The organism is Archangium violaceum, assembly GCF_016859125.1.
Lineage (GTDB): Bacteria > Myxococcota > Myxococcia > Myxococcales > Myxococcaceae > Archangium > Archangium violaceum_A.
In genome coordinates this window covers 4,709,427-4,767,097 of sequence record NZ_CP069338.1, presented here as the reverse complement: position 1 = coordinate 4,767,097, position 57,671 = coordinate 4,709,427, and the positions used below count along the sequence as shown (strand labels likewise).

Sequence of the window (57,671 nt, the reverse complement as noted above, 5' to 3'; positions counted from 1 at the left end):
CGGACGAAGGATACGGTGTCGCCCGCCACCTGCTCTTCGAGCTGCACGCCATGTTGGAGCTCGGTTGGCCGCAGGGGCTGGCGAGCGTGGCGCCCAAGGCGATGGAGGACCCGGGCACGGAGGCTTCGCCAGTGCCCACGGCCCTCGCCGCGTACGCGGACGAGGCGCTATTCGAGGCGGAGCAGGACGAGGAGCACCCCCTGACACCCGAGGAGCTGGCGAAGGTCCGCCCCCTGGTGAAGCGCGGCATGACGGCGCTGTGGAGTGCTCGGAAGGGAAAATGACGAATGGCACGTGACAAGGACGACGATCGGGGCGGTGGGGGCTTCTCCGGAAAGCGGACGAAGAGCTGGCGGGAGATCGACGCATCACGCGGCAAGGGACGCGGCCACACCTCCCGGCAGGACGACCCGGCGCAGCAGCGCATCGAGCGCAGCGCGTCCTATCAGAAGTACAAGGCGGCCGCGGACGCGCTCTTCACGGGCGGCGAGCTGCCCGAGGGTCTGGCGAAGACCTTCGACCCCGAGGGCAAGCGCAAGGCCCAGAAGCAGGCGATGCAGAAGCTGATGGAGTCCGCCGAGGACCCGCGCGCCTGGGCCACGGGGGTGGTGGAGTACCTGGAGAAGTACCCCGAGCTGCCCGAGGACCCGTACTTCCTGGACAGCCTGCTGGGCCATCCGCGCGAGCGCATCGTCGACAAGGCACTCGGCAAGCTGGAGGGGCTGGAGGCCGAGGGCAAGTTGGTGAAGACGAAGGTGCCCAAGAGCCTGGACCAGCGGCTCAAGGGCATCGAGCTCACGAGCCTGGACCCGGACATGCAGGGCCGGGCGAAGGCGCTGCGCGAGAAGCTGCGAGTCTGAGCAACCAACCACCCCTCTCCCCCTGGGAGAGGGACGGGGTGAGGGTATCGAGGGCCCCAGGTTGAACCCGTGGCCCCCGCCCTGGACTCAGCGGTTGATGACGAAGCCGCAGGCCGAGTCGAGCACCACCTTCGCGCCCGACAGCGCCTTCAGCAGCCGATCGTAATGCAGCTGCTCGGCGGCGAGCTGCGACTCCACCGCCTTCTCCTCCAACCCCTGGTGCGTCAGCGACAGCTTCATCCGCTCCAGCGCCGCGTCACGCTCGGCTTCAATCGCCTTGCGTGCCCGCGCCTGCAGCTTCGCCATCTCCGCCTCGGCGGCCTTCTGGGCCACCGGCACGCCCTGCTCCACGAACGCACCGAAGCCCGGGAAGACGCGCAGCAGCTCGTCGCCCTTGAGCGGCTTGCCCTCGGCCTCCAGCGCGGACAGCACCGCCGGGTCCGCCTTCGGCCCCGTGGGGCCCTCCACCACCGCCACGTGCACCAGCGTGCGCTCCAGGAAGCGGGCGAGCTGACGGCTCGGCACGCGCGCGCCCGGCGAGGTGTCCTCCGGCTCCGGCAGCTGCACGTGGTAGAGCAGCTCCAGGCCCTTGGCCTTCATCGGCCCGCGCTTCTCGATGAAGCGCGCCCCGCTGCGCCCGTACGGGCCGTCCCGCAGGAAGCCGAACAGCGCCTCGACGATGGGGTGGCCCGTCGCGAAGTACTCCAGCTCCTCGGCCTCCACCGCCGTGTCGCGCCAGAAGGTGCCCAGCACCGTCCGGTCCTCGTTGATGTCGATGCCCGGCAGGCCCTCCACCTTCAGCGCGTGGCCGAACTGGAAGGCGCACTGGAACGCATCCACCTGCTCGTCCGTGTCCACGCCGATGCCCACCCGGCGCGCCAGCTCCGTCACCGTCTCCTCGAGCCGCTCATCCAGGTCGCGCGCCACGCTCCACAGGCCCTCCTCGAGGCTCGACTCCTCGTCCTCGTCGGCCTCCACGCCCATCCGCTCCTGGGCCCGCGTCACCAGCCGCGCCACCGCCTCGCGGTCGAACGAGCGGATGTCCAGCAGCGGATCATACGCGCGCTTCACCTGCGCCCGCGCCGCCTCCACCCGCTCCTTCAGCTCCGCGGCGTACGCCACGCGCGACTCGCGCGGCAGCAGCGCCAGCTCCGTGAGCCGGTCCTCCACCTCCTCCAGCACCGCGTCCAGGCCGCCCACCGTCTCGCCGAACACGCCCACCGCGTCCGCCAGCAGCATCAGCACGTCCGACGCCAGCGTGCCCGCGGGGTCGAACACGTGGATCTCCACCGGGTGGTTCTGGCCGATACGGTCCAGGCGGCCGATGCGCTGCTCCACCGTGGACGGGCTCCACGGCAGGTCGTAGTGCACCAGGTGGTGCGCGAACTGGAAGTTGCGGCCCTCGCCGCCCACCTCCGTGCACAGCAGCACCTTCGGGCCCTCGGGGTCGCGGAAGCGCGCCACCTGGCGATCCCTCTCCACCATGGGCAGATCTCCATGGTAGGCGAGCGCCTCGACGCCCTCGCGTCCCAGCTCCGCGCGCAGGGCCTCCAGGGTGTCCCGGCTCTCCGTGAAGACGAGCACCTTGGCGTTGGGCTCCGAGCCCCAGATACCGCGCAGCACCTCCTGGAAGGCGCCGAACTTCGCGTCGCGCGAGGGCAGCTTGAGGCTCCCCGCCACGCCGGCCAGCGCCTTGTTGGTGCGCAGGGCCTCGCCGAAGGCCGCGGGGCTCGACTCCAGCCGGCGCAGCAGGTTGGCCAGGGGCGCGCCGCGCAGGTTCGAGGACGCGAGCGCGGCCAGGGCGGCATCCCGCGTCTCGAGCTCCTGCGCGGACAGCTTCACCGGGTGCCGGTGCAGCCGGCGCGTGGAGAAGCCACCCACCACCGCGCGCCGGTTGCGCACCAGCCGGTCGGACAGGCTGTACGTCTCCGACAGGTGCTGCATCAACGCGTCGCGCTCCTTCAACGACTTCAGCTTCGGATCATCCGGGAAGCGCGCGGCCAGGGCCTTCACCGCGCCCGCCGCGTCCTTGCCCTCGAGCAGCCCGCGCACCGCCGCGCTCAGCTCCTCCTGGCGCGCCAGCCGCTGCTCGAAGCCCTTCACCGTGGGCGCCGTGGCCGCGTCGATGAGCGTGAGCAGCCCGTGGTACTCGGCGGGGTCCAACTGCATGGGCGTGGCCGTGAGCAGCAGCAGGCCCCAGCTGTTGGCGGCCAGGCCCTGGGCGGCCTCGAAGGCCTTCTCGCCCTTGAGGTGGTGCGCCTCGTCGATGATGACCAGGTCCCAGAAGGCGCCCTCGTCGGCCACGGCCTCGCGGTGCTCCCCGGTGCGCGCGAGCATCTCCAGGCTCGTCACCACCAGCGGGAAGCGCGCCCACGGGGACACCGCTGGCATCTCCTTGAGCGACTGCGCGTAGCGCTCCGAGTCCATCAACGTGAAGAGCTGGTTGAACTTGTGGAAGAGCTCCACCAGCCACTGCACGGTGAGGTGGCTGGGCGCCACCACCAGCACGCGCCGCGCCAGGCCCGACAGCCGCAGGGCGCTGAACACCATGCCCGCTTCGATCGTCTTGCCCAGGCCCACCTCGTCGGCGAGCACGAAGCGCGGCCGGCGCGCGCTCAGCACCCGCTGCACCACGCCCACCTGGTGCGGCTTCACCATCACCCGGCTGGCCAGCAGCGCGCCCAGCGCGTCACAGCGCCGCTCGTCGTCCAGCACCAGCGCCTGCTTGCGCAGCGTGAAGGCGCGCGCCTCCCCCACCCGGCCCTCGCGCAGCGTGGAGAGCAGATCCGAGCGCGGGGCGAGCGCGTGCACCTCGGACTCGGGCATCTCGTCCTCCTCGCCCGTGTCCGCGTAGCGGATGACGTAGCGGCGCAGGCCCCGGCCGCCCTCCTCCTCGCCCACCACCGTGGCGCGCCGGCCCTTGGCCGTCTGCACCGGCTCGCCCTTCGTCAGCACGTACGGCACCAGGGCCCCGCCCTTGGTCGACACCAGCACCGGCTCCCCTTCCCGGGCCGGGAAGAGGACGAGCGCCTTGGCGCCCGCGTCCTGCAGCGCCATGAGATGACCCACGCCCCACTCGGGCTGGGGGAGATAGCGGACCTTGTTGCCAGGAACGAAGGACATGGTCGAAAACGAACCCTCGACAAAGAGAAAAGGGGGTTCGCTCATAACCCCGCGCCACCCCCGCAGCCATCCCGCGAACCCCTTGGAATTCCGGCCCGGCCTCGTACTCCGGTGCGGTGCCGCTGTCATCCTCTCAACACGCGCCTGCCCACCAGGGCGATTTCTCCACAGGGTCTCTACAGGCAAGGTGGAACACGCCTGCGACCCTGAACTTCTGGGCCGCTGGGGGGGGAGAGCCACATGTTGCTGCCGCGTCACCCGACGACCGCGCGTAGCGCAGGCGTGAGCCTGCTCGCGATGACCCTGTTCCTGGCGACCGTGCTGGGCGTGCTGCTCCTCGCACCGGGGGCGCTGCCCGTGCGGAGCGATGAGGAGCGGGAGCTGCGACTGTTGGTGTTGATGACGGGATTCATCGGGTTGGCCATGGGCTGCGCGATGGGCTGGACGCTGCGCCAGACGCTCCCCCCCGAGCAACCGGACAACTCGGCCCTGGTCCAGGAGAATGCCCGGCTGCGCGCGCAGGTGCAGGGCGCCTTCGAGCTGGTGGGCGTGGCCGCGCACGACCTGGGCAATCCCCTGCTCGCGCTCCAGCTGCGCCTGTACCGGCTGCGCGCCCATTTCCGCCATGAGCCCCACGCCCAGGAGGGGCTCGCCAGCGCCGAGCGCGAGGCCCGCCGCATGGGCCTGCTCGTGCAGGACCTGTTGGACCTCTCGCGCCTGTCCGCCGGCCAGCTCACCCTGGAGCTGGAGGAGCTGGACCTGACCGAGCTCACGCGCGAGGTGGCCGAGCGCTTCGCGGACCAGGCCGCCGCCGTCGGCAGCTCCGTCGTGGTCCACGCACGCGGCCCCGTGCGCGGCCGATGGGATCGCCAACGCCTGGACCGCGTCACCACCAACCTGCTCAGCAACGCGCTCAAGTTCGGCCAGGGCCAGCCCATCGAGGTGCACGTCCTCGCCGACGGCGGCCAGGCCCGCCTCGCCGTGTGCGATCACGGCATGGGCATCCCCCCCGACGCCCAGGGCCGCATCTTCAACCGCTTCGAGCGCCTGGGTCAGACCGGACGGCCCGGCTCCGGGCTCGGCCTCTACATCGTCCACCAGCTGGTGCAGGCCCACGGCGGCACCATCCACGTCTCCAGCCACCCCGGCCACGGCGCCACCTTCACCGTCGAGCTGCCCCACTCCCACTCCTGGTGCTGACGGGGAAAGTGATGAGTCCCCTCACCCAACCGTACACGTCACGTACAGAACCCCACACGTTGCCCACAGGGCCGTACAAGTGCGTATCCATGAAATGCTCAAGAGTGGACTACACGGTTTAGTGAAGAATTCTTCTAGATATTGAATTCCAGGTGCAGTCCCTCTATTCTGTCGTTGCTCGAATCAACCAGCAGCCCTGGTGATGGGGAAACGGTTGACGAACCAGCGGCTCCAACCTGGCAGGTAGGGCTGGAGAACACTGGCGAGAACCAGCGGGGCCGGGTGAAACACCGCCCACCGCCCAACCACAGAAGGAGGGGCCGCCATGAGCGGGAAGGAAGCACTCTGCGTGCCGTCGCACTCGTCTGTCCGCACCCCGGGCCGTCTGACCCGCGTGTGGCTCGCGACGCTGGCCCTGCTGGGAGCGGGTTGCTCGGAGCAGCTCGAGGCGGTGGAGAGCCAGGCGCCCACCTCGCTCGCGCAGAGCCTGTCGGACGCCGCGGCCTCGCGCCCCTGCCCCCAGCCCGAGCCGGTGGGACTGGCGCTCGAGGTGGAGGATGGTGCGGGCGTTCCCCTCAAGGTGCGCGCCGGGCAGACCTTCTTCATCAACCAGTTGGATCTGCGCGCCACGGTGACGGCGACCCGGGACGAGGGCGTGGACGGCCTGCGCAAGGCGGGTGACTTCAAGCACCTGCCCTGGCAGGGCGTGACGCTGGCGGACGAGGAGCCCGTGCTCCTGGCCAACGGCAACGGCACCTACACCCGCCGCCGCTTCTACCGCGACGCGAAGTGGATGGAGCAGCCCAGCGTCTTCACCGTGCAGCCGGTGGACGCCCGCGGCCGCGCCACCGGCCGGACCATCTCCCTGCACATCGGCAAGGACGACAAGCGCAGGTCCAACGACGACTTCTTCATCCGCCGGCTGCGCGCCATCCAGTGGACCCGCGACTGCCGCTCCGTCACGGACTGCAAGAGCGCGAGGAACTACGAGGAGGAGGCGCTCGTCGAGGTGCGCAACGCCCGCGCCGGCGCCACCCGGTTCACCCTGTCGCCCAACACCCGCGCCCTGCGCCTGCGCTGGTCGCTGCGCCCCCACGCCGACTACACCATCCCCGTGGAGCAGGTGGAGGAGACCTCCTACGACTACGGCTTCTCCATCGACGTCCAGGCGCTCACCCCGCCGCGCGCCGACGGCACCTACGCGCCCGGCACGGCCATCACCTTCCAGCTCTCGCTGCGCGACGGAGCAGGCAAGCGCCTCCATCCCCGGGGGAGCCTGCCCTCGTACAACGAGGTCGTTTTCGGGCAGAATGAGCCGGGCATCCAGTACTACAACGCCTTCTTCGACCCGACCACCACGTACTACCGCCGCAAGCACCGTGAGCGCATGCTGATGACGCAGATCATCGGGCCCGCCCAGCGCATCCAGCCCATCCGCAGCATCGTGGACATGGACGCGTTCCTGGGCCCCGATGACGTGCAGACCATCGGCACGCTCGAGCGCGACGGTGTCTTCGCCCAGTTCCAGACCTTCCCGCCCGCCAACAAGCTCTTCGGCGGCGCCTTCTTCCCGGAGGAGGGGCGCTGGGACGCGCCGGTGAGCGACACGTGGACGTACACGCTGCCGGAGAACGCCGAGCCCGGCACCTACCTGGTGACGGTGAAGGGCCGCCGCGTCTTCCTGGGCGAGGACGTGCCCGCCAGCCGCACCGTGGAAATCCAGGTGGGCACCCCCGAGCACACCGAGGCGCGGCTCACCACCGGCAAGTGCAGCACCTGCCACAACGAGGGCGGCGAGCTGTCCACCGTGCTGCACGCCAATGACAACCGCGCCGCGTGCGCCGGCTGCCACGCCCCGCTCGGCTTCGAGCTGGAAGGCCCCATCGTCGTGCGCGCCCACTTCATCCACGCGCGCTCGGACCGCTTCGACGCGCCCAAGGCGAAGTGCTCCAGCTGCCACCTGACGCCGGAGAGCGTGCAGCGCACCAGCAAGGCCGCCTGCCTCTCGTGCCACACGAGCTACCCCAAGTCCCACGTGGAGAAGTTCGGCCCCATCGAGAGCATGTACGTGGGCGGTGGGCGCGAGTCCTTCCAGCAGTGCACCGGCGCCTGCCACAAAACCCACCCGGGCAGCGGCCTCTAGCGCCGCTTCCCGCTACCCCGGAGGTCCTCCTTGGCTCGAGTGAAGATGCAGACGGTCCGTACCACCAGGGCGGACCCCATCGCGGCCGCGGAGGAGCTCGTCGGACAGCTGGAGGGAGCGGCCCCCCGGCTCGTCACCCTCTTCGCCTCGCGCGAGAGGGATCAGCTCGCGCTCAACCGCGCCGTGCGCGAGCGGCTGCCCCCGGGCACGCGCCTGGTGGGCGCCACCACCGCCGGCGAGCTGGACAACCAGGGCATCCACTCCGGCAGCGTGGTGCTCGGCGCGCTCTCCGGTGACTTCGAGGTGGGCCTGGGCCTGGGCACCGGCCTGTCCCTGGACGCCGTGGGCGCCGGCGCCTCCGCCATCAAGCGCGCCGCGCAGGACCTGGGCGTGCGCCAGTCGGACATCGAGCCGCGCCAGTTCGTGGGCCTCGTGATCGACGACGGCTTCCGCTACAAGAAGGAGGAGCTGCTGCTCGGCATCCTCGAGAAGAACCAGACGCTGGTGCTGGTGGGCGGTGGCGCCGCCGACCACGAGCAGGATCCGGCGAAGCAGTCCGCCCTCATCCACGTGGACGGCGAGGTGACCACCGACGCGGTGGTGGTGGCCCTCTTCAAGACGAGCGCCCCCTGGGGTGCCCTCCGCTCGCACTGGTACCAGGCCACCGGCGAGCGCCTCACCATCACCCGCGTCGACGAGAGCGCCACCCGCGCCCTGGAAATCGATGGCAAGCCGGCCGCCGCGCGCTACGCGGAGATGCTGGGCGTGTCGGAGGAAGACCTCGAGTTCGGCAAGCCCCGCGGCTTCGCCGTCCACCCCACCGCCCTCAAGGTGGGCCGCGAGTACTTCATCCGCGCCCCGTGGAAGCCCCTGCCCGATGGCTCCATCCTCTTCGCCAACCTCCTGGAGGAGGGCACCGAGCTGGAGCTCATGAAGATGGGCGACATGGCCGGCATGACGCGCCACTTCTTCCAGGAGGAGCTGCCCCGCCGCGTCCCCAACCCCCAGGCCGCCCTGCTTTTCCATTGCAGTGGGCGCATGTGGTACGCCGGCTCCACGGGAACCGTCGCTCAGCTGGCGGACACCTTGCGCCACGCCCCCACGGCGGCTGGAATGAACGTGCACTTCGAGATCTACTCGGGGTTCCACATCAATACGACGCTGACGGTCCTGGCGTTCGGGGGAAACTGACGGATGGGTACTCCGGCTCCTGCGGTGTCGGGTAACGAAACGCCCCGGCTGCTCCTGGTGGCGGGCGAGGCGGAGAGCACGCACGTGCTGGAGGTGTTGCGGCGCGCGGACCTGCGGGTGTCCGCCGAGCGCGTGTCCACCCCGGACGAGCTGCGGGCGGCGCTGGAGAAGCCGTGGGACCTGGCCCTGTGTGGCTCGGAGCTGCCGGAGCTGGGCTTCCGCGAGGTGGCCGCCCGGCTGCGCGAGCGCGCGAGCCCCCTGCCCTTCGTCGTGCTCACGGCGAAGTGGGACGAGGCGGAGATGCTCGCGGCCATGGAGGAGGCCGGCGCCAGCAGCTACCTGGACCAGGAGCGGCTGACCACGCTCGTGCCCGTCGTGCGCCGCGAGCTCAAGCGCATCATCGAGCGCCGCCAGCACCAGGAGGCCGAGAAGCAGCAGGAGCGCTCGCGCTGGCTGCTCGAGCGCATCGTCGACAGCCTGCCCTTCGTCCTCTTCGCCAAGGACGCCGAGGAGCGCCGGCTGCGCGTGGTCAACAAGACGTTCGCCGACGCGTTCGGGGTCACCAAGGAGTGGCTGCTCGGCAAGCTGGACCACGACTACTTCCCCGCGGAGCAGGCCGACTCCTTCGTGGCCATCGACACGGAGATCCTCGAGACGAAGAAGCTCAAGCGCTTCGAGGAGGTGGCGCGCACGGGCGGGGTGGACCGCATCTACGCCACGCGCAAGCTGCCGCTGCTGGATGACGCCGGCGAGGCCCGCTACGTGCTGGGCATCACCGAGGACATCACCGAGCGCAAGGCGGCCGAGGAGGCCCTGCGCAAGTCCAAGGCCGAGCTGGAGGAGGCCAACAAGCGCCTGGCGGAGAACCTGGAGGAGCTCAAGAAGAGCCGCGCCGTGTCCGCGCGCACGCTGGCCAGCTACCAGCAGCGCGCGCTGCAGATGGAGATCATCCGCCAGCAGAACGAGGACCTGGACCGGCTGGCCACGGAGCTGGCCATGGCCAAGCGCAACGAGGAGGACCGCGCGCGCGAGGCGGAGGCCGCCGCCCGGCTCAAGAGCGAGTTCCTGGCCAACTTCAGCCATGAAATCCGCACCCCGCTCAACGGCATCATCGGCTACTGCGATCTGCTGATGCGCGAGGAGGGCAGCCGGCTCACCGCCCACGGCCGGCGCGACCTCAACGTGGTGAAGAAGAACGCGCAGACGCTGCTCGCGCTCATCAACGACATCCTCGACCTGTCGAAAATCGAAGCGGGCCGGATGGAAATCGTGGTGGAGCGGGTGGACATGCAGGAGCTGGCCGAGGAGTGCACGGCCACGGTGAAGGAGTACCTCAAGGGCAAGGACGTCGAGCTGCGCACGGACATCCACGAGCGCACGGCGTACGTGCGCACGGACGCGCTGAAGCTGCGGCAGATTCTCCTCAACCTGCTGTCCAACGCGGTCAAGTTCACCGAGTCCGGCGAGGTGTCGCTCACCGTGCGCCCGGAGGGCAACGAGGCCGTCTTCATCATCGAGGACACGGGCATCGGCATCCCGCCCGAGCAGCTCAGCGTCATCTTCGAGAAGTTCCGCCAGGTGGATGGCTCCTCCACGCGCAAGGTGGGCGGCACCGGGCTGGGGCTCGCCATCGTCAAGGAGCTGAGCAAGGTGCTGGGCGGCGGGGTGGAGGTGCAGAGCACCCTGGGCCGCGGCACCACCTTCACGGTGCGGCTGGCCGGCGTCCTCGAGGGCGACGCGCTGGGCGGCTCGCGCGAGCTGGACAGGCCGGTGTCCCCGCGGGACGTGGGCGCGGCGCTCGCCCCCATCGTGCAGGGCGGCACCGTGCTGGTGGTGGATGATGATCCGCTCGTGCAGCACCTGGTGGCCGGGCAGCTGGGGCCCGCGGGCTTCATCGTGGTGACGGCCACGGATGGGCTGGACGCGCTCAGGAAGGCGCGGGAGCTGCGCCCGCACGCCATCGTGCTGGACATCCACCTGCCGCGCCTGGACGGCTGGAGCGTGCTGTCCACCCTCAAGAGCGAGCCGGACCTGGCGCGCATCCCCGTCATCATCATCTCCGTGGAGGAGCAGCGGGCGCGTGGCTTCTCGCTGGGCGCGTGTGAGTACCTCGTCAAGCCCATCGAGCCCGAGCACCTGGTGGACGTGGTGCGCCGCAGCATCGGCACCGCCACCGGCGCGGGCGAGGTGCTGGTGGTGGATGACGACGCCTCCACGCGCGAGCTCGTCAGCCGCTCGCTGCGCCGCGCGGGCTTCTCCACCAGCGAGGCCCACAGCGGCGAGGACGCCCTCCTCAAGGCACGCGTCTCCCCGCCCACGCTCGTGGTGCTGGACCTGATGATGCCCAACCTGGACGGCTTCGAGGTGCTGCGCCGCCTGCGCGCCGAGAAGCTCAACGTCCCGGTGGTGGTGCTCACGGGCAAGACGCTCACCGCCGAGGATCAAGCCCTGCTCCGCGACGGCTTCGCCGGCTTCGTCCAGAAGGGCGGCCACGCGCTGGAGGACGTCATCGGCCAGGCCAAGGGCCTGCTGCTCAAGCAGAGCGCCCAGCGCGCCGGCCGCCTGCCACGCATCCTCTACATCGAGGACAACCCCCAGAACCGAGACATCGTCCGCCGCTACCTCGGCGGCCTCTTCGAGGTGCTGGAGGCCGAGGACGGAGAGCACGGGGTGGAGCGCGCCTCGCGCGAGGTGCCGGACCTCATCCTGATGGACCTGTCCCTGCCCCGCCTGGACGGATGGGAGGCCACCCGGCGCCTGCGCCAGCTCCCCGCCGCGGCCAACATCCCGGTCATCGCCGTCACCGCCCACGCCGGACGCGAGTACCAGGAGAAGGCCACGGCCGCCGGCTGCGACGCCTACCTCACCAAGCCGTTGGATCGCGAGACGTTGCTCGAGACCATCCGCAAGCACCTGGGGCGTGGCAATGGATGACACCGCGCCCCCCGAGGGACCGGCCCCCAGGGCCCTCGTCCTCGTGGTGGACGATGATCCGGCTCAACTGGAGCTCGTCCGCCGCACCCTCGCGCCGCACTTCGAGGTGCAGACGCACCGCTCCGCCCTGGGTGTCTCCAACCTGGTGCGCAACGTGGAGCCGGACCTGGTGCTGCTGGACGTGAACTTCCCCGCGCTCAAGGGGGACCAGGTCGTGAGCCTCGCCCGCCGCTACGCCCCCCAGCGCACGAAGTTCATCCTCTACTCGGCCTCGGACGAGGCGCGGCTGCGCTCGCTGGCGCGGGCCTCCGGCGCGGACGGCTACCTCTCCAAGAGCGTCCAGGGCGCCGAGCTCATCCAGAAGCTCACGGCCTTCCGTGAGCGGAGCCGCGGCACTCCCTAGGGCTGTGGGTGTGCGTCCGGGGTGCTGGAGAGCCCGGACTGGAATCCCAGCATCGCCATCTCCACGCGGTTCTGCACCCCCAGCTTGCGATAGAGATTGGAGACGTGCGCCTTCACCGTGCGCTCGGTGATGCCGAGCCGGGCGGAGATCTGCAGGTTGTCCGCGCCGATCGCCACCAGGCTCAGCACCTCGCGCTCACGCAGGGTGAGCCGATCCAACGGCGAGGCGCGCTCGCTCGCCTCCTGGGCGACCTGCATCGGACTCACGAACTCCGACGGAACGACCCACTCGCCCCGGGCCACCTGCTCCACGGCGGCCACCAATTCGGCGCAGCTCACGTTGAGCTTGCTGACGAAGCCAGCGACTCCCGCCTGGAAGCAGCGCTCCATCTGCGCGGGCTCCCGCTGACCCGAGAGGATGAGCACGCGGGTTCGCGGAGACCGCTCCCTCAGCAGCGCCACCAGGCGCAGGCCGTCGTCCACTTCCGCGCTGCCCATGCGCTCGAGCCGTAGATCCACCACGGCCACATCCAGAGCCGACTCCTGGAGCTGCGCCAGGAAGCCCTCCACATCGGGGCTCTGGACGGCCACCTCATGACCCGCGCTCGCGAAGAGAGCAGCCAGGCTCTCACGGAAGAGCTGTTGGTCGTCCAGGATGCCAATCCGGATTCGCGGTCCCGTCTGCATGTGGCTCTCCGTACCCTTCCCAGGTCCCTATCCTGCCCGGCGGAGCCCACCCCATGGGGGCGGAGCCCACTCCGTCTGGGCGAACTATATCCATCCGGGGTGCAATGGCAGGGAGACTCATCCGGTCAGGTGTCAACCAGCAGGCATTCGGCGCGTTCTGGCTGGACACTTGCCTCACTGGCTCAGGGACAGGGAAGCAGGCAGGCGTATTCGCACACGGCCGATCTGCGCCACGAACACCCGGCGGTTTTCGGGCTGCAGGTGAAAGCGGACGCAGCAGCCCGCGACATACATCCGCAGGCCATCCCCGTCCGGCTGGGCCACTTCGCGCCAGAGGGGATCCTGCGGCGGCAGGTACTCGGCGGCCTCCGCGATGGTCTGGAGCTGCTCCTGCAGGGAGGACCGCACGTGGACGGGCAACTCCTCCAACAGGGGATTCAAGGGCGCATCGATATGTATGGAGAATGACATCGTGCATCCACGATTCGCAGCGCACCCCGATGTGAAAACTGTACTCGCGGCCGACATGGCCCTGGCCGCCTGGAGTGTTCGCACAACCTGACGGACGAGCATCCACACCGTGGACGGTTGAAGCGACGAACAGTGGACCCGACTGCATCAGTGGGTCATGTTACCCTGCCTCACCTCGGAGGTTGAGCACATGAACGGGGTCGAGGCCGAGCGGTCCACGAGGACATGGCTGAAGGTACAACGGCGCATGCTGTGGAGGCGGGCCGTCACGGAGCCCCTGGAGCCACAATTGCCCCTGCCCGGGACGCGAGTGGGCGGGCTGCACCTGGAGGCGAGGCTGGGCGGTGGCAGTCAGGGCACGGTGTACCGGGCCAGGAGTCCGAGCGGGAAGGCGTACGCGGTGAAGTTCATCCACCTGCCTCGCGCGGCGGCCTGGGCGTGGCGGGAGTTGGAGGTGCTGCTGCGGTTGCGGCGCATCGGCTGGGTGGCGATGCGGGGACATGGCGAGTGGCCGGAGAAGGCGCCGCGCTTCGTGTACCTCGTCATGGAGTACGTCCAGGGGCGGGCGCTGCACGCGTGGGCGAAGCGGCACAACCCGTCGGCCCGGCGGGTGGCGGAGCTGGTGCGGGCACTGGCGCGGCAACTCGCGGCCGTGCACCGGGCGCGCGTGGTGCACCGCGACGTGAAGTGCGCCAACGTGGTGGTGCGCGAGGCGGACGGGCAGCCGGTGCTGGTGGACTTCGGCGTGGGCACCTTCCCCGGAGCGCACCAGGTGACGGGCCCCCTGCTGCCGGGCACCGCGCCCTACCGCAGCCCCGAGGCGGAGGGCTTCAAGCGAAGGCGCCGCGAGGGCGAGCGTTACGAGGCGAGCGCCCGGGACGATCTGTGGGCACTCGGGGTGCTGCTCTACTGGCTGCTGACGGGCACCTTCCCCTTCCAGGTGGAGGAGACGGGCGACGCGCACGCGGACGCCTGGGCGCTGGGAGAGGCCATCCTGCACCAGCGGCCCGAATCACCCCGGGTGCGCAACCCGCGCGTGCCCCAGGCGCTCGCGGCCGTGTGCCTGCGCATGCTGGAGAAGGCACCCGAGGCGCGCTACCCGGACGCCCGGGCGGTGGACGCCGCGTTGGAGGAGGCCCTGGCGCGAGCGGACGCGACGTGGGACGTGCCACTGTGTGAGGCGTGGGGCCCGGACACCGCCACCACGGCGGCCGAGGGGGAGTTGGAGGACGAGGACGAAGAAGCACGGTGGCGGCGACTGGAGGCGTACGAGCGGCGCCACCCACGTCGCGGCGAGCCCACCTCGCACGCCGAGGAGCCCGCCACGCCGGCACCGCCCACGGTGGCCGCGCCAGCAAGCGAAGCAGAGGCCCCGGCCGTCTCCGCGCCCCCACGCGCTCGAGGCACCTCCCGGTGGTGGGTGGGCGCGGGCGTCGCGTTGGTTCTGGTCCTCGGGCTGGCGATGCTCGGGCTCGCCCCTCATCGCTCGACCTCTCCGGTGACCTCCGCCCGTCCCATGCCCGAGGTGGGACCCGCCCCCAGCCAGGAAGTGGCGCCCGGGAGGAAGCGGCCGGAAGGTGACGGAGGCGCAGCGCCTCGAGAGGCGGCAACCCCTGCGCCCGTCGCCCGTGCGACGCCCCCCAAGGACACGCACGTGAAGACCTCACGGAAGACGTCCCAGAAGGAATCGAGCACCCCGGCCGGCAAGGCGGGAGCGCTCCTGACCTGCACCGCCCTCGCCGCCGGATGCGCCGGTCCCACCACCGCACAGGTGCGGCCCACGCCCGCCCCCGCCGAGTGCCCGCCCGACGCGGCGCGGACCATGAAGGAGTTGGAGCTCGAGGCGCCGGGCCATGACTGGTCCGGGATCGTTTCGATTCCCGGGAGCGAGCCGATCACCACCGTGCGCCCGGGCCCGGCCACGCTGGTTCTGGACGAGAACTGGGGAAAGCTGCCGATCGGCACGTTCTTCTCCGGGGAGATCCTCTTCGGGGAGAAGGAGGTGTTCGGCCGCTTCACCCGGGCCCACACGCCCGACGGTCACACGTACTCCGTCTGCACGGTGGTGACGCGGGGAGGGTCAACCACGAGTTGGGGGATGATGCGGCCCGGGAGCGAGCCGGACACCGCCATCGTCAGAGGCAGCGCGTTCCTCTACCCGGTGAAGCGCTTCGAGTAGGACACGAGCGGCGAACGGGCCGGACAGCGGATACCGAGGGAGGAAGCCGGGGACCTACGTCGGAGGTCCTTGCTACTCTGGGTCACTCCGGAGGTTATCCCCCCCCATGACCGCCCCGCTCGTCACGCCCCTGCTGCTCGCGTTTCTCACCGCAACGCCCATCACCGGCCAACCCGCGACTGAAGAGCGGGACGGGGTGGGCGTACGCCACCTGGAGCTGACAGCCGAGGGCACGGGGCAGAACCACGCGGTGCGCATCAGCCCCCACCGCACCACCACCTTCGTGCTCCATACGCCCCTGCAACGCGACGGGGTGTCGGTGGAGGAGCGCGAGCACTTCCTCTCTGTGACAGTGGACGAGGCCGTCGGAGTGGTAACGCTCCTCCCCTCGAGTTCGCTGCCACCGGGCAGGGAGCTGTTGCTGACGATGCGCTTCGCGGACGGCGCGGCGCCCGAAGGGGCCACCGTCCGGCTGGTGGTGCACCCCCTCCAGGCCGAGCAGCAGGTGGACGTGTCCCGTCGGCCCCGCTCCGGCGAAGCGTGCGAGCAGGCGGTCCAGCGGGAACGCGAGCGGGCCGAACGGTGCGAGGTGGAACTGGCGCGCACCCAGGCGGAGGGGAGGCCTCCCGAGGGCCTCGTGGACCTGTTCGCCGCCGGGCTGGTGGGTAGAGGCCATGGGCTCGCGGTGCGGGACATCACGGAGGACCTCACCCAACACCCCAGCGAAGTCCTCGCGGTGCGGCAGGCCTGGAGCTACCGCGCCCACCGGGGAAAGCGGGTGGTGGTGGAGTTGTATGTGAACAACACGGGCACCCAGGCCTGGACGGCGGAGGGAGCGCGGCTGGTGGGCCCGGAGGGCGTCCGGCCGCGGGTGCTCCGCGTGTGGCAGCCCGGGCCGCTTTCCCCCCAGGCACAGGACCGCGTGGTCGTGGAGGCGGAGGCCACCTCCGAGCAGGCGCGGGGCCCCTTCCTGCTCGAAGTGAGTGCGGCGGACGGCACGGGAATCCTCACCGTGCGCGGAGTGAACTTCCCGTAAACACAGCCGTTTCCCCGGTGATGCCTGTTGTGCTGGGACAGGTAACCCCTGGTCAACCTCCCAGGTCATTCACATCGGGTTTATCTCTGCGGTAAGGTCCCCATCAACATCGCGTCATTCCGGATGTCTTCACCCGACGCATTTTCACCTGTGCGCGTTCGCCGCCAGGGGAGGAGTCTGTTCAATGTCTATCTACGACAGGTATTACTCCCGGTTCCGCAAGCCTTCCATCCTGTTCTCCCACGGGAATACCGACTACGTGGTGCTCCAGAGGCTGGTCCTGGGCCCTGGCGAGCGGACGGTGTACCTGTGCCTGCCTCGCACCGGGTTCAAGGAGGCCCCGTTGGTGGAGATCGCGACGTTGGAGCCCGATGCCTCGCTGTCGAGCCACAGGCGCATGAAGGAGGAGGCGGAGCTGTACATGCGGATGTCCCATCCGGGCATTCCCCGCTTCCATGGCATGTTCAAGCGGAACGGCTACAGGTATCTCGTCACGGATTACGTGTCCGGCTTCAGCCTGAACATGGCCGGTCACTACGGCTGCATGCGCCAGCAGCTGATGTCCGAGTCCTTCATCGTCTACGTGGCCCTGGGGCTGGCCGACATCCTGTCCCACGTGCATACCCTCACGGACGCGGAGGGCAGGCCCCTGGGCGTCATCCACCGCAGCATCGATCCCTATAGCGTCCTCCTGAGACATGACGGTCAGGTGATGCTGACGAAGTTCGTGTCGGCGTACTCACGGCTGATCGGCCGCGAGTCGACCAACCCGTACATCCTCCGGGGAGAGGTCGACTTCGCCGCTCCGGAGTACCTGTATCCTCCCAACGTGTATGTGGTGGTGGATGCCCGCGCCGATCTCTTCTCGTTGGGCCTCGTGCTCGTGGAGATGGCCACCGGCCTGCAGCTCTATGCCACGGACGAGCTGGAGCAGGCCGCCGCGCTGCTGCCCCCGGGCTTCCCCATGAACGAGCTCAGCGAGGAGTGGTTGGCGGAGGTGGAGTGCTGGACGTCGGTGGAGGATCTGTCCCGCCGTGCCGCGGTCGTTCGTCCCGAGTACGTCGAGCAGATGACGCAAAACGTGTCCGAGCCCCTGCGGTCCATCTTCCGCAAGCTGCTGCGTCGCGATCCCTCGGAGCGCTACGCCACCGCCGCCGAGCTGAAGGCCGACCTGGAAGAGTGTGTCAGGCAGTGGGGCAAGCCCTACGGCCCGAAGGAGGCCATGGCGGAGCTGCTGGAGGCCAGGGACGGCGCGGAGCGGTACGGCCCGCCCGAGTTCCGCGCCTCCGACGATGACGAGCGCACGGCGGGTGAGCTGTACTGCGAGGTGAAGCAATAGTCCATTGTCGGGAAAACGCGCGCCGTGCTGGCACGAAGGCGTGCGCCGTGGCTAGCTGCCGCCCCATGGGTGCACTGGCCGACCTCCTCGCCCTGCGACGCGATGACATCCTGGAGCGGTTCGAGCGCACGGTGCGAACCCACTTCCCCATGGAAGGGAGGACGCGCTCCGTTGTCATCGACACGTTCCCGGTGCTGCTCGATGAGCTGCTGGAGCTGCTTCACGGCCACCCTCGAGAGCAGGTGCGCGACAGCGCGGCGGAGCACCGCGCCCAGCGACGGGGCCTCGGCTACGACGTCACGCAGATCGTCCGCGAGTACGGCCTCCTGAGGGACTGCATCCTCGAGCTGTTGCAGGAGGCGGGCGGTACGCTCGACCTCGCGGAGAACAGGCGTTTCCACCAGGGCATCGACCTCGCCATGGCGGACGCCGTCGCCGAGTCCGAGCGCGGGCGGGAAGAGGCGCTCCGAAAGGCGGAGGTGGAACGGTCCGCGCTGTTGGAGCGCGAGCGCTCGGCCCGAGCCGAGGCCGAGGAGCAACGGACCCTCCTCCGGAACATCATCGCCCAGAGCGGCGACGGCATCATCATGGCGGATGCCCAGGGCGTGCTGCGCCTCTTCAACCCCGAGGCCGAGCGCCAACATGGGCGGTCCCTGAAGGAGGTGTCCGCGCTGGAGTGGGTGGAGACCTACGGGCTGTCCGACGAGGAGGGCCGTCCGCTGCGCCTGGAGCAGGCGCCGCTCTACCGCGCGCTCCAGGGCGAGTTCGTGCGGGACGAGGTGTTCTGGATCCACCGTCCGGATGGCACGCGGCTGCCCATCTCCGCCGCGGCCCGGCCCCTGCGCTGGCCCGACGGCTCCCTGCGCGGCGCGGTGCTGTCCACGCGGGACGTGGCCATGCGGCGCGCCCTGGCCAAGGAGCGCGAGGAGGCCCTGGCGCTGTTGGACACGCTGCTGGCCACCGCGCCCGTGGGCCTGTCCTTCCTCGACAGGGATTTGCGCTACGTGCGCATCAACCGTGCGCTCGCCGCCATCAACGGCGTCCCCGTGGAGCAGACGCTCGGGCGCACCGTGTGGGAGGTCGTCCCGCGCATCGCCCCCTCCAACGCGCCCAACTATCAGCGTGTCTTCGAGACCGGCGAGCCGGTGACCAACGTGGAGCTCCAGGTTCCCACGGCCGGCCGTGGAGGAGAGCTCGGCCACTACCTGGTGAGCTACAACCCGGTGAAGGACCGCGAGGGCCGCACCCTCATGATCGCCACGGCGGTGGTGGACATCACCGAGCGCAAGCGCTTCGAGGAGCGGCTGCGCCAGACGGCCGAGTTCCGTGAGCGCTTCCTCGGCATCGTCAGCCATGATCTGCGCAATCCCCTGAGCATCATCAACCTGTCGGCGGACCTGCTCCTGCGCCAGGAGACGCTGCCGGAGCGCGCCCTGCGGCTCGCCCAGCGCATCGCGCTCAACGCGGAGTCGATGACGCGGATGATTGAAGACCTGCTCGATCTCACGCGCGGGCGGCTGGGCGGCGGCATCCCCATCACGCCCACCGCGACCGACCTGGAGCAACTGGGCCGCCGCGTGGTGGGCGAGGTGGAGGTGGCCCACCCGGCGCGCGAGCTCCGGCTGAAGGTCCGGGGCGATCTGCATGGCGAGTGGGATCCGGATCGGCTGGCCCAGCTGCTCGGCAACCTCCTCAAGAACGCCCTCGACTACAGCCCCCAGGAGACACCCGTGACGCTGTCCCTCCACGACGAGGGGGAGCACGTCCGCCTGGAGGTGCACAACGCGGGTGAGCCCATCCCCGCCGAGCTGCTGCCCGATCTCTTCGAGCCCTTCCGCCGGGGCATGGCGCGCGGCCGCTCGCCCTCCGGGCTGGGGCTCGGGCTCTTCATCGTCCAGCAGATCACCGCCGCGCACGAAGGCACCGTCGACGTGCGCTCGACGCGCGAGGAGGGCACGACGTTCACCGTCCGGCTGCCCCGCGCCGCTCCTCCTCGCGGATGACGTCACGAATGCGTGGCATCTTCCTGGCTTTGCCCATCTCGCCGGGCTTGTCCACGAAGGTTCTTACCGGCTTTGCACATCTCCCGGGGAGCTGACGTCGGATTTATGGCCTCACGGCCTTCATCCACGATGGGTGGGCCTCCCAGCGCGGGTATGAGGATGTATCCTGGAACTCCGCAAACCACCTTTGCCACTTCATCCAAGGGGAGCTCATGTCCGAGAGCGAGAACAAGATTCGTGTCCTCGTCGTGGACGACGACGTCGATCAGTTGATGCTTCTGGAGCGGACGCTGCACGCCTACGGCTTCGAGGTGCGCACACACCGTTCGTCGCTGGGCGTCTCCAACCTGGTGCGCAATGCGGAACCGGATCTGGTCCTGTTGGACGTGAACATTCCGGCGCTCAGTGGTGACAAGGTGCTGTCGCTGGCACGCAACCAGGCGCCGGCCACCACGCGCTTCATCCTGTATTCGGCGTCGGACGAGTCCAAGCTGCGCTCGCTCGCGCTGGCCTCGGGAGCGGACGGCTACATCTCCAAGAGCGTCCAGGGCGAGTCGTTGGCCCGCAAGCTGATCAGCATCTACAAGAAGAGCCGGCTGCCGCCCGCGGCGAGCGCCCGCTGATCCCCTACACCCTCTCCCCTCGGGAGAGGGTGCCGCTCACAGGAGCGCGGCGACTTCCTGGTACACGCGGCGGAAGTCCCCCTGCGCCCCGATGAGCCGCAGGTTCTGCGCCAGTCCTCCGGTGGAGCGGAAGAACATCACCGCCTCGGCGGGTGGGCGGATCTTCAGGAAGCGGGCGGCGTTGCGCGCGAAGTGCAGCTTCATGTCGCGCGTGATGGAGCACGCCGCGTAGTCGTAGGGCGCCGAGCGCATGGGCCGTCCGGCGATGTGCAGAATCTCCTGGATGAGCTCCGTGGCCTCCGCGTCCGGCAGCTCCGTGGTGAAGCCCACCTCGCGGCTCAGGCCGAGCACGTCCATGGGCTCCAGCCGCATGGCGTGCACGAACATGCGCCGGTTGGCGTCCACGAAGCGAGGGGAGAAGCGCTTGATGGAGCCGAAGTCGAGCAGCCCCAGCCGTCCATCCTCGAGCACCATGAAGTTGCCCGGGTGTGGATCCGCGTGCATCTCCCCGGCGGTGAAGAAGGGCCCGTAGATGGCGAGGATGAGCTGGCGCGCCACGCGGTAGCGCTCCTCGGCGGAGGGAGTGGAGACGACCCAGTCCTTGAGGGTGCGGCCCTGGAGCAGCTCCAGCGTGAGCACGCGCCCGGTGGTCCGCTCGGTGATGACCTCGGGCACCTTCAGGTCCGGCAGGCGCGTCACGCCGCGGGCGAAGGCGGTGCACAGCGCGGCCTCGCGCAGATAGTCCGTTTCCAGGAGCAGCTCGTCGCGCAGCTCGCGGAAGTAGGCGGTGCCGTCGGCGAGGCGCGAGGCCTTGGAGACGGTCTTCACCACCAGGCCCAGGTTGTCCATGTCACCGGTGAGCGTCTGGGCGATGCCGGGGTATTGCACCTTCACGGCCACGGGGCGGCCGTCGTGCAGCACGGCGCGGTGCACCTGGCCCAGTGAGGCGGAGGCGAGCGGCGCCGTGTCGAGCTCGCGGAAGAGGGCCTCCGGGGCGTCCCCCAGCTCCTCGCGGATGACACGCGCCACCACCTCGTAGGGCATGGGCGGAGCCTCGTTCTGCAGGCGGGCGATGACCTGACGCACCTCGGGGGAGAGCAGCTCCGTGTCCATGGACACGGCCTGGCCGAGCTTCATGGCGGCGCCCTTGAGCTCCCCCAGGGTGGAGACGAGCTTCTCGGCGGCGGCCTTGCTGAGCAGCTCCGGCTCCTGGCCGACGAGCCGCTTCGCCCCGCTCTTCAGGACGTCCGCGCTGAGTTGGGCGGAGAGGCCGGCGAGTTTGCGGAAGCGGTTGAAGCGGCCCTGGGTGGGAAGCTTGTCATCGAGGTCGGAAGGATCGGAGGCCATGCGCGGGGACCCATCCTAACGGTGGGTCGCGGGCGACGCATTGCTCCGGAGCCTGACTCGAAGGGCATGCCAGCGCCTGAGCGCCTCGAGGTGGAGCGGATCCACGCGGAGGGCGGCCTCGTAGGAGGACAGGGCCTCGGGCAGGCGGTTGGCGGCTCGGAAGGCATCCCCGGAGGCGAGGTGCAGCGCCGAGTGGCCGCCGATCTCCGGGTGGCGCGCGAGGAAGCGCTGGCGGCACGCCTCCAGGGTGGTGACGGTGAGGCCGGCGGCGAGGCAGCGCATCACCCCTTCCAGGTTGCGCAGCTCCGCGTCGTACTCCACGCGCCGCTCCAGGTGGCCGAGCACGAGCAGCGCCTGGGCCACCCGGGAGAGGGCGCGCTGCACGAGGGCGCGCTGGCCGGGAGACAGGGGGAGCGCGAGCAGCGGCTCGAGCCGGTTGCGGCACTCGCGCGCGTGGGCGCGCACCCTGTCGGCGTCCGCGTCCCGGGGGATGCCCAGCACGGCGTAGTGGTCCCCGGAGAGGCGCTGGCGGAACTCGCGCAGCAGGGGCTCGGCGCGGGCATCATCCTGGGGCGCGGGAGGAGGCGTGGGCACCGGGGTCGGCTCCCCCGCGAGCAGCCGGGCGAACGTCTGCTGGAAGGAGGCCGTGGTGTCGCGCAGCTCCACGCCGAAGCCCGGGGCCATGTTCCACGCCCGGGCCTGCTCGGCCGTCACGTGACGCACCACCTGGCCGGTGCACTGCAGCTCGCCCCCGGGCAGCCGCAGCAGCAACGACACGTCGGAGCGCAGGGGGGGCGGCTCCTCGCCGGTGCGCAGGAAGAGACCGGTACGGCCCACGCGCTCGCAGGGGTACTCGCGAACGCCCAGCGAGCCATGCACCGGGACGCGCGCGGTGAAGCCCACGGTGGGCGGCAGCGGCGCGGGCGTGCGCGCCCGGGAGATGCTGGCCTCCAGCGCGGCGCGCAGCTCGGCGGCGGTGGCGTAGCGCGCATCGGGATGCTTGGCGAGCGCGCGCATCAGCACCGCGGAGAGCGCGGGTGGAATCCCCGGGCGCACCTCGTGGAGCGGGCGCGGGGCCCGCTGCAGGTGGGCCACGAGGATTTCGGCCGCGTTGCTGCCGCTGAAGGGCGCGGCGCCGGTGAGCAGCAGATAGCCGAGCACCCCCACCGCGTAGAGGTCCGTGCGCGCGTCCACGTCCTTGCCGCCGCACTGCTCGGGCGCCATGAACTCGGGAGTGCCCATGAGCACGCCGGTGCGGGTGGGCGTCTCCCCGTCGAGCCGGACGAGCCGCTTGGCGATGCCGAAGTCGAGCAGCTTCACCCGGTGGCGCCCGTGGGGGCCCGGCGTGAGGAAGACATTGGCGGGCTTGAGGTCGCGGTGGATGATGCCGTGCGCGTGCGCCGCGCCGAGCGCATCACACACCTGGGCGAGCAGCTCCACCACCAGCGCCGGCTCGAGCGGCCCGCGCGCGAAGGCGGCCAGGCTCTGCCCCTCCAGGTACTCCATGACGAAGTAGGGGCGGCCCTCGCGGGTGTCGAGGTCGTAGACGGTGACGACGTTCTCGTGCTGCACGAGGCTCATGGCGCGCGCCTCGGCGAGGAAGCGCGCGACGAGCTCCGGCTCCTCGGCCAGGTGGCGGTGCAGCACCTTCACCGCCACGCGCTTGGGGATGAGGACGTGCTCGGCGAGCAGCACCGTGCCCATGCCCCCGCGCCCCAACTCGCGCCGGGACACGAAGCTGCCGAAGCGCTGGCCCACGAGCTTCTCCCCCCGCTCACGAGAGGGGGGCAGCGTGGGTGCCAGGGGTGGACGGACCTCGGAGGTTCCCCGCAAGACGGTGGGGCACTCCGCGATCTCCGGGTGCGGAGTCAGGCAGGCGCAACTCGGATGGAAGGTGGGTTCCACGGCACTCACTTCCCATGCCATGTTCATGCCGACACGTTGGAAAGCGATTCGCGGACTTACCGCGTCGAGAAGTGGCTGAAAGCCCCTCCCTGTAGGGCACTATCGGCGCATATCCCCTCATTCCCTGGTGCGGGGGGCCGCGAGGGGGGACTGTAAAAAGCACCAGAGCCGGGCTGAAACTTCTACCGTTCCGCCGCCCATTTCCGCCCCCGCGCGGGGCGCCTGGAGAACACACGGGCGCGCGACCCGGTGCGCGGGGCGTGAGGATGGACACGGCCTGGGAGGGATGCGAGGTGGGACAGACCTGGGGGCGGAGCGTGCTCCTCCTGCTCACCCGGGGTGAGGAGACCTTCTCGACGAGCCGGTGTGGCTCAGTGACGACCGTTGGCGGCGATCAACCCGGAGGCCAGCACGGGCGCGTCACCCTCCTCCTGCTCCACGTCGAGCACGGAGACGGTGCGGCAGGACTCGTCGACCTCGTAGAGCAGGGCGTAGCCATCCACCATGCAGCGCAGCAGGGGCCGATCCGTGGCACCGAGCTTCAACCAGAGCGGGTTGAGGGGAGGAGCAACTTCCGCGAGCTGGGCGATGTCATCAATACGCTGGTGAAGCCGATCGATGAACGCGGGTGGAAGCGCTTTCAAAGTGCTCCACAGCTCCACTGGGATATGGATGCGGTAGGCCATTGGTGCGGGTATGGCCATTGTCCGTGGGACGGACAAGTGGGGGGCTGCGCATTCCCTGACAGGCCAGGACATCCGACGCACCCCTTCCGACGAAATCCAGACACACGGGCGGCGTGAAGTGTGTGCTGGCTGTCAGGAGAGGGACCGCGGACCCGGAAGGGGCGTGCACCGGTTTTCTCGGAAGGCGTGCTGCTCCGTGTTCAGATGGGCCCGGGGTGTACGACACCCGCCCCCTCTCTCGGAGTCAGACGTCCCGTGGAAACACTCGTACGCATCGCGGAATCCCTCGGCCGATTCTCCGCGCGCTTCGTCCCCAGCTCGTTCGCCATCGCGGTGCTGCTCTCGCTGCTCACCATGGGGCTGGCCCTGGGTTGGGCGGGGGCGCCCGCGCCGCGTGTATTGGAGTCCTGGGGCGGTGGCTTCTGGGAGCTGCTCACCTTCTCCATGCAGATGGCGCTGGTGATGTTCACCGGCTACCTGTTGGCCCTCACCCGCCCGGTGCGCGCGCTGCTGGAGCGCCTGGCGGGGCTGGCACGGGGCCCCCGGAGCGCGGTGGTGCTCATGGCGGCCGTGTCCATGGGGCTGGCCTACATCAACTGGGGCCTGTCGCTGGTGGCCAGCGCCATGCTGGTGCGCTTCGTGGTGCGGCGGCAGCCGGAGGTGGACTACCGCCTGCTGGTGGCCTGTGCCTACTTCGGCCTGGGCGCCACGTGGCACGCGGGCCTGTCCGCCTCCGCGCCGCTGCTGGTGGCCACTCCGGGCCACTTCCTGGAGAAGCAGCTGGGCGTCATCCCCATCGACCGCACGCTCTTCTCGCCCTTCAACCTCGGGCTCACCGTGGCGGTGGTGGGAGGCCTCACCCTGCTGGCATGGGCGCTCCATCCGCGCCCCGGACAGGCGGTGCGGGTGGACCCCACCATCCTCGAGCAACTGAAGGACTTCGAGCCGCCCGTGCGCCCGCGCGAGAGGAGCCCCGCAGTGTGGCTGGATTTCTCTCCGCTGCTCAACGTGCTCTTCGGCGTGCTGGGGCTGCTCTGGTTCGCGCGCCACCTGGGGCTCAACGGCGGCTGGAGGGCCCTCAACCTCAACGTGGTGAACTTCCTCTTCCTCACGCTGGCGGTGCTGCTGCATGGCACGCCCGCGCGCCTGCTCAAGGCCAGCGAGGAGGCCGCGAGCGTGCTGCACGGCATCGTCCTGCAGTTCCCGCTCTACGCGGGCATCTACGGCATCTTCAAGGCCACCGGCCTCACCGAGCGCATCGGCCAGCTCTTCGTGTCGCTGTCCACGCCGGGCACCTTCCCCGCCATCGTCTATCTCTACAGCGGCGTGGTGAACTACTTCGTGCCCTCGGGCGGCTCCAAGTGGGCCATCGAAGCGCCCTACCTGCTGGAGGCGGCGAGGACGCTCGGCGTGGTGCCGGAGAAGGTGGTGCTCGCGTATGCGTGGGGGGACATGGCCACGGATCTCATCCAGCCCTTCTGGGCCCTGCCTCTGCTCGCGGTGGCGCGGCTGGACTTCAAGGACATCCTCGGCTTCCTGCTGGTGGCCTTCTTCGTCTACCTGCCGCTCGTCACCCTCGCCTTCTTCCTCTGGGGTTGAGGCCCCCGTGGCCAACCGGGGCCCGTCCTGTGCTAGACACTGGGGCGCAAACCCGATTGAGGGGGAAACGCAATGGCAGGCAATCTGAAGAAGCTGGCGATGTGCGCGATGGTGGCGTTTGGCGGCGTGGCGATGGCTCAGGACGCGGCGGCTCAGGACGCGGCGGCTCCGGCGCAGGAGCCGGTGAAGACGCCGTCCGCCGAGGCGGTGAAGAGCACCTGGGACTACTTCTACAAGGCGCAGGGCCAGGGCCCCGTGCTGGTGGACGCCAAGCTGTGCACCGAGGTGGCCAAGAACGGCCCCAACAAGTTCGAGTGCATCGCCGAGGCCAACCCCGACGCCGTCAAGGCCAACACCAGCATGATGCTGTGGCAGTCCTACCTGGTCCCGCAGGGCGACACCATCGATGACCTGATGGTCCAGGTGAAGCAGGGCAATGTCGTGCGCGAGACCAAGGACGTGAGGATCAAGGGCGAGGGCTGGCGCGCCCGTCAGTGGACCGGCGTGCGCATGAACAAGGCCGGCGACTGGACCGTCAGCATCCTCCGCGGCGATCAGGTCCTCAAGACAATCAACGTGAAGGTGCAGTAGTCGTTACATACGCGGAAACCCTCACACGCCCGTCTGGCGGCCTCCGGGCCCCGGACGGGCGTTTTGTTTTGTGAAGCCGAGACGGCCCACCCGACAAGGTGGGTGTCTGACAAAACAGCCAGTAATCAACAAAATCCCGGGAATTCGACTTTCCTCCCCCTGTGGTGGTACATGTGAGCAGCCTTCAGGCGTGCTCTCTGACCCTGAAGGGCGAGGCTGTGCTGAAGCGTCGGCGAGCGGCTCTCCGCCCGCAGGCGGCCAACCCCTCGACTCGCATCCCTGGTGTACCCGGCGCGCGGGGGAGGAGAGCGCCGCGCGTCACAACACATTGATGAGCTTCTGAGGAGTTGCACACCATGAAATGCATTTCACGGCATGGCGCTCTCTCGAGCGTCATGAGCAGGATCGCGGGGGTCCTCGGGCTCCTGACACTGATGGCCAGCAGCACCGCGCGCGCGAGCGAGGCGGATCTCGTCCTCCCGGACTTCCGCGCGGTGACGTTCGTGGGCGGACTCAACGGGCACTCGTTGCTGATGGCTGGCATCGCGGTGGCCTTCTTCGGCCTCATCTTCGGCTTCCTGCAATACACGGCGTTGCGCAAGCTGCCGGTGCACAAGTCGATGCTCGAGATCTCCGAGCTCATCTATGAGACGTGCAAGACGTACCTCATCACCCAGGGCAAGTTCATCCTCGTCCTCGAGGTGCTGATTGGCGCCGTGATGGTGGTGTACTTCTACTTCCTGCGGCACATGGCGCCCATCAAGGTCATCACCATCCTGGCGTTCAGCCTCATTGGCATCGCCGGCAGCTACGGCGTGGCCTGGTTCGGCATCCGGGTGAACACCTTCGCCAACAGCCGCACGGCGTTCGCCAGCTTGCGTGGCAAGCCCTACCCCACGTACGCCATTCCCCTGCAGGCCGGTATGTCCATTGGCATGGTGCTCATCTCCACCGAGCTCCTGCTGATGCTCATCATCCTGCTCTTCGTGCCGGCGGACTTCGCGGGCCCGTGCTTCATCGGCTTCGCCATCGGTGAGTCGCTGGGCGCATCGGTGCTGCGCATCGCGGGCGGTATCTTCACGAAGATCGCCGACATCGGGTCGGACCTGATGAAGATCGTCTTCCGCATCAAGGAGGACGACGCGCGCAACCCGGGCGTCATCGCCGACTGCACGGGTGACAACGCGGGTGACTCGGTGGGCCCCTCGGCGGATGGCTTCGAGACGTACGGCGTGACGGGCGTGGCGCTCATCACCTTCATCCTCCTGGCGGTGCCAGGGGCCGAGTTCCAGGTCCAGCTGCTCGTCTGGATCTTCATGATGCGCATCGTGATGGTGCTGGCGAGCCTGGGCTCCTACGGCATCAACGGCATCCTCCAGGGCGGCAAGTACAAGAACGTGGACCACATGAACTTCGAGGCCCCGCTCACCTTCCTGGTGTGGCTGACCTCCATCGTGTCCGTGGCGTTGACGTTCCTGGTCTCCTACCTGCTCATCCCGAACCTGGCGGGAGATCCCACGCTGTGGTGGAAGCTCTCCGCCATCATCACCTGCGGCACGCTGGCGGGCGCCATCATCCCCGAGGCCATCAAGGTCTTCACCTCCACGGAGAGCCGTCACGTGCGCGAGGTCGTCACGGCCTCCCGCGAGGGCGGTGCGTCGCTCAACGTCATCTCGGGCCTGGTGGCCGGCAACTTCTCCGCCTACTGGATGGGCATCATCATCGCGGCGCTGATGGGCGGGGCCTACTTCTTCAGCGTGGACATCCCCAACACGCTGATGATCGCCCCGGCGGTGTTCGCCTTCGGTCTGGTGGCCTTCGGCTTCCTGGGCATGGGCCCGGTCACCATCGCGGTGGACTCGTACGGCCCGGTGACGGACAACGCGCAGAGCGTGTACGAGCTGTCGCTCATCGAGAACATCCCCAACGTGAAGGGGGAGATCCAGCAGGACTTCGGCTTCTCGCCCGACTTCGAGAAGGGCAAGTTGTACCTGGAGGAGAACGATGGCGCGGGCAACACCTTCAAGGCCACGGCCAAGCCGGTGCTCATCGGCACCGCCGTGGTGGGCGCCACGACGATGATCTTCTCCATCATCGTCATCCTGGTGGGCATCACCGTGGCCGGCGACGGCTTCCGCTCGCTCAACGCGGCCAACGCGTCCAACCTGTCGCTGCTGCACGCCCCGTTCCTGCTGGGACTCATCACGGGAGGCGCCATCATCTACTGGTTCTCCGGCGCCTCCATGCAGGCGGTGTCCACGGGCGCCTACCGCGCGGTGGAGTTCATCAAGGCCAACATCAAGCTGGAGGGCGTGGAGAAGGCGAGCGTGAGCGACTCCAAGCGCGTGGTGGAGATCTGCACCCAGTACGCGCAGAAGGGGATGCTCAACATCTTCCTGGGCGTGTTCTTCAGCACCCTGGCCTTCGCGTTCCTCGAGCCGTACTTCTTCGTGGGCTACCTCATCTCCATCGCGGTGTTCGGTCTGTACCAGGCCGTCTTCATGGCCAACGCCGGTGGCGCGTGGGACAACGCGAAGAAGCTGGTGGAGGTGGAGCTCAAGGCCAAGGGCACGGACCTGCACGCCGCCACGGTCGTGGGCGACACGGTGGGAGACCCGTTCAAGGACACCTCGTCCGTGGCGCTCAACCCCGTCATCAAGTTCACCACGCTCTTCGGCCTGCTGGCGGTGGAGCTGGCGGTGGAGCTGAGCGCGGCCGGCCAGGCCACCATCACCCGGGTGTTCGCGGGCCTCTTCTTCATCGCGTCGATGGTGTTCGTCTACCGCTCCTTCTACGGCATGCGCATCGAGACCCCGATGTCCGCCATCGCCGGTGAGGGCAAGCCGACCATCAAGCCGGCCTAGTCCGCGGCCACTTCCCCTCTCCCTTCGGGAGAGGGACGGGGTGAGGGTATCGGACGAACCCGGGTTGAACCCCTGTCCCCACCGTGGGCCACGGGTTGGAGAACGGGCCCGGGTACCCTCCCCCCCTCTCCCGAGGGGAGAGGGAGCATTCATTCTTGGACTCTCAGCGGATGCGGAACGCGGGCGGGTCGATGCGGGTGGAGCGGCACTCGGGGCAGGAGCCGGGCCGGCTCAGGCGCTTGCGGTCACGGAAGACGTAGCCACACGCCAGGCACTCGGCGGGAATCACCTCCAGCGCGGCGCCTCCGGCCCGGAGCGACTTCTCCAGGTGCTCCAGGTGCCCGGCCACGTCCTTCTCGGAGATGCCCACCAGCCCGGAGAGCTCCTTCGTGGTGAGACCCGTCTGCGGCGCAGAGGCCAACTCCGCCTCCAGCGCGCCGCGCACGGTGGCGCCCCGGGCGGGGGGAACAGGGCTGCGATCCATGGCTCATGACCTCCCAGGACAAGAGTAGGCACGTGTCCCGGCTTTCGCCGACCGGTGAACTCGCCTGCTCGACTCCAGCGAAAGAGTATTAGGGACCCCTGGGGGGGTTGGATGTAGCCTCCGGCGCCATGAGCCTCCGCTACGCAGCCGACTATCGAACTCTTCTCTGGTGCCTCTTCATGCCCGTGGTGGCGATGGCGCAGTACGTCAACCCCGCGCTCATCCCCTACCTCAGTCCGATCAGCTGCTATCTGGCCCTGTCCGCGGGCGTCATCGCGCACAACCACAACCACTGCCCGACCTTCAAGAGCCGCAAGCTCAACTTCTGGATGAGCCTGTGGCTGGCGCACTTCTACGGCTACCCCACGTTCGCCTGGGTGCCCACGCACAATCTCAACCACCACAAGTACGTCAACAAGCCGGGCGACGCGACCATCACCTGGCGCTACACCAACAAGCACAACTGGTGGGTCGCCTTCACGTACTTCTTCGTCTCGTCGTATTGGCAGAGCGATCCCATCAAGCAGTACATCCGCAAGGCGCGTCAGTCCAACCCCGTGCTCTACCGGCAGATCATCACCCAGTACTGCACGTGGGCCGGCCTGCACCTGGCGCTGCTCGGGGTGGCCATCGCGTGGCACGGGCTGGGGCGCGGCATCATGGTGTGGAGCTTCGCCTTCCTCATCCCGGCGCTCTTCGCGCTGTGGACCATCATGTTCTTCAACTACATCCAGCACGTCCACGCGGACCCCTGGAGCGAGCACGACCACTCGCGCAGCTTCGATGGCAAGCTCATCAACTTCCTGCTCTTCAACAACGGTCTGCACTCGGCCCACCACGAGGTGGCCGGCGCCCACTGGAGCACCCTCCCCGAGATTCACGCGAAGCTCGCCCCCCGCATCAACCCGGAGCTCAACCAGCGCAGCTTCTTCGGGTGGTGTTTCCGGAATTATGTGCTGGCCCCCTTCTTCCCCCAGTACGGGACGAAGCAGATCGGCCGCGCCGGCTTCGAGCCGCCCACGGGAGAAACGGCGCAGCTGGAATCCGCGGATGTGGATGCATTGGAGTCGGGCATCAACGCTGCACGAACGTGAACAGTCGGCGGGGCCGTCCTCTCGACTTTTGTGAGCGGACGGACTACGCCTGAACCCCCGGCTCAAGTTCGGGTTGGGAACGGCGGTTCGTGTGCCGCCGCTGTGACGAAAGAAGAACGATTCATGGCAACCGGTACGGTCAAGTGGTTCAACGACGCTAAGGGCTTCGGGTTCATCACGCAGGACGGAGGTGGCGAGGACGTGTTCTGCCACCACACCGCCATCAACATGGATGGCTTCCGCACCCTGGCCGAGGGACAGCGCGTGGAGTTCGAGATCACGCGTGGCCCCAAGGGCCTGCAGGCGCAGAACGTTCGCGCCGCCGGATAGTCCGCACCACGGATGATTCCTGGAGCCCGACCTCGGCTGGGGTCGGGCTCTTTCTTTTTCATGCGCATGCGTCTGCCTCCCCTGCCCCGAGTCGCCGGTTTCGATGATGCCCCCTTCGCCAGACGTCCAGGCGCGAGGGTGCCGCTGGTGGGCGTGGTGTGCGCCGGCACGCGCTTCGAGGGACTCGTCTGGGGACGGGTGCGCAAGGACGGGTGGACGGCGACGGACGAGGTGTGCCGGCTGCTGGTGGGCGGCAAGTTCCTGCCGCAGCTGCACCTGGTGTTGTTGGATGGCATCGCCTTCGGCGGCTTCAACGTGGTGGACCTGCCGCGGCTGGCGCATACGCTGGGCAAGCCCTGTGTGTCGGTGATGCGGCGGTTGCCGGACCTGGACGCGATGGAGCGCGCGCTGCGCCACCTGCCCCGCGCGGAGCGGAGGCTGGAGTTGCTGAGGCGGGCGGGCCCCATCCACCAGCTCGGAGGCTTCACGTTCCAGGTGCAGGGCGCGGAGCCCGAGTGGGTGGCGGAGGCCTTGAAGCGCCTCACGGACCGGGGGCATGTGCCGGAGGCGTTGCGGCTGGCGCACCTCATTGGATCCGCGGTGGTGACGGGAGAAAGCTCGAAGCGCGCGTGATGCTCCCTCTCCCTCTGGGAGAGGGTTGGGGTGAGGGTATTCCTCGCACGGTGACACGCTGGGTGACGACCCTCACCCCCCGCCCTCTCCCAGAGGGAGAGGGCGCTAGCGGCGTACCTCGGGCGGCACCTGTGCCAACCACCCCACCTCGAGCACCGCCCACAAGCCCAACAACACCGCCTCCGCCGCGTCATGCCGCAGCGACGTGGGCCTCGGCGCTCCAGACCATTCGATCACCCGGCGCGCGAGCCCATCCGCGGCGTCCTTCGCGAGGCCCCCGCTGCGCTGCTCACGGGCGTACAGGAGCCGGGCGCGCCAGTCCTGGGCGGATACGCGCAACACGGGGAGGGCCCGCCGCGCGGCCTCGCGCTCCCAGACCTCGGCGATGGGCCCTCCGCCCTCCAATACCAGCCACGCGAGCGGCCCGGCCGAGTGCAGCACCGCCGGCACCGCGCGCTTGAGCCGTGACTGGGAGCCGAAGTTCTGCGAGCGGTACCAGCGCAGCCGCCCGTCGTCCCCATAGAAGGCGAGCCCCGAGCGCAGCCCGAGGTCCACCGCGAGCAACCCCGGAGTCGAGGGCGCGTCCGGGCTCACTCCGCCTCCCGCCTACTGCTGTGGCTGCTGCTGCTCGATGGAGGCGGCGATGCGGCCTCCGGCGGCGGCGAGCTCCGCGCGGCGGATTTCCAGCGTGGCCCGGGCCTGCGCCGCGGCACTGGCGGCGAGGAAGCGCCGCGTGTCCGCGTCTGACATCTCCAAGCTGGTGGACATCCCGGCCTTGAAGGCGGCCGCCACCTGCTGCTGCACCCGGGCGGCGAGCTGCGCCTGGGCCTCGGCCTGGGTCAGCGCGGCCTGCGCGGCCTCCAGGTTGGCCTTCGCGGCCACCCAGTTCGCATGGGCCTTGGCGCGAGACGACTCGTACTGCGCCTTCGCCTGCTCCAGCCGGGCCCTGTCCTCGTGCAGCGCCGCGTAGCGCTGCCCGCGGTCATACAGCGGCATCGAGGCCGCGACGGACAGCTCGTAGGTGGTGTTCGTCCCGGTGAAGCCGGAGTTGGAGTTGTAGATGCCGCGGGCCTGGGCCACCAGGCTCGGCAGCCACGAGAAACGGTCGTACGTCACCTTGCCCTCGTTGGCCTGCACCACCTTGGCGGCCGAGCGCACCGCGTAGGTGTTCTCCCAGGGGCTGGTGTCCTCGGAGGGGATGTCCCAGCGGGGGCCCGGGGCGTCGAGCGGAGCGGGCTGCACGGGCTCGCCCACCAGCGCGCCCAGCATCGCCAGCAGCTGCGCGTACTGGCCGGAGAGCTGCGCGAGCTGCACGCGCGCCTGGGCCGTCTCCGTCTGCGCGCGCAGCAGCGCCGCCTCCACCGTCATGCCCACGTCGAGCTGCGCCCTGGCCTCGCCCTCGCGCTGGAGCGCCACCGACTCCGCCTCACGCGCCGCGTCCATCATCTGGGTGATGCCCTGCAACCCCAGGTAGGTGCGCGCCACCGCCAGCAGCACCTGCTCGCGCGCCTCCAGGGCGCCCAGCTCCGCCGCCTCCGCGCCCGCCTTCGCCGGGCCGATGAGGAAGACGCCGGCCGGGGTGAAGAGGGGCTGGGAGATTTGAGCCGTCGCGTAGCGCGAGTCCTTCGCCGTGATGACGACGGGCTCCGGGATGAGCTGCGGATTCTGGGGCAGGAGGTTGAACACGCCGCCCACCAGTCCGACGAACTGCCCCAGGTCCAGCTGGGCCTCGGCGCTGGAGCGGACATACTGGGCACTGACCGTCAGCTCGGGCTGCCACGCCGTCCAGGCGCGGCGGACCCCCGCGGCGGCCACCGCGGCCTGGGCGCGAGCGGAGGCCACGTCCGGGCTCTGCTTCGCGGCGAGGGAGAGCGCCTCCTGCAGCGTCACGGTGCGCAGCGTGCCGGGAGCCGGAGCCGCCGCCAGACCGGGCTGCGTGGAGGGTGCCGGCTGGGGCGTGGCCGCGGGCGCCTGGGCGAGCGCGCCGAGCGGAGAGAGGGCGGCGAGGAGGACGAGCGAGAGGGGGCGCCGGGCGGACCCGGCGGCGGCGATTCGGATGAACATAGGCGATGGCAACGCGAAGAAGAGGGGGGCACCCGGCCGCGCTCAGGCGGCGCGACCGGAGTGCTGCGCCTGGGGCTCCTGAACAGGCGCGGAGGGGAGTTCTTCCTGTGTCTTCGGAACGCGCTTGGAGAAGCCCAGGCGCTCCATGGCGGCGAACACCACCGGCACCACCAGCAGCGTGAGGAAGGTGGAGGTGATGACACCACCGATGACGGCGATGGCCATGGGGGCGCGGAACTCGGAGCCCACGCCCTTGCCGATGGCGGTGGGCACCATGCCGATGGCCATGGCGGCGCTCGTCATGAGGATGGGGCGCAGGCGGCGCGGGCCGGCCTTCATCAGCGCCTGGTCCACCGTGTCACCCTCGCGCAGGTACTGCAGCGCGCCGTCCACCAGGAGGATGGCGTTCTTCGTCACCAGGCCCATCAGCAGGATGATGCCGATCATCGCGCCCATGGACACGTGGAAGCCGCCGAAGAACAGACCCAGCAGCGCACCCACGAGCGCCAGAGGCAGCGACACCATGATGGTGAAGGGGTGCTTGAGGGACTCGAACTGGCTGGCGAGCACCATGTAGATGAAGACGAAGGCCAGCAGACCCGCGGTGATGAAGGCGTCGTTCTGCTCGTTCATCAGCTTCATCTGTCCGTCGTAGACGAGCGAGTAGCCCGGGGGCAACGGCTTCTCGTCCACGCGCTGCTGGAGCTGGCTGGCCACTTCGCCCAGGGCCGCGCCATTGAGCTGGGCGTAGACGGCGAGCTGCCGCTGACGGTTCTCGTGCTCGATGACGCTGGGGCCATCGCGCAGCTCCACCTTCGCCACGTCCGTCACCGGGACCATCCCGCGGGGGGTGGCCAGCTCGATCTGCCGCACGCGCTCGGGCGTTTCACGGTCGCGCTGGGTCAGGCGCACGCGGATGTCCGTCTCGTCCACGCCCTCGCGCAGCTTGGCGGCCACGTCACCGCCGATCGCCATGCGCATCTGCATGGCCAGCGCCGCGGCGCTCAGGCCCAGGTCCTTGGCGCGGGCCCGGTCGATCTCAATGGCCAGCTCCGGCTTGGGCGGGTTGAAGTCCACGCGCACGTCCGCGGTGCCCGGGATCTCACGCAGAATCTGGGCGATGCGCTCGGACTCCTCCTGGAGCTTGCCCAGGTCCGGCCCGATGACGCGCACCATGATGGGGAAGAAGTCGCCGCCCAGACCGTCGACGATGGGCAGGTCCTGCATGATGACGCGGGTGGCGGGCAGCGCGGGCGCGAGCAGCTCGCGCGCCGATTCCTTGATGGCCTGGATGCCCCGCTCGCGCTCGTGCTTCTCCTTGGTGAGCACGCGGATGCGCGCCTTGTTCACATCGCCGTTGTCACCGACGATGGAGTAGACATCCGTCACCTCGGGGATGTCCTTGAGGATCTTCTCGGCCTCCGCCACGCGCACGCCCGTCTGCTCCAGGCTGGAGGCGTCGGGGAGGATGAGCTGCACGATGAACTGCGAGCGGTCCTCGGGCGAGAGGAACTCCACACCCAGGCGGCTGGCGGCGCCGAAGGACACCACCATCACCAGCACGGTGATGCCCGTGGTGAGCCACTTGTGGTCGAGCACCCAGCGCAGGATGTTCGAGTAGACGCGCTCGCTGTCATCCAGGAAGCCGCGGATGGCCTTGGCCAGCGCGTTCTCCTGGTGGTGCTCGCCGGGCTTGCGCTGCTTCGCCATGCGCGCGGACAGCATCGGGTCCAGCGTGAAGGAGATGAAGAGCGAGATGAGCACCGCCACCGAGATGGTGATGCCGAACTGCTGGAGGAACTGACCCACCATGCCCGGCATGAAGGCCACCGGGACGAACACCGCCACCAGGGCGAGCGTGGTGGCGAGCACCGCCAGACCGACGTCGCTGGTGCCCTTGGAGGCCGCGCTCACCGGATCCTCGCCCTGCTCCAGGCGGTGGGTGATGGCCTCGCGCACCACCACCGCGTCGTCGATGAGCAGACCGATGGCCAGCGACAGCGCCAGCAGCGTCATCTGGTTGAGCGTGTAGCCCAGCATGTACATCACGAAGAACGTACCGATGACGGAGGTGGGCAGCGCCAGCGAGGAGATGAAGGTGCCTCGCGGATCCAACAGGAACACCAGGATGATGAGCACCGCCATCGCGCCACCGAAGATGAGGGCGATCCACACCTCGTGGGCGTTCTCGTTGATGATGACCGACTGGTCGATGAGCAGCGTGGTCTGGAAGCCATGGCCCAGCGAGGGCACCAGGGTCTCCATCTGCTTCTTCACGGCGTCGCTCAGGGCCACGGTGTTGGAGCCGGGCTGCTTGATGACCTCCAGGATGACGGCGTCCTGGCCATTGAGGCGCGCCGTGGTGCGGCGCTCGGCCACGCCGTCGGTGATGGTGGCGACCTCCTCCAGCCGCACCTGGGCGCCCGTGCGGCTCTGCGCCACCGGGAGCTGCCGCAGCTCGTCCACGCTCTTGAACTGTCCCAGCGAACGCACCGTCAGCTCGGTGGGCCCCAGCTGCAGCCGGCCCGCCGGCAGGTCCAGGTTCTCCGAACCGATGCGCTGGGCGATGTCCATCGGGGTCACTCCCACCGCGCGCGCCTTGTCCAGGTCGACGTCCACCTGGATTTCACGCACGTCACCACCGTTGATGCGCACGTCGGCCACGCCCTCGAGCTGCGCCAGGGCGGGCTTGAGCTTGTCCTCGATGAGCTTGCGCACCGTGCGCGAGTCCGCCTGCGCGCTCGCCGCGTAGGTGAGGACGGGCACCGCGGAGATGTCCACGCGGCCCACCACCGGCGCATCCGCGTCCTGCGGCAGCTTGTTGACGATGCCCGACACCTTGTCGCGCACCTCCTGCACCGCCTGGTCCAGGCTGGCCGACAGCTTGAACTGCACGATCACCGTGCCGACGTTCTCGCGGCTGAAGGAGTGGATCTTGTCCACACCGCTGATGCCGGCGACGGCATCCTCGATGGGCTTGATGACCTGGGTCTCGATTTCACCCGGGCCGGCGCCCTTGTAGATGGTGTTGACCACCACCACCGGGATGGACACGTCCGGGTAGAGGTCGGTCCCGAGCCGGGTGTAGCCCATCACCCCGAGGACGATGAGGCAGAGGGAGAGCATGGCCGTGAAGACCGGCCTGCGGATGGAGACGTCGCTGAGGAGCATGGGGACGCTCTGGAATTCCTGGGGAGGAGGGCTACTTCACGGAGACGCGCGTCCCCTCGGTGAGGGACGGCGTGGGGTATTCGATGACCTTGTCCAGCGGAGCGGCGGCCTTCACCACCACCTCGCGCACACCGCGCTCGAGCACCTGGACGTCCACGCGGCGCACCTCGCCGGAGGGGGCCACCACGTAGACGTGGTCACCGCCCGAGGAGGACAGCGCGGTGGCGGGCAGGGACTGGGCGTCCTGCGCGTCGCCCAGCGGGAGGATGACGCGCGCCAGGGTGTTGGCCACGAAGCGGCCGTCCTTGTTGGGCACCAGGATGTCCACCGGGATGCGGCGCGTGGCCTGGTCCGCGGAGGGGATGATGGTGCGGATGACGGCCTCGTCCGTGGAGGCGCCGCCACCGATGACCTCCACGCGCACCTTCGTGCCCGGCTTGAGCTGTGCGCGCAGGGACTCGGCCACCGTCGTCTTCAGCAGCAGGGTGCCCAGGTTCTCCACGGAGAACTGGGGCGCGCCCGGGCCCACGATGGCGCCCACCTGCTCGGGCGCGTCGGTGACGGTGCCGGCGAAGGGCGCCCTCAGGTCGTGCTTGCGGCGGCCGGCCTGCGCCTGGGCCAGCTGCGCCTTGGCGGCCATGAGCTGCGCCTCGGCCTGCTTCGCCTGGGTGGTGGAGGTGAGGTTCTGCACGTCGCTCACGTTGCCCTGCTGCTGCAGCTTCGCGTTGCGCCCGGCCACGTCCGCGGCCATGGCGGCGGCCACCTCGGCGGCTGCCACCGAGGCCTGCGCCTGGGCCAGCTGCGCGTCGGCGATCTCCGCGTTGAGCTGCGCGAGCACCTGGCCCTCCTGCACCGTCTGGCCCTTCTTCACGCGCACCCGCTCCAGCCGGCCTCCCACCTCGAAACCCACCTGAAGGGCCTGGGAAGGAAAGAGCGTGCCCGTCACCTCCTCGCGACGCGAGGCCTGCACGGCGCGCGGCGTGGCCAGCGTCACCGTGGGGAGCTCCTGCGCGGCGGCGGCCTTGGCGGCGGTGGCCGGCGCGGCTGCGTCCGCCTTGCAACCAGAGAGGGGAAGCGCGGTGGAGGCCAGGCCCACGGCGGCGAGCCCGGCGACGAGCGGAGTCCTGGAGAGTTTCACGGTCATGACCTCGGAGTGCTGCGGGTGCGGGAGAGCGCGCGGGCCTGGGTGGACCGGCGCGGGGAAGTCGAAGCCTTCTTCGGAACCTTCTTCGGAACCGTCAACGTCGAGGGACCCGAGGCCGTGAAGGCCGGGGGCAGGCTGCCCTCGCGGATGAGGCGGTGGATGGAGTTGGCCCAGGCGGCCAGGTCCGGCTTCTGCTCCATCTGGCTCATCTGCTGCGCCAGCAGCAGGTAGGTGCCAACGACGAGCGAGCCGATGACCTCGGGAGGCACGTCCGAGCGGCACGCGTGGGCGGCCTGCAACCGCTGGAACTCCTGGGACACCCGCGCCGTCTCGCGGCCCACCATGCCCCACACCAGAGACTCGAAGTCGGTGCCCTGGCTGCCGCGAATGAGCACGTTCATCACATCGCGGTAGGCCCATATCAGCTCGAGCAGCTTCAGGTCCGACTCGGCGTTCAGCGTCACCAGGAGCTCGTACCGCTCGGAGCGCTCGGCCACGTCGTGGGCCTCGAGCGGGCCCTGCTCGGAGAGGAACCGCTCCGTGGCCTTCAGCCGGTGGACGACGAGCTGGTTCATCGCCTCCGTGAACTCGCCCACCACCTCGCCGAAGAGGGCCTCCTTGGAGGAGTAGTGCAGGTAGAAGGCGCCCTTGGACAGGCCACAGGCGGCGGTGATGTCCTCGATGCGCGCCCCGCGGATGCCCTTCTTCACGAACTCCGCTCGCGCGGCGGCGATGAGTGCTTCACGGGCATGAGGATCCGCGGGACGAGCCATGACGCGGCCATTACTAACCCGCCGGTCAGAAACTGCCCAGGGGGTTTCTGAACCACGGGTCAGAAACGATACCGGAATTTGTTATATAATAAATCATCACTGCTAATCATCCTGCGGACACGATCCACTGGGTACGGACGTGCCCGGCGGTCAGGGAGGTACCGCCTGAGCGGGAGCCATCCAAGAAGTGGGTGGCAAGGTCCTGCCATACGGAAGGCGCGGCAGGGCGGGCCGGGCGGACTCCGAGGACTGCGCGCGGCGGACCTCCTGGACGCGGAGCTTGGCGTCGCCGTCAAGAACATCAGTCTGGACCTCAAGACGAGGCCGCGAGCTGCGCTGGCTCTGGCGCAGGCGTGGTCCTACCGGGATTGATGGCGCAGCACCCATAACTCACCTGCTGCATCCTCCCCCCCAGCCCAACCCGTGGCTTGACGGGCGCACCTGCATTCCATGTAATTCCGGATTAGCGGCTCTTGGTTACGCCACTTGCGGAGGTGCGCCGTGCCCACCCGTCTTCCTGGTGCTCGCCCTACGGGCGCGCGTTTGGACCTCTGCTCTCGCGCCTGGGCCCTCATCATCCTCTTCCAGTTCGCGTGTGCCACGGCCCCCCATGACAGCCACCTTGCTGGCTACCGCTACAACTCGCTCACGCCTCCGTCGGCCCCCTCGGAGCATGTGGCCACCACGGCGGAGCCTGAGCTCGAGTCCGCCACCGTGTACGTGGTGGACTTCATGGAGCCCAGCGCCGTCGCCACCCGGCCGGTGCCCATCCCCAGGGCCGAGTTCCAGCAGTCCTTCCAGCGGCTCGCTCGCGACGTGCGGCTGGGCCGCAGCACTCCACGAGAGGCCGCCCACGCGCTACTGAAGGTGCTGGAGGAAGACTGGTTGGCCGAGCCATACCGAGGGCGCGTCCTCACCCTGGTGCCGGTGGACGAGAACAGTGCCCTCACTCCCGAGGCGGATGAAGCCCTGAAGAAGAAGTACCTCAAGTGGTGTGAGCACCGGGGTGGGGGCGACTGCCTGGGCCTGTTGGACGACGGGCCCTACCTACGCACGGACGACCGGCGGACGCTGGCGCTGGCCCTGGCCTTCGGCACCGTGCTCGACGAGACGCGCGCGGCCTTCGGGCGCGAGCTGCTGGACGCGCGGGCACTCGTGTCCCTGGTCGTCTGGACGGTGGCGCTCTACTGCATGATGTGGGTGGTGCCCGAGCCGACGACCAAGGCCCTGGCCGCCGGCCTGACCGTCCTCCTGGTGGGCTACCTGGGCCTCGAGACGGTGTACGGGCTGATGGACGGGTGGGCCCGTATGGCCGACACGGCGCACCACGCCAGCACCTTCGAGGAGCTGCGCGCGGCGGGTGGGGACTTCGGGAAGGTGCTGGGCGAGGACGCGGCGCGGGCGATGATTCTCGCGGTGGCCACGCTCAGCGGGCACACGCTGGGACAGGTGGCCTTACGGGTGAAGTCGCTTCCACGCTTCAAGCTCGCGGACGCGCGGTTCGAGGCGCAGGGTGGCGCCGCCGTCATGGAGCGCGTGGAGGTCGTGGAGACGGCGCTCGCGACGGAGGGCGCCCTGGTCAAGGCCGTGGCGGCGGTGGAGACGGTGGCCACCTCACCGCGGGGCCCCCTGGCGGTGGTGACGTTCAAGACGGGGCAGGGCTCCGGGGCGGGAATGGCCCCTGGAGGCCGCTCCGCCGAAACCGTCATGCATCACCGGGGCGGCAACCGGCAGGTGCAACTCAGTGACGGCCAACGCTGGCACTTGCCACGTGGCAGGTCGCTCGCGGACATTCCCGCCGAGGATAAGGTGGGCGACATGCTCCAGGAGGCCGTCACCAAGGCCGCCAACGAGTGGGGGCCTCATCGCCTTGGCCAACAGGAGAAAGCCGCCATTAGAGACGCAGAGAAGCAGGGCGAATACTGGTTGGCGCGACTGCTGGAGCGAGAGGCCCGCGGGCGGTTCGTACATGCCAGGTTGAAACAACGATTCGACGGAGATCTTCAGTTCAAGCATCAGGGCGTCGACGTGATTGACCCCAGGACGGGCCGTCAGTACGAGATTCTCGCCGGAACGGAGTCGAATCTGGCCCGCCATGGTCGCCGCATGGCGGGCGAGTTCTTCCGGATGCTCACCTTCTGAAAGGGGCGGCCGTGGGGTGGCTGGAGAACGTCATCTTCAAGAACCAGGAGATTGCCAACGAGCGGCTGGAACTGACGGACAAGAACTCCCTCTACTTCCTCAGCACGGGCTTGACGCTGCGCAACTGCACCGTCGTCCTGAAGGTGCCCGCCAGTCGTCTGGTCATCAAGCAGGCCACATTCATCGACTGCACCTTCGAGGTGAAGCAGGAGTTGAAGAACCACCAGCAGTGGATAAGCGCCTCCCTCAAGGGATGTCGGTTCAAGGGTCGCTTCTCAGGGTGCGACTTCGGCCACTGGCCCGAGTACGGCAGTGACCCCTGGTTCCGATTCGGCTCCATTGAGGACTGCGACTTCACCGAGGCCAGCCTGGACGGGTGCCGCATCATGGGCAGTGACCCAGCCACCCTTCGCTTTCCCAAGTGGCCCTGCTTCACCATCCTGGACCCCATCGCGCGAGCCCGCGAACTCAAGAGTGTCCGGTGGCCGGGACGATTTGGCTCTGTTGTCATCGAGGACCTGCACGACCAACCGCCTCCAACCAAGGCCCTGACACTCCTCGCCCCAGCCGAGGCAAAGCGGTACGACACCACGGTGGAAGAGCTCCAGGCCGTCATCGAGAAGCTCGACTGCATCATCTACTGATGGCCCCAGGTCGCGGGGCCTCGCCGATGCCCCCCGGTGAGCCGCCGCGCCTTCGGCCACACCTGCTTGTCAGCCTCGCTGCCCGCGCGCAGGTAGCGCCTCACCGTGTTGCGCGCCACGCCCACCTCGCGCGCCATCCGCTTGTGGCCCCAGCCCGTCTCCGCCAGCACCCGTATGCGCCGCACCACTTCCTGATCGACCATCGGCACCTCCGCCGCGCGGGGTGCCACAACTGCTGCCGTCTCTCCCATCGAGGTTACCTCCTTGGTTGCTGTCGCTCTACATGCCCGAATACGCCGCGCGTGGCGGCCTCTCCGGCGAGGTGAATCCGAAGCCCACTGGCACTACCTTCTGGCCGAACTCACGTAACGGTTGCTCGGGGTTTTCCAGGTTGGGGAGCCGCAGCCCCTCCTCGAAGTGGCGTGCGCTAGCGCGGAAGCCGGTGCCCACCGGGTTGCGCTCCTCGAAGGAGGGCCTGCCCGAGTCCGTCCGGTCACAGCCACCGAAGGCCCGCTCCCAAACCAGGGCATCGTCTCGATCGTCTCGAAGGACAGCGGCTTCGTCATGCCTACGCGGCCCATGCTTCGGAACCAGGTGCGTTCGCCCACCACTCGCACGACCTTCTTCAACGATCCCACCTGGAGGGCCACCAATGTCTCGGTAGTATCCCCCGTGGGGCGTATGCGTGGCCGATGAGTGCTACGTCCGTTGCCGGCTTGAAGAACGCGCCCTCCGGCTCGTACTTGTAGCTGGATTCGCCGGGTTTTCCCCAGGACTCGCCGCTCCAGCTCACTGGGATCTGCTCCTCGGCGAGCCGCGGCCCCGTGTCGCTGATTAAATAGGTGGCCTTCACCACCGGGAGCCTCTGCTCGCCAGTTTCAGGCCGCGACGCTCGGCTCGTCCAAATTCCCGCGCTTCCCGGTGAGCATCGACACACGAGGTGCCGGGGAGCGGATGCCAGGGACTGGAGCGGCGTCCCCCATAGCGGGCCTGCGCCCCCCCAAGGAGACGTGTTGGCGCCAACGAGAGGCATAGGCCCCAAGAGGGCGATCTCCGCTTCGGGTCCCCCCGGCACGGAGCGTCAGAACCCCAGGAAGATCAGCCCCTTGGAGCACCCATTGGCTAGAGTCGAGAAGGTGCGCCGAGCCGGGCCAGGGCGGTGCACAGGGGGCACGCGGCCGGCGCGTGGGGGACGTCGCGGCGGTGGAGGTCCAACACCGCGCGGGACACCTCGGCCAGCTCGCGGCGCACCTCGCGCCGGGCGCCCTTCACCCGGGCGATGGAGAGGTTGTCGTAGGCCGTCGTCTGATGTCGCATCCAGGCGATGACGGCGGCCTCGGCGCGGCGCTCGAGGGGGATGCGCTCGGTGCGGGCCACGGTGCCGCTGCCCACGGGGGTGGCATGGGCGGACACCGCCACGGCCAGCTTCTTGGCCTGGGCGGTGAAGGAGGGCGCGAAGGCGAGGAAGCGCAGCACGGCGTTGGCGAAGTCCACCTCGTACTCGGCCTGCTCGCGCTCCCGGCGGCGCACGTCCGCCTCCCGGCGGCGGGCATAGGCGGGGGTGGCGCGCTCGGCCTCCAGGGCGGCCCGGGCGGCGGTGATGTGGGCCTCGGGCGCCCACACTCCCTGTGAGAAGATCTTCCGCCCCTTCTTCTCCACCACCGTCCAGCTGGGGCCGGCGGCCTTCACCCGGCGCGTGAGGCCCGCGTCCCCCGGGGGCAGCAGGGCCCAGCCCGCGGGCACGGTGAGGAGGGAGCCATCGGCCGCGCGCACGCGGCGCGGGTCTTTCGTCGGGGCAACAGTGAGGGAATCGCTCATGGCGGGGGGTGGCGCCTATAGCGCAAGCGGCGTCAGCGGGGGAAGCGCCCCGGGGTCAACCTCGTGGTAGATGGAGCCTGTCGCCAGCGCACACCGCCGCTGCGCGGGAGGGTCTTCAATCGTGGGCAGCGCCGGCATGTCCATCCTCAGGCTCACCTTCCTCGGCACCTCGGCCGCTCAGCCGACGCTGCACCGCAACCTCTCCGGGCTGGCGGTGAAGGCGGACGCGGATCTGCTGCTCTTCGACTGTGGGGAAGGCAGCCAGCGGCAGATGGTGCGCTTCGGCACCGGCTTCACCGTGGATGCCGTCTTCTTCACCCACTTCCACGCGGACCACTACCTGGGAATCATCGGCTTCCTGCGCACGCTGGGGATGATGGGGCGCGACACGCCCGTGCTGCTCTACGGGCCGCCTCCGGCGCGCCGGCTGCTGAACCAGGCGGTGCACCTGGGCGTGGAGTCGCTGTCCTTCCCCGTGGAGTTCCACGAGCTGCGCGACGGCGACAAGGTGGAGCGGCGCGGCTACACGGTGCACGCGGTGGGGGTGGATCACCGCATCAACGCGCTCGGCTACGTGCTGCAGGAGGACGAGCGCCCCGGCAAGTTCAACCTGGACAAGGCCAGGGCGATGGGGATTCCGTCGGGGCCCCTCTACGGCCAGCTCCAGCGGGGCGAGCCGGTGACGCTGCCGGACGGCCGCACCATCCATCCCGACGAGGTGGTGGGGGACCCGAGGCCCGGCCGGCGGCTGGTCATCTCCGGCGACACCCGCCCCTGCCAGTCCCTGGTGCGCGCCGCGCGCGAGGCGGACCTGCTCATCCACGAGGCCACCTTCTCCGACGACGAGCAGACGCGCGCGCTGGAGACGCGGCACTCGACGGCGCGCGAGGCGGCCCAGGTGGCGCGCGAGGCGGGCGCCCGGCGCCTCATCCTCACGCACCTCTCCAGCCGCCACGACACGGAACCCTCGCGGCTGCTCACCCAGGCGCGCGAGGAGTACAAGGGGCCCGTCGAGGTGGCCTACGACGGGCTCACCGTGGAGCTGCCCCTGCGCGACTGAGCGCGAGGCGGACTCCGCTCTCTACTTGATGGTCTTCTCGGCCTCGTCGCGCAGCGCCTTGGCCCCCTCGGGGTCCACGCGCTGCAGCAGCTCCCACTCCAGCTCCACGTCCCGCGTCATGTTGGTGGTGTCCGTGCCGATGTTCCCGCGCTGGCCGTCCGAGCCCATGGGGCCCTGGCCGGACTCGACGCGGTTCTGCTTGAGGATTTCCACCGAGCACATGGTCGGGTTGGGCTGCTTGCCGCGCACCAGATAGCGCACGTAGCTGGTGCCCAGCGACGAGGGCGCGCCCACCTGGTGCCAGTCGGTGCTGATCTCATACGCCCCCGGGGCCTCGCGCACCGGCAGCTCCTTCTCCTTCAGGAGCGTCCGCACCTGGGGCCACACCTCGGCGATGGGCTTGCGGTACACGTAGTCACGCGTCTTCTCCTGGACGTAGGCCTCGCGGCGGCTGGCCGTGCACCCGACGGCCAGCGTGGCGACGGCGAGCACCACCAACGACAGGGACCACGACGAGCGGTTCGACGATTTCATTGCGAGCTCCCCCAACTGTTGAAGATGAGATGGAGGGGATTTGAAGCACGGGGTACCGCCCCCGCCAAGCCACCGTTGACGCACCCCACTGGCAGTGCAGCGCGCCTGGAACACGGCAGCGTGCTTGGAATGAACATTCGCGCCGCCGAGGAAAAGCGTACTGTTCAGTGGAGGAACACCCGCTCGAGCCAGGTCGCTTCATGTCGCCCCCCCGCCCCCCTCCCTCCCTGTCCCGCTCGACGTTGCTCAAGATGGGCGTACGCATCGCCGGGGTCATCGCCCTGGGTACGCTCGTCAGCTACCTCCACCTGCTCAACGCCGTGCGCACCGAGGATCTCGCGCGGTTGGAGCGGCATGTGTCGGAGCGCAGCCAGCGCGAGCAGACCCTCTTCGTGCTGGCACAGGACAACCACGTCGTCATCAAGAGGGCCCTGGAGGAGAGGATCCTCGCCCTGGAGAAGGAGGACGTGGGCGAACGCTTCGACAAGCTCTTCGGGCCGAGGCCCGACGGCACCGTGCGCAGCCGCCCCGAGGGCTTCGACGGCACGAGGATGCCGGGCGTCGTCGTCAACCGGGGCCGGCAGCTCGACGAGGGGCTGCGCCGGCGCATCCTGGCCGCCCATGAGGTGCTCTCCTGGTATGGGCCCGCCCTCCACACGCGCTTCACGAACACCTACGTCGTCCTGGCCGAGGGCGTCATCATCCTCTACTGGCCGGAGCGCCCCACCTGGTGCCAGGACGTGGGCGGGGAGCTGTCGTTGCTCGGCCTCAACGCGAACAGCCCCCAGAACAACCCCTCGCGGCAGACCATCTGGAGTGGCATCTACGCGGACCAGGGCACCCGGAAGTGGATGGTCTCGGTCGCCACGCCGCTGGACATGAACGGGCGGTACGTCGCGACGTTCGGCCACGACGTGCTCCTGGAGGAGTTGATGACCCGCACCATCAACGACCACCTGCCCGGCGCGTACAACATGATCTTCCGCGACGACGGGGAGCTCATCGCCCATCCCCAGATAACCCAGGAGAGCTCCACCGGCGTCTACAACCTCCTGCGTGACGCCGGGCAGAACGGCGGCCTCGTCGTCCCCGAGGAGCAGCGGTACTACCTGCGGAGGATGTTCGAGCGGGTGCGCGGCCGCGCGCTGGACCGGGCGGTGGTGGAGCTGCCCGAGTTCTCCGAGTACCTCGGCGTGGCCCGGCTCGAGGGCCCCGGCTGGAACTTCGTCACGGTGCTGCCCGAGAGCGTGGTGTCCGCGCCCGCGGTCCGGGCGGCGCGCAACGTGCTGGTGCTCGGCATCCTCTCGCTGCTGGTGGAGCTGGTCATCATGTCCTGGGTGCTCAAGCAGCAGATCACCCGCCCGCTGCTGGCCTTCACGCGGGCCGCGGACCGGGTGGCCGCGGGGGACTTCCATGTCGAGCTGGACACCTCGCGCGAGGACGAGCTGGGGCAGCTGGCCCGCGCCTTCCGGGTGATGGCGGACAAGGTCCAGCATCGCGAGGAGGCCCTGCGCCAGGCCAACGAGGGCCTGGAGCATCGGGTGGAGGAGCGCACCCGCGAGCTGAAGGAGGTCCACCGGCAGCTGGTGCAGACGGCCCGGCGCGCGGGCATGGCGGAGATCGCCACCAACGTGCTGCACAACGTGGGCAACGTGCTCACCAGCGTCTATGCCTCCGCGCAGCTCGCCCGGGAGCGGATGAGCCGGATGCGGCTCGAGCAGGTGAGCCGGGTGGCGGACATGCTCGAGGAGAACCAGGCCAACCTCTGCTCCTTCCTCACCCGGGACGAGCGCGGCCAGCACGTGACGCCCTTCCTGAGCAGGCTGGGGCAGAACCTGCTGGAGGAGCGCAGGGAGGTCCTCACCCTGCTCGACGACGTGGGCCGGTACACCGAGCACATCGGCGACATCGTCAAGGTGCAGCAGAACTATGCCCGCACGCCCCGGGTGCACGACGAGCCCGTCCACCTGGACGCGCTGGTGGAGGACGCGCTGCGCATCAACTCGGACGGGCTCACCCGCCACCAGGTGAAGGTGGAGCGGGACATGACTCCCCTGCCGCCCCTGATGACCGACAAGCACAAGGTGCTGATGATCCTCGTCAACCTCATCAGCAACGCCGGGTACGCCCTGGAGCCGGTGCCCGTGGATGCTCGGCGGCTGACCGTGAAGATGGAGCGCACCCCCACCCAGCGCGTCCGCATCGAGGTGCGGGACAACGGCATGGGCATCGCCCCCGAGCTGAGCACCCGCATCTTTCAATACGGCTTCACCACCCGCGAGGACGGGCACGGCTTCGGCCTGCACTCCAGCGCCCTGGCGGCCCAGGAGCTGGGGGGCTCGCTGGTGGCGCACAGCGAGGGGCCCGGACATGGGGCCACGTTCACGCTGGAGCTCCCCTACCTCCTGGCCGAGGAAGCGTCGTGAACGGCCCCTCTGGTAGACTGGCCCCACCATGAGGGATGGGCTCATCCGCCGGGCCATCAAACGGCTCGCGTTGATCCGCTACACCATCGACCTCTCCCTGACGCGCCTGGTGCTGCGCGCCCAGGGCGAGCCGCGCTACCGCCTCACCGGGGCCTGCAATGGCTGTGGCCGCTGCTGCGAGACGCCCGTCATCGCCGTGAGCCGGCCCGTGTTCCACCTGCGCTCGCTGCGCTGGCTCACGCTCACCTGGCACCGGCTCGTGAACGGCTTCGAGTACGTGAGCGAGGACCGCCGGCACAAGCTCTTCGTCTTCCGCTGCACGCACTATGATCCGGTGACGAAGCAGTGCGACTCCTACGACAGCCGGCCGGGGATGTGCAGGGACTACCCGCGCAACCTCGCCTACTCGGCGCTGCCGGAGTTCCTCCCCGAGTGCGGCTATTCGGCCGTGTACAAGAAGGGCGAGCAGCTCCGGCAGGCGTTGGAGAAGGCCAACCTCCCGCCGGAGAAATACGAGGAACTGGTGCGCAAGCTCTACCTCGAGGAGTGAGCCCGGGAGGAGTGAGCCCGGGAGGAGTGAGCCGGACGTCTCACGCCGGGGGCCGCGGCTCCCCTGCGTGCATGTCCTCTCGCGAGGCCCACTCCTCCTCCACGGGACGCTCCGCGGAGAAGTGCTCGAGGAGCAGCGCCGCCACCTTCTCCGGGGCCTCCAACGGCACGAAGTGGCCCTCCTCGGGCAGGTAGTGCACGACGGGCCGCTGTTCGAAGTACGGCTCCAACCCCTTCGTGAGCGACTTGCGCAGGGCGATGTCCTGCTCGCCCCAGATGAGCAGGAAGGGCGCGCGGATGCGCGGGAAGTTCCTCGACTCGCGCAGCCCCCTGGGAGAGAGGTTGCGGCGGAACGCCTGGCGGTAGTAGTCGATGGCCGCGCGCGCCGCCTCCCGGCTCGAGAAGTTGGCCTCGTACTCCGCCAGACGCCCCGGGGGCACGCGCGACGGGTCCACCATCGCCCCGCGCAGCACGCGCGGCACCAGCGCGCCCCCTCGCGCGGAGAGCAGGCGCTCGGGCAGGTACGGAATCTGGAAGAAGAACATGTACCAGGAGCGCACGAGCTGCCCGGGCTTCCAGAGTTCCCGCGCCATCACCAACGGATGCGGGGCGTTGATGATGGCCAGACGGTCCACCACCTCCGGGTGGTGGGCGGCCACGTGGTAGGCGATGGCCCCGCCCCAGTCGTGGCCCACGAGGTACACGGGCCGGTCCGGCTGGAGGTAGCGCGCCATCTGGACGACATCGTTGGCCAGCGTACCGGTGTCATAGCCCTTCCTGGGCCGGTCCGTGCCGCCATAGCCCCGCAGGTCCGGCGCCACCGCGCGGAAGCCCGCCTCGGCCAGCCGGGGCAGCACCTCGCGCCAGCTCTCGGACAGCTCGGGGAAACCGTGGAGCAGGAGCACCAGCGGCCCATCGGAGGGGCCGGCCTCCAGCGCCTGCACGCGCAGGCCGGGCAGCGGAATCAAGAGCGGAGTAATGGCGGTCATGCGCACACAGCTAGGGTCGCTCCTCCCCGGACGGAAGCGGCTCCCGGCCGGGACGTCCGCCGCCATACACGCGCGGAAATCAGTGCCTCGCGGCTGCGTCATGGACATGATGGAGCCGCCCGATGATTCCTCTCAGTGATGACAACCCCACACTCCGCACGCCGATCGTCACCTATCTGCTGCTCGGTGCCATCGGAGCCACCTGGGTCTTCATCCAGGGTGCCGGCCTCGACCCCCTGAGCCTCGTCTCCAGCGTGTGCAACCTCGGGCTCGTCCCGGGCGAGCTCACCGGACGGGCCCCGGTGGGACTGCCGGTGCCACTCGGAGACGGGCTGGCGTGCGTGGTCGATCAGGAGCCCATCAACCGCCTCACGCCCCTCACCTCCATGTTCCTCCACGGGAGCTGGGGCCACATCCTGGGCAACTGCCTCTTCTTCTGGGTCTTCGGCAACAACGTCGAGGACAGCATGGGCCGGCTGCGCTTCCTCGTCTTCTACGTGGTGTGTGGCCTGGCGGCGGCGGCGGCCCAGGTGGCGGTGGACCCCTCCTCGCCCATTCCCATGGTCGGGGCCTCGGGCGCCATCTCCGGGGTGATGGGGGCCTACCTCATCCTCTACCCGCGCGTGCGGGTGAACATGCTCTTCATCATCATCATCATCATCCGCATCATCCCCCTGCCCGCCTGGGTGGTGTTGCTCTACTGGTTCGGCCTCCAGGTCATCACCGGCCTGCCCCAGCTCAATCAGCTCAGCGCCGAGGGCGGCGGCGGGGTGGCCGTCTGGGCCCACGTGGGCGGCTTCGTCGCGGGGCTCGTGCTGGTGAAGCTCTTCGAGAACCGGAACCTCACCTCCCAACGCTCCAGGTGGAGGCACCGGCTCCACCCGGACCATCCGTGAACACGCCGCGCCTCCGTGTCAGGGGCATGCGGTTTGCTCAATGACAGAGCAGGGCCGAGAACCGCGGCTCGGGGACCTCGGTCCCCTCTGAAGCCGTTCGTGAGGGTGTGGCACGATGCGTCGGGTGTGGATGTTCCAGTCTTGCAATCCGCGGCACCTCGCGGTGGTCCTGGCGTTGCTGCTCGTGGGGGTGTTCGACCCGCCGCGGTCCGCGTCCGCGCAGTCGGAGACCGAGCCGTTGATTCCCCAGAGGCTCACGCTGCGGGTCCCGCCCCTGCAGAGCGTGAACGAGGAGGAGGTGCTGCGCGTCAGCGTCCAGGTGGAGGGCGCGCGGGGCAACCTCCGCATCTTCGCGGACGGGCTGCCGCCGGGGGCGCACTGGGACGAGCCCGCTCGCACGCTCACCTTCCAACCGGACTTCATCCAGGGTGGGTGGCGCCACGAGGTCACCTTCACCGCCCGGGACGACCACGCCACGACGGAGGCGCGGATGACGATCGCCGTGCGCGACACCGTGCGCCCGCCCGAGCCGCGCATCGTCCAGCGCGAGGAGTTGCCCGGCAGCCTGCGCCTGACACTGGAGCAGCCCACGGACACGTGGCTGGACAGCCCCGGTTACGCCGGGCGCACCTTCCCCGCGGTGGTGACGGTGCCGCTGGCCGCCATGGCCGGCAACCCCATGCCGGTGACGGTGAGCCTGCACGGCGTGGGCAACTGGCCGCCCACGGCGCAGGTGTCCACGGATCGCTTCATCATCCAGCCGAGTGACCCGAACCTCACCTACTGGTGGGGCTACTCCGAGAGCCTGCCCCGGGGCCCGGTGCAGGGAACGGCCGTGCCGCCGTACACCGCGCGCCGGGTGCTGGCGCTGCTGGAGTGGGTGCTGCGCAGCTACCCTGGCGCGGACCCCGAGCGCGTCTTCGTGGAGGGAGACTCCATGGGCGGCGCGGGCGCGCTGGCGCTGGGCCTGCTGGACGCGCGACACTTCGCGGGAGTGTTCGCCAGACACGCGCAGCCGGTGGCGCGGGCCCACCGTCCCTGGCGGCTCGCGCAGCTCTCCTCGCTGTGGGGCATGCCCGAGGAGGAGGTGCCGGACGCGCGGGGCCTGGGCGTCTGGAGCCGCCTGGACCTGACGCGCGCCCTGCGCGACGAGCCCGGCGCGCGCTCGCAGTTCCTCTTCCTGGAGCACGGCAAGGACGATCCCATCATCCACTTCGGCTCCGTGGTGGGGCCCAGCCCCCTCACGGGTGCCTCCTTCTACGAAGCGCTGCAGTCCTGGCACATCGGCCACGTCGCCGTCTGGGACGAGGGCGGACACGTGGAGACCGATCCCTGGCTGGGCGCGCGTTGGTGGGACCGCGGCTGGAACCCGCGCACGGACGCGCGGACCCTCCTGCGGCGGGACCAGGCCTTCCCCGCCTTCAGCCGCTCCTCGTGGGACGGCAACCCGGGCAGCGGGGGCAACGGGCGCCAGCCATGGCGCAACGACTCCGGCTACGCGGGAGACCCGAAGGTCGCCGGCGACACGGGCTGGGATGGGGACGTGGCGGGCATGCTCAACCGCTCGCTGCGCTGGGACTCCAAAGGCCTGGTGGATACGCGGGGGCGCTTCGTGTTGCCGCTGCGCGCGGTGCTCGGCCCCGGTGTCACCCGCACACCCGTGGTGGACGTGACGCCCCGGCGCGTGCAGCGCTTCCACTGTCTGCCGGGCGAGCGCATCCGCTGGAGCTTCGGCAAGGCCAGCGGCACCATCACCGCCGCCCCGGACGGCGGTGTCACCGTCCCCCGCCTGTCCCTGGGCGTGGACTGGACGCCGCTGGTGCTCGAGCGCGAGAGCTCCTGAGCCCACCTCCCCCGGCTTGACTACAACCGTAGTCACCGATACCTTGCTTCGTGACGACACTTGTAGTCACGCGGGTGGGGTGCATGAAGAAGCCGGTGGGAGACCAGGAGTTGGCGGTGCTGCGCTGGGTGGCGGAGCACGGCCCGGCCACCGTGGGAGAGGTGGCGGAGAAGTTCGGTGAGCCGCAGGGGCTGGCGCGCTCCACCATCCTCACGGTGATGGAGCGGCTGCGGAGCAAGGGACACCTCACCCGGAACAAGGTGGAGGGCGTCTACCAGTACAGCTCGAGCGTGCCGCTGGCGGAGCTGCTGCGCGGCGTGGTGGGGGACTTCGTGCAGAAGTCCCTGGCGGGCTCGCTGTCCCCCTTCGCCACGTGGCTGTCCCAGGCCGACGAGGTCAGCGACGAGGAGCTGCGCCAGCTGGAAGAGGCCGTCGCCCGGCTCAAGTCGAAGAAGGAGGGGGAGGAATGAGCGCCCTGGAACCGCACGCGGTGATGGAGCTCGGGCCCGGTGTCCTGCGGGCGCTCTGGCAGGTGACGTGGCAGGGAGCGCTCTGGGCATTGGCCGTGTGGGCGCTCACGCGCGCGCTGCCGAGGCTGCCCGCGTCCGTGCGCACCACGCTGTGGTGGCTGGTGGGGCTCAAGTGTCTGGTGGGCCTGTGCGCGCCCGTCGCGGTGCGCCTGCCGCTGCTGCCCGCGCCCGAGGCTCGCGTGGCCGTCGTGGAGGAGGTGGCCCCGGCGCCGGCTCTCGCGCAGGTGGGGGCGGGCGAGAGGAAGCGCGGTGATGGGCCCACGCCCGGGGTGCACGCGAGGGAACACGCCGGAATGCGCAGGGGCTGGACGGCGCTCGTCTGGGGGGCGTTGCTCGTGTGGCTCGGGGGCATCGCGTGGCAGGGGCGGGAGCTGATGCGGGGGCTCGCGCAGCTGCGCCGCATCCGGCGCGAGGCCCGGCCGCTGGAGGACGCCTCGCTCCACCAGGCCGCGGCGGCACTCGGGCGGGAGCTGGGCCTCTCTCGAGTCCCCCGGCTGCTCGTCTCCGAGCATGCGCCGAGCCCGCTCGCGCTCGGCCCGCTGCGCCCCGAGGTCATCCTGCCGCGCAAGGCCCTGGAGACGCTGTCCCCCCTGGAGCAGCGCATGGCGCTGGCGCACGAGCTCGCCCACGTGCGGCGCGGGGACCTGTGGCTCGGCTGGGTGCCAGCGCTCGCGCAGGCGGCGCTCTTCTTCCATCCGCTCGTGCGGAGGGCGTGCCGTGAGTACGCGCTCGCCCGAGAGGAGGCCTGTGACGCCGCCGCGCTCCAGGCCACCGGTGCCGCGCCCCGCGAGTACGGGCGGCTCCTGCTCATCTTCGGTGTCGCCCGCGCTCCGGCTGCCGCGGCGGCGTCCGGTGCATCGTCACACCTCGCAGCCCTCAAACGGAGGATCGCCATGCTGGAACATGCTGGGACCGAATCGAAGCACCGCCGCTGGACGCGCTGGACCCTGGGAGGCCTCGCCCTGGTGGCGATCATCCCCTTCCAGGTGGTGGCCCGCGAGACGCCCGCCACTCCACCCGCGCCGCCCCCCGCCGCCCAGGCGCCCGCCACGGCCGCGCGTCCCGCCGAGCCCGTGAAGCCCCTGGTGCCCCCCGCCGCCCTGCCCGCCCTGAAGGCCCCGGCCCCCGCGCCCCGCGTCGCCGCCGCGCAGCCCGCCGCCCCGGCGAAGCCTCCCGCGCCTCCGAGCGTGATCCATGAAAACGAAGACGGCAGGTACTCCTACGTCCTCCTCCGGTCCGAGGGCGACGCGATGATGTCCGGCTCGACGCACGACCTGAAGGTGGCCCGCAACCTCGCGGGCAACGGGAAGCTGCCCCTGCTCTACACGCGCCGCGATGATGGTCAGGAGTTCATCATCCGCGATGCGGCGACGCTGCGCGCCTTCGATGACACCTTCAAGGCCGTGAGGGAGCTCGGCGCGAAGCAGAACGAGCTCGGCGAGAAGATGGGCGAGCTCGGCGGGAAGATGGGCGAGCTCGGCGGGAAGATGGGCGAGTTTGGCTCGAAGATGGGGGAGCTCGGCACGAAGCGTGGCGAGCTGGGACGGAAGCAGGCCCAGCTCTCCCTCAAGGAGAGCCTCCTGGACATGGAAGAGGGGGAGGAGACCCCGGACATCAAGCGCCAGCGAGAGCAGCTCAAGCGCGAGCAGCAGGAGCTCGAGAAGCAAATGGATGAGCTCGATAAGCAGATAGAGCCCCTCGAGCAGCAGATGGAGGCGCTCGGCGACGAGATGGAGAAGTACAGCGAGCCGATGGAGGACTTCGGCGAGGAGATGGAGAAGCTCAGCGAGGGAATGGAGGCACGAAGCCAGGAGACCGAGAAGAAGGCCCAGACCTTGCTGGATGACGCGGTGAGCAAGGGACTGGCCGAGCCGGTGAAGCGTTAACCCGTAGCACGAAGTTCCCACTCGCGCGCGAGTGCGCCAGAGTGCGCCGCCACCGACCCCGGCCTCCGGGGCAGTCCGAAAGGTGAGCGATGCACGGGTTGAAATCCCTCCTTGGCGCGGTGCTCCTCGTCGTGTGCGCGGCCGGTTGTGCCCGGCGAGCAGCCGAGACACAGCAGGCTCCTTCTTCCACCACCACCGTGTATGTCGCGCGGCGCGTGCGGACGCTCGATGCGGAGCGGCCGATCGCCGAAGCACTCTCCGTGCGCGCGGGGAAGGTGCTCGCGGTGGGCACCCGGGACGAGGTGCTCGCCGCGTCGGGAGCGGACGCGCGGGTGGTGGAGCTGGGAGACGTGACGGTGGTGCCCGGCCTCACCGACGCGCACGGACACCTGGCGGGGCTCGGCCAGAGCCTCGCCGGAGTGCAGCTGGAGGGCACGGCCTCGCGTGAGGAGATCCTCGCGCGAGTGACCGCCGCGCCCGCCACGGCGATGCAGGGTGACTGGCTGATCGGCCGGGGGTGGGATCAGAACGATTGGCCGGAGAAGAGCTTCCCTGGCCGGGCCGAGCTGGACGCGAAGCTGCCGAAGACGCCGGTGGTGCTCGAGCGCGTGGACGGCCATGCGCTGTGGGTGAACGGCGAGGCGCTCCGGCGCGCGAAGATCTCGAAGGACACACCGGACCCGGCGGGAGGCCGCATCCTGCGCGGCCCGGACGGAGAGCCCACGGGCGTGCTCGTGGACAACGCGATGGACCTGGTGCTCGCGGTGGTGCCGCCCCCCACGGACGCCCAGTTGGAGGCGCGGCTCGCCGCGGCGCTCGCGCGCTGCGCGGAGGTGGGGCTGACGGGAGCACACGACGCGGGCATGGACCTGCGCACCTTCCGGCTGCTGCAGCGCTGGGACAAGGAAGGCACGCTGCCGCTGCGCGTCTACGCGATGGCGGATGGCCAGGGACCGGACCACGCGGCATACCTGCGCGAGGGCCCCTTCCAGGGACGGATGCTGACGCTGCGGTCGGTGAAGCTGATGCTGGACGGAGCGCTGGGGAGCCGGGGCGCGGCGCTGCACGAGCCCTACAGTGACGAGCCGGGCCACCGCGGGCTGCTGTTGCTGAAGCCCGAGGAGTACGAGGCGCGGGTGAAGGCCTTCATGTCGCGCGGCTTCCAGGTGGCCACGCACGCGATTGGAGACCGGGCGAACACGCTGGTGCTGGAGACGCTGCTGCGCGAGTCCGAGGCCACGGGGACGCGCCACCTGCGGCACCGGGTGGAGCACGCGCAGATCATGCGGCTGGAGGACATCCAGCGGATGGGCCAGGGCGGACTGGTGGCGAGCATGCAGCCCACGCACGCGACGAGCGACATGCCGTGGGCGGAGAGGCGCGTGGGCCCCGAGCGCATCCAGGGCGCGTACGCGTGGCGGAAGCTGAAGGAGTCGGGGGCGCCGCTGGCGCTCGGCAGCGACTTCCCGGTGGAGCGGCCGGACGTGGTGCTGGGGCTGTACGCGGCGCGCACGCGGCAGGACGCGGAGGGCCAGCCCGCGAGCGGGTGGTACCCCGAGCAGCGGCTGAGCGGCGAGGAGGCGCTGGAGGGCTTCACGGTGGGGGCGGCCTACGCGGCGTTCGCGGAGAACGAGCGGGGGCGGCTGAAGCCGGGCATGGACGCGGACTTCGTGGCGTTCTCGGTGGACCCGGTGGACGCGCCGCCGGCGGAGCTCCTGAAGGCCCAGGTGAAGCTCACGGTGGTGGCGGGCGCCGAGGTCTACCGGGCCCCGTAACACACGAGGACGGAGCCGGGGCTCCCCCGCCCCGGCTCCTCGACCCTACGCTCGCCCCTTGCCCTTGTCGGCGGGGGGCGTGCCCAGGTCCGCGGTGAAGGACAGGGCCTTGACCTTACGGTTCACCTCGTCCTGGGCCTCGCGCTTCTCGCGCGCCACACGCTCCAGCTCGCGGGCGATGAACTCCAGCCGATCCTCCTGCTCGTTCAGCTTCGTCACGAAGCGCTCGGCCAGCTCGCGCTGGGAGGCTCCGCTCTTCAGGGACTCGATGTTGGCCCGGATGCGCTCCTGGTCCTTGAAGAGCTGTGCCCGCTCCTGGGTCAGCCGCTGCTCGTCCTCGTTGAGCCGCGCCACCCGCTCGCGGATGGCGATGACCTCGCGGATGCCCTCGGCCACGCGCTCGTCGATGAAGCCCGAGCTCAGGAAGAAGCCCACCTCGTCCGCCCCGGTGTTCGACAGGTAGTACGAGCGCTGGCCTCCCGAGTACTCGGTGACGGCGAAGTCCTCGCTCGCGCCGGCCGCCAGCTCGCGCTTGAAGCGCCAGAAGCCGTCCGTCGTCTCATCGGGCTCCGGCGTGTCCCGCAGCTGCCAGCCCGTGCGCGGATGCTCCAGGTACAGCGTCTGCGCCCGCTTCGCCTTGTTGCGCACCAGGTAGTGGGTGCGCCGGAAGTGGAAGAACTCCACCACCAGCGTGCCGCGGTTCACCACCGCCTTGAACACCGGCCCCTCCTCCGTCTTGTCCTCCACCGACACCACGCACCCGAGCTCCACCGCGTACGGGACGAAGCGCTTGTCGTCGGGCTTCATCGTGTCGAGCATCGCCTCGCCCACGTACGTGTCCGCCTCCGTCACCGTCACGGGCCCGCCCTCCAGCGTCAGCCCCGTGGTGTTCTTCAGCTCGATGCACGCCATGGGGTTCTTCTCGCGCGTGGAGCGGTTGTAGAGCAGCACCCGCCTGCCCTCGAAGGGACGGTGGAGGATGGGCACCAGCGCGCTCTGGTTGCGGTGCACCGTCACCGGGTGGTCCACCCGGTACTCGAAGAGGTCACCCACCTCCTTCGTCAGCGTCTTCACGTCCGCGCTGCGCTCCATGGCCTCGCGCCGTCTCGCGCCCCTGGGTCCCGCCCCGAAGGTCCGCATGGGCGCGGGAGCCGGTGCGGCCATCGCTGGCATGGCATTCATCATCTCCATGGGCGCCCCCTCGTCGGCCAGCACCTCCTCCACGGCCGCCGTCTCGAACGCCTCCTCGGGGATGACGGGCGCCGCGGCCGCTTCCGTGCGCACCTCCACCACGGGCCGCTTCATGTAGCGCGGGTTGTAGAGGTCGTGCACGAAGGACACCGGCAACCCGGCGATGAGCGCCAGGTCCACGTCCTCCCAGTCCTCGTCCCCGGTGTTGTCCACCACCGCCCAGCCCTGCAGCAGCGGCTTCCGCTCCTCGTCCAGGAGGATGCGGTAGCTCGTCTTCCACACCGGCGCTTCCAGCACGTACGAGACGAACAACTCCCGCTCGCCCTCGCCCGCGGTGAGCACGGACAGCCGCTTGGTGTCCTTCTTGTACGAGGACAGCACCGTGGCCAGGTAGAACTCGAGATCCTTGCGCACGGTGTCGTCCAGGAAGACCAGCTCCGCCATGTCCAGCAGGTCGAAGCTGCGCAGCGACGCGCCCACCAGCAGCGTCAGGAAGGGCCGGTGCACCGCCA

45 protein-coding genes and 2 pseudogenes (2 of these 47 cut by a window edge) are annotated in these 57,671 nt (G+C 69.6%); 28 read left to right on the top strand and 19 right to left on the bottom strand.

Going from position 1 to position 57,671, the window contains the following annotated elements:
* Both JQX13_RS20515 and JQX13_RS20510 read left to right on the top strand, forming a co-directional pair.
* Window positions 1-284: the final stretch of a hypothetical protein gene (locus JQX13_RS20515; RefSeq protein WP_203410640.1), read on the top strand. It extends 481 nt beyond the left edge of the window; 284 of the gene's 765 nt are visible here — the last part of the coding sequence; the start codon falls outside the window, past its left edge; its stop codon occupies window positions 282-284.
* 3 nt (window positions 285-287) lie between these two features.
* Window positions 288-860: a hypothetical protein gene (locus JQX13_RS20510; RefSeq protein ID WP_203410639.1), complete on the top strand. Its 573-nt coding sequence runs from the start codon at window positions 288-290 to the stop codon at window positions 858-860.
* 87 nt (window positions 861-947) lie between these two features.
* Here the strand turns inward: JQX13_RS20510 and JQX13_RS20505 are convergent, their stop codons facing one another.
* Window positions 948-3,983: a helicase-related protein gene (locus JQX13_RS20505; RefSeq protein WP_203410638.1), complete on the bottom strand. Its 3,036-nt coding sequence runs from the start codon at window positions 3,981-3,983 to the stop codon at window positions 948-950.
* A gap of 240 nt (window positions 3,984-4,223) precedes the next feature.
* Here JQX13_RS20505 and JQX13_RS20500 point away from each other — a divergent pair, with 240 nt between their 5' ends.
* From JQX13_RS20500 to JQX13_RS20480, 5 genes are all read left to right on the top strand, one after another.
* The gene (locus JQX13_RS20500) at window positions 4,224-5,183 is read left to right on the top strand and encodes a sensor histidine kinase (RefSeq protein WP_203410637.1); all 960 of its coding nucleotides are present in this window, start codon (window positions 4,224-4,226) and stop codon (window positions 5,181-5,183) included.
* A 325-nt stretch (window positions 5,184-5,508) separates the two neighbouring features.
* Window positions 5,509-7,326 carry a cytochrome c3 family protein gene (locus tag JQX13_RS20495; protein ID WP_203410636.1) on the top strand — a complete coding sequence of 606 codons (1,818 nt, stop codon included), beginning with the start codon at window positions 5,509-5,511 and terminating at the stop codon, window positions 7,324-7,326.
* Between the two features lie 30 nt (window positions 7,327-7,356).
* A complete protein-coding gene (locus JQX13_RS20490; protein WP_203410635.1) occupies window positions 7,357-8,517 on the top strand; it encodes an FIST signal transduction protein in 1,161 nt (386 codons plus the stop codon).
* A gap of 3 nt (window positions 8,518-8,520) precedes the next feature.
* On the top strand, window positions 8,521-11,451 hold the full coding sequence (locus tag JQX13_RS20485) for a response regulator (protein ID WP_203410634.1): 2,931 nt from the start codon (window positions 8,521-8,523) through the stop codon (window positions 11,449-11,451).
* Window positions 11,444-11,854, top strand: a complete 411-nt coding sequence (locus JQX13_RS20480) for a response regulator (RefSeq protein ID WP_203410633.1) — start codon at window positions 11,444-11,446, stop codon at window positions 11,852-11,854. Before JQX13_RS20485 ends, JQX13_RS20480 begins: the two co-directional genes overlap by 8 nt.
* Here the strand turns inward: JQX13_RS20480 and JQX13_RS20475 are convergent.
* Together JQX13_RS20475 and JQX13_RS20470 are read right to left on the bottom strand one after the other, a co-directional pair.
* On the bottom strand, window positions 11,851-12,540 hold the full coding sequence (locus JQX13_RS20475) for a response regulator transcription factor (protein WP_203410632.1): 690 nt from the start codon (window positions 12,538-12,540) through the stop codon (window positions 11,851-11,853). The two genes, JQX13_RS20480 and JQX13_RS20475, sit on opposite strands and share 4 nt — an antisense overlap.
* A gap of 174 nt (window positions 12,541-12,714) precedes the next feature.
* On the bottom strand, window positions 12,715-13,011 hold the full coding sequence (locus JQX13_RS20470) for a hypothetical protein (protein ID WP_203410631.1): 297 nt from the start codon (window positions 13,009-13,011) through the stop codon (window positions 12,715-12,717).
* Between the two features lie 190 nt (window positions 13,012-13,201).
* Between JQX13_RS20470 and JQX13_RS20465 the strand changes: the two genes are divergently transcribed.
* The 5 genes from JQX13_RS20465 to JQX13_RS20445 all read left to right on the top strand — a co-directional run bounded on the left by JQX13_RS20465 (window position 13,202) and on the right by JQX13_RS20445 (window position 20,191).
* The gene (locus tag JQX13_RS20465) at window positions 13,202-15,190 is read left to right on the top strand and encodes a serine/threonine-protein kinase (protein ID WP_203410630.1); all 1,989 of its coding nucleotides are present in this window, start codon (window positions 13,202-13,204) and stop codon (window positions 15,188-15,190) included.
* 106 nt (window positions 15,191-15,296) lie between these two features.
* Window positions 15,297-16,226, top strand: coding sequence for a DUF2381 family protein (locus JQX13_RS20460; RefSeq protein WP_203410629.1), 930 nt, complete (start codon window positions 15,297-15,299; stop codon window positions 16,224-16,226).
* 184 nt (window positions 16,227-16,410) lie between these two features.
* Entirely contained in the window at window positions 16,411-17,565 is a 1,155-nt protein-coding gene (locus JQX13_RS20455; protein ID WP_203410628.1) for a serine/threonine protein kinase, read from the top strand.
* 65 nt (window positions 17,566-17,630) lie between these two features.
* Window positions 17,631-19,568, top strand: a complete 1,938-nt coding sequence (locus tag JQX13_RS20450) for a sensor histidine kinase (RefSeq protein ID WP_203410627.1) — start codon at window positions 17,631-17,633, stop codon at window positions 19,566-19,568.
* A 212-nt stretch (window positions 19,569-19,780) separates the two neighbouring features.
* The gene (locus JQX13_RS20445) at window positions 19,781-20,191 is read left to right on the top strand and encodes a response regulator (protein WP_203410626.1); all 411 of its coding nucleotides are present in this window, start codon (window positions 19,781-19,783) and stop codon (window positions 20,189-20,191) included.
* 36 nt (window positions 20,192-20,227) lie between these two features.
* Here the strand turns inward: JQX13_RS20445 and JQX13_RS20440 are convergent, their stop codons facing one another.
* From JQX13_RS20440 to JQX13_RS20430, 3 genes are all read right to left on the bottom strand, one after another.
* Window positions 20,228-21,538 (bottom strand): ABC1 kinase family protein, encoded by a 1,311-nt coding sequence (locus tag JQX13_RS20440; protein WP_203410625.1) that lies wholly within the window; start codon window positions 21,536-21,538, stop codon window positions 20,228-20,230.
* A gap of 15 nt (window positions 21,539-21,553) precedes the next feature.
* Window positions 21,554-23,443: a serine/threonine-protein kinase gene (locus tag JQX13_RS20435; protein ID WP_239014953.1), complete on the bottom strand. Its 1,890-nt coding sequence runs from the start codon at window positions 23,441-23,443 to the stop codon at window positions 21,554-21,556.
* Window positions 23,444-23,814: 371 nt separating this feature from the next.
* Window positions 23,815-24,087, bottom strand: a complete 273-nt coding sequence (locus JQX13_RS20430) for a type II toxin-antitoxin system RelE family toxin (protein ID WP_203410624.1) — start codon at window positions 24,085-24,087, stop codon at window positions 23,815-23,817.
* A 297-nt stretch (window positions 24,088-24,384) separates the two neighbouring features.
* On the opposite strand from JQX13_RS20430, the gene JQX13_RS20425 reads away from it, so the two are divergent.
* From JQX13_RS20425 to JQX13_RS20415, 3 genes are all read left to right on the top strand, one after another.
* Window positions 24,385-25,728: a short-chain fatty acid transporter gene (locus JQX13_RS20425; protein WP_203410623.1), complete on the top strand. Its 1,344-nt coding sequence runs from the start codon at window positions 24,385-24,387 to the stop codon at window positions 25,726-25,728.
* Between the two features lie 72 nt (window positions 25,729-25,800).
* Entirely contained in the window at window positions 25,801-26,319 is a 519-nt protein-coding gene (locus JQX13_RS20420; protein ID WP_203410622.1) for a hypothetical protein, read from the top strand.
* 395 nt (window positions 26,320-26,714) lie between these two features.
* A complete protein-coding gene (locus tag JQX13_RS20415) occupies window positions 26,715-29,183 on the top strand; it encodes a sodium-translocating pyrophosphatase (protein ID WP_203410621.1) in 2,469 nt (822 codons plus the stop codon).
* Window positions 29,184-29,346: 163 nt separating this feature from the next.
* On the opposite strand, the gene JQX13_RS20410 is transcribed toward JQX13_RS20415, so the two are convergent.
* Window positions 29,347-29,667, bottom strand: a complete 321-nt coding sequence (locus tag JQX13_RS20410; protein ID WP_203410620.1) for a transcriptional regulator — start codon at window positions 29,665-29,667, stop codon at window positions 29,347-29,349.
* A gap of 128 nt (window positions 29,668-29,795) precedes the next feature.
* Here JQX13_RS20410 and JQX13_RS20405 point away from each other — a divergent pair, with 128 nt between their 5' ends.
* The 3 genes from JQX13_RS20405 to JQX13_RS20395 all read left to right on the top strand — a co-directional run bounded on the left by JQX13_RS20405 (window position 29,796) and on the right by JQX13_RS20395 (window position 31,724).
* Window positions 29,796-30,761, top strand: coding sequence for a fatty acid desaturase family protein (locus JQX13_RS20405; RefSeq protein ID WP_239014951.1), 966 nt, complete (start codon window positions 29,796-29,798; stop codon window positions 30,759-30,761).
* 123 nt (window positions 30,762-30,884) lie between these two features.
* The gene (locus tag JQX13_RS20400) at window positions 30,885-31,091 is read left to right on the top strand and encodes a cold-shock protein (RefSeq protein ID WP_203410619.1); all 207 of its coding nucleotides are present in this window, start codon (window positions 30,885-30,887) and stop codon (window positions 31,089-31,091) included.
* Between the two features lie 66 nt (window positions 31,092-31,157).
* Window positions 31,158-31,724 (top strand): DUF99 family protein, encoded by a 567-nt coding sequence (locus JQX13_RS20395; RefSeq protein ID WP_203412131.1) that lies wholly within the window; start codon window positions 31,158-31,160, stop codon window positions 31,722-31,724.
* 105 nt (window positions 31,725-31,829) lie between these two features.
* On the opposite strand, the gene JQX13_RS20390 is transcribed toward JQX13_RS20395, so the two are convergent.
* From JQX13_RS20390 to JQX13_RS20370, 5 genes are read right to left on the bottom strand one after another with little or no spacing between them, the layout of a single operon-like run.
* Window positions 31,830-32,318: a hypothetical protein gene (locus JQX13_RS20390; protein ID WP_203410618.1), complete on the bottom strand. Its 489-nt coding sequence runs from the start codon at window positions 32,316-32,318 to the stop codon at window positions 31,830-31,832.
* Between the two features lie 12 nt (window positions 32,319-32,330).
* Window positions 32,331-33,788 carry a TolC family protein gene (locus JQX13_RS20385; RefSeq protein WP_203410617.1) on the bottom strand — a complete coding sequence of 486 codons (1,458 nt, stop codon included), beginning with the start codon at window positions 33,786-33,788 and terminating at the stop codon, window positions 32,331-32,333.
* A 42-nt stretch (window positions 33,789-33,830) separates the two neighbouring features.
* A complete protein-coding gene (locus JQX13_RS20380) occupies window positions 33,831-36,959 on the bottom strand; it encodes an efflux RND transporter permease subunit (protein ID WP_203410616.1) in 3,129 nt (1,042 codons plus the stop codon).
* 31 nt (window positions 36,960-36,990) lie between these two features.
* Complete coding sequence (locus tag JQX13_RS20375) at window positions 36,991-38,103, bottom strand: efflux RND transporter periplasmic adaptor subunit (RefSeq protein ID WP_203410615.1); 1,113 nt, start codon at window positions 38,101-38,103, stop codon at window positions 36,991-36,993.
* The gene (locus JQX13_RS20370) at window positions 38,100-38,876 is read right to left on the bottom strand and encodes a TetR/AcrR family transcriptional regulator (protein ID WP_203410614.1); all 777 of its coding nucleotides are present in this window, start codon (window positions 38,874-38,876) and stop codon (window positions 38,100-38,102) included. The genes JQX13_RS20375 and JQX13_RS20370 overlap by 4 nt, the downstream gene beginning before the upstream one ends.
* A 501-nt stretch (window positions 38,877-39,377) precedes the next feature.
* Between JQX13_RS20370 and sitA5 the strand changes: the two genes are divergently transcribed.
* Both sitA5 and JQX13_RS20360 read left to right on the top strand, forming a co-directional pair.
* Window positions 39,378-41,018 carry a SitA5 family polymorphic toxin gene (gene sitA5 / locus JQX13_RS20365; RefSeq protein WP_203410613.1) on the top strand — a complete coding sequence of 547 codons (1,641 nt, stop codon included), beginning with the start codon at window positions 39,378-39,380 and terminating at the stop codon, window positions 41,016-41,018.
* A gap of 11 nt (window positions 41,019-41,029) precedes the next feature.
* On the top strand, window positions 41,030-41,662 hold the full coding sequence (locus JQX13_RS20360; RefSeq protein WP_203410612.1) for a hypothetical protein: 633 nt from the start codon (window positions 41,030-41,032) through the stop codon (window positions 41,660-41,662).
* Window positions 41,663-41,742: 80 nt separating this feature from the next.
* Here JQX13_RS20360 and JQX13_RS20355 read toward each other — a convergent pair.
* The 4 genes and pseudogenes from JQX13_RS20355 to JQX13_RS20345 form a co-directional block, all read right to left on the bottom strand.
* A pseudogene (locus JQX13_RS20355) lies at window positions 41,743-41,865 on the bottom strand (helix-turn-helix domain-containing protein); the annotation flags it as partial.
* A gap of 76 nt (window positions 41,866-41,941) precedes the next feature.
* Window positions 41,942-42,187: a DUF2169 domain-containing protein gene (locus JQX13_RS55470; protein WP_275425016.1), complete on the bottom strand. Its 246-nt coding sequence runs from the start codon at window positions 42,185-42,187 to the stop codon at window positions 41,942-41,944.
* 71 nt (window positions 42,188-42,258) lie between these two features.
* Window positions 42,259-42,695 (bottom strand): annotated as a pseudogene (locus JQX13_RS55465) (DUF2169 domain-containing protein); the annotation flags it as partial.
* An 89-nt stretch (window positions 42,696-42,784) separates the two neighbouring features.
* Window positions 42,785-43,480, bottom strand: a complete 696-nt coding sequence (locus JQX13_RS20345; protein ID WP_203410610.1) for a DUF2293 domain-containing protein — start codon at window positions 43,478-43,480, stop codon at window positions 42,785-42,787.
* Window positions 43,481-43,616: 136 nt separating this feature from the next.
* Between JQX13_RS20345 and rnz the strand changes: the two genes are divergently transcribed.
* The gene (rnz, locus tag JQX13_RS20340) at window positions 43,617-44,540 is read left to right on the top strand and encodes a ribonuclease Z (RefSeq protein ID WP_203410609.1); all 924 of its coding nucleotides are present in this window, start codon (window positions 43,617-43,619) and stop codon (window positions 44,538-44,540) included.
* Between the two features lie 21 nt (window positions 44,541-44,561).
* On the opposite strand, the gene JQX13_RS20335 is transcribed toward rnz, so the two are convergent.
* On the bottom strand, window positions 44,562-45,074 hold the full coding sequence (locus tag JQX13_RS20335; protein WP_203410608.1) for a hypothetical protein: 513 nt from the start codon (window positions 45,072-45,074) through the stop codon (window positions 44,562-44,564).
* 200 nt (window positions 45,075-45,274) lie between these two features.
* On the opposite strand from JQX13_RS20335, the gene JQX13_RS20330 reads away from it, so the two are divergent.
* Window positions 45,275-47,500: a sensor histidine kinase gene (locus tag JQX13_RS20330; protein ID WP_239014946.1), complete on the top strand. Its 2,226-nt coding sequence runs from the start codon at window positions 45,275-45,277 to the stop codon at window positions 47,498-47,500.
* Window positions 47,501-47,528: 28 nt separating this feature from the next.
* Window positions 47,529-48,050, top strand: coding sequence for a YkgJ family cysteine cluster protein (locus tag JQX13_RS20325; RefSeq protein WP_203410607.1), 522 nt, complete (start codon window positions 47,529-47,531; stop codon window positions 48,048-48,050).
* A gap of 40 nt (window positions 48,051-48,090) precedes the next feature.
* Here JQX13_RS20325 and JQX13_RS20320 read toward each other — a convergent pair whose 3' ends face one another.
* Complete coding sequence (locus tag JQX13_RS20320) at window positions 48,091-49,038, bottom strand: alpha/beta fold hydrolase (RefSeq protein ID WP_203412129.1); 948 nt, start codon at window positions 49,036-49,038, stop codon at window positions 48,091-48,093.
* A gap of 122 nt (window positions 49,039-49,160) precedes the next feature.
* Here JQX13_RS20320 and JQX13_RS20315 point away from each other — a divergent pair, with 122 nt between their 5' ends.
* The 5 genes from JQX13_RS20315 (at window position 49,161) to JQX13_RS20295 (ending at window position 55,968) form a co-directional block, all read left to right on the top strand.
* On the top strand, window positions 49,161-49,934 hold the full coding sequence (locus tag JQX13_RS20315; protein ID WP_203410606.1) for a rhomboid family intramembrane serine protease: 774 nt from the start codon (window positions 49,161-49,163) through the stop codon (window positions 49,932-49,934).
* Between the two features lie 130 nt (window positions 49,935-50,064).
* A complete protein-coding gene (locus tag JQX13_RS20310) occupies window positions 50,065-51,777 on the top strand; it encodes a hypothetical protein (protein ID WP_203410605.1) in 1,713 nt (570 codons plus the stop codon).
* Between the two features lie 83 nt (window positions 51,778-51,860).
* Window positions 51,861-52,247 (top strand): BlaI/MecI/CopY family transcriptional regulator, encoded by a 387-nt coding sequence (locus tag JQX13_RS20305; RefSeq protein ID WP_203410604.1) that lies wholly within the window; start codon window positions 51,861-51,863, stop codon window positions 52,245-52,247.
* Window positions 52,244-54,193, top strand: coding sequence for a M56 family metallopeptidase (locus tag JQX13_RS20300; RefSeq protein WP_203410603.1), 1,950 nt, complete (start codon window positions 52,244-52,246; stop codon window positions 54,191-54,193). The genes JQX13_RS20305 and JQX13_RS20300 overlap by 4 nt, the downstream gene beginning before the upstream one ends.
* 89 nt (window positions 54,194-54,282) lie before the next feature.
* Window positions 54,283-55,968: an amidohydrolase gene (locus JQX13_RS20295; RefSeq protein WP_203410602.1), complete on the top strand. Its 1,686-nt coding sequence runs from the start codon at window positions 54,283-54,285 to the stop codon at window positions 55,966-55,968.
* A 45-nt stretch (window positions 55,969-56,013) separates the two neighbouring features.
* On the opposite strand, the gene JQX13_RS20290 is transcribed toward JQX13_RS20295, so the two are convergent.
* Window positions 56,014-57,671, bottom strand: the 3' portion of a protein-coding gene (locus tag JQX13_RS20290; protein WP_203410601.1) for a hypothetical protein. 373 nt of this gene lie beyond the right edge of the window; the window shows 1,658 of its 2,031 coding nt (coding positions 374-2,031); the start codon falls outside the window, past its right edge; its stop codon occupies window positions 56,014-56,016.

Bases quoted from the DNA above. Each gene is read 5' to 3' on its own strand.
- JQX13_RS20335 (WP_203410608.1), bottom strand. From the start codon at position 45,074: ATGAAATCGTCGAACCGCTCGTCGTGGTCCCTGTCGTTGGTGGTGCTC.
- JQX13_RS20480 (WP_203410633.1), top strand. From the start codon at position 11,444: ATGGATGACACCGCGCCCCCCGAGGGACCGGCCCCCAGGGCCCTCGTC.
- JQX13_RS20455 (WP_203410628.1), top strand. From the start codon at position 16,411: ATGTCTATCTACGACAGGTATTACTCCCGGTTCCGCAAGCCTTCCATC.
- rnz (WP_203410609.1), top strand. From the start codon at position 43,617: ATGTCCATCCTCAGGCTCACCTTCCTCGGCACCTCGGCCGCTCAGCCG.
- JQX13_RS20325 (WP_203410607.1), top strand. From the start codon at position 47,529: ATGAGGGATGGGCTCATCCGCCGGGCCATCAAACGGCTCGCGTTGATC.
- JQX13_RS20370 (WP_203410614.1), bottom strand. From the start codon at position 38,876: ATGGCTCGTCCCGCGGATCCTCATGCCCGTGAAGCACTCATCGCCGCC.
- JQX13_RS20395 (WP_203412131.1), top strand. From the start codon at position 31,158: ATGCGTCTGCCTCCCCTGCCCCGAGTCGCCGGTTTCGATGATGCCCCC.
- JQX13_RS20410 (WP_203410620.1), bottom strand. From the start codon at position 29,667: ATGGATCGCAGCCCTGTTCCCCCCGCCCGGGGCGCCACCGTGCGCGGC.
- JQX13_RS20375 (WP_203410615.1), bottom strand. From the start codon at position 38,103: ATGACCGTGAAACTCTCCAGGACTCCGCTCGTCGCCGGGCTCGCCGCC.
- JQX13_RS20305 (WP_203410604.1), top strand. From the start codon at position 51,861: ATGAAGAAGCCGGTGGGAGACCAGGAGTTGGCGGTGCTGCGCTGGGTG.
- JQX13_RS20330 (WP_239014946.1), top strand. From the start codon at position 45,275: ATGTCGCCCCCCCGCCCCCCTCCCTCCCTGTCCCGCTCGACGTTGCTC.
- JQX13_RS20445 (WP_203410626.1), top strand. From the start codon at position 19,781: ATGTCCGAGAGCGAGAACAAGATTCGTGTCCTCGTCGTGGACGACGAC.
- JQX13_RS20400 (WP_203410619.1), top strand. From the start codon at position 30,885: ATGGCAACCGGTACGGTCAAGTGGTTCAACGACGCTAAGGGCTTCGGG.
- JQX13_RS20405 (WP_239014951.1), top strand. From the start codon at position 29,796: ATGAGCCTCCGCTACGCAGCCGACTATCGAACTCTTCTCTGGTGCCTC.
- JQX13_RS20485 (WP_203410634.1), top strand. From the start codon at position 8,521: ATGGGTACTCCGGCTCCTGCGGTGTCGGGTAACGAAACGCCCCGGCTG.
- JQX13_RS20345 (WP_203410610.1), bottom strand. From the start codon at position 43,480: ATGAGCGATTCCCTCACTGTTGCCCCGACGAAAGACCCGCGCCGCGTG.
- JQX13_RS20495 (WP_203410636.1), top strand. From the start codon at position 5,509: ATGAGCGGGAAGGAAGCACTCTGCGTGCCGTCGCACTCGTCTGTCCGC.
- JQX13_RS20315 (WP_203410606.1), top strand. From the start codon at position 49,161: ATGATTCCTCTCAGTGATGACAACCCCACACTCCGCACGCCGATCGTC.
- JQX13_RS20440 (WP_203410625.1), bottom strand. From the start codon at position 21,538: ATGGCCTCCGATCCTTCCGACCTCGATGACAAGCTTCCCACCCAGGGC.
- JQX13_RS20475 (WP_203410632.1), bottom strand. From the start codon at position 12,540: ATGCAGACGGGACCGCGAATCCGGATTGGCATCCTGGACGACCAACAG.
- JQX13_RS20385 (WP_203410617.1), bottom strand. From the start codon at position 33,788: ATGTTCATCCGAATCGCCGCCGCCGGGTCCGCCCGGCGCCCCCTCTCG.
- JQX13_RS20420 (WP_203410622.1), top strand. From the start codon at position 25,801: ATGGCAGGCAATCTGAAGAAGCTGGCGATGTGCGCGATGGTGGCGTTT.
- JQX13_RS20460 (WP_203410629.1), top strand. From the start codon at position 15,297: ATGACCGCCCCGCTCGTCACGCCCCTGCTGCTCGCGTTTCTCACCGCA.
- JQX13_RS20310 (WP_203410605.1), top strand. From the start codon at position 50,065: ATGTTCCAGTCTTGCAATCCGCGGCACCTCGCGGTGGTCCTGGCGTTG.
- JQX13_RS20450 (WP_203410627.1), top strand. From the start codon at position 17,631: ATGGGTGCACTGGCCGACCTCCTCGCCCTGCGACGCGATGACATCCTG.
- JQX13_RS20380 (WP_203410616.1), bottom strand. From the start codon at position 36,959: ATGCTCCTCAGCGACGTCTCCATCCGCAGGCCGGTCTTCACGGCCATG.
- JQX13_RS20500 (WP_203410637.1), top strand. From the start codon at position 4,224: ATGTTGCTGCCGCGTCACCCGACGACCGCGCGTAGCGCAGGCGTGAGC.
- JQX13_RS20300 (WP_203410603.1), top strand. From the start codon at position 52,244: ATGAGCGCCCTGGAACCGCACGCGGTGATGGAGCTCGGGCCCGGTGTC.
- JQX13_RS20465 (WP_203410630.1), top strand. From the start codon at position 13,202: ATGAACGGGGTCGAGGCCGAGCGGTCCACGAGGACATGGCTGAAGGTA.
- JQX13_RS20320 (WP_203412129.1), bottom strand. From the start codon at position 49,038: ATGACCGCCATTACTCCGCTCTTGATTCCGCTGCCCGGCCTGCGCGTG.
- JQX13_RS20415 (WP_203410621.1), top strand. From the start codon at position 26,715: ATGAGCAGGATCGCGGGGGTCCTCGGGCTCCTGACACTGATGGCCAGC.
- JQX13_RS20295 (WP_203410602.1), top strand. From the start codon at position 54,283: ATGCACGGGTTGAAATCCCTCCTTGGCGCGGTGCTCCTCGTCGTGTGC.
- JQX13_RS20505 (WP_203410638.1), bottom strand. From the start codon at position 3,983: ATGTCCTTCGTTCCTGGCAACAAGGTCCGCTATCTCCCCCAGCCCGAG.
- JQX13_RS20510 (WP_203410639.1), top strand. From the start codon at position 288: ATGGCACGTGACAAGGACGACGATCGGGGCGGTGGGGGCTTCTCCGGA.
- JQX13_RS20470 (WP_203410631.1), bottom strand. From the start codon at position 13,011: ATGTCATTCTCCATACATATCGATGCGCCCTTGAATCCCCTGTTGGAG.